The following is a 57671-nucleotide window of genomic DNA, read 5'->3' as shown; positions in this document are numbered from 1 at the left end:
GCGTTACGAGGCTCATGGTTATAACCTTCGACTGATTGGGGTTAACTTTTCGTCCATTTACGATTCTCAAGGTAAGCCCGTTGGAAAACCAATTATGGCGTTACTAAAAAAATCCGATTTTGTTGAGTATGACTATAAGTGGAAAAATCCTGTCACGTCAAAAATCGAAGATAAACACGCGTTGATACGCAAGGTCGGCATTTATCTAGTTGCCGTAGGTTATTACAGTGTTAGTTCGCCCCCGTTAGATTAGCCTTATCCGCATATGTGGGGTTAGTGATGCGCTTAGTTTCAAATCTCATTCTTTCTTTGATGTTATATTCTAGTCTGGCGGGCTCGGAAGAAAAGATTGAATATTGGCATACTGTGCGTCCTGATGCGCTGACCTTTGCAGTTACTTTATTCTTTCACTCAATGCCAATAACGGTGAAGTTGACCCTGAATATGCAGAACGATATAAGCAAAAACTGTCTTCTTTGCAAGGGCATTTAGCAGCGGAAAATGACCCGCAGATTCGCCAGGCCTTGGATAAAATCCAGGCGAACTTAGTAGTGCTGCAGCGTCACAGTAGAGACGATCATGTTTTATTTTCTACTTGTCTAAACGCTATTCTAGCAGGCTGGGCGCGGTTGGATTTTATCGCAGAAAAAAGGTATAAAGATGTCGCGCCACTCGACGCTAAGCATTTACTGATTGATGAGCTGGAACTCGACCAGAGTAAGTTTTTATTGGTCTATTAAGGTTGAATGTTAGGTGCGTTGAATGTATATGCGGTCGACAGCGACTCTGACACTATCCATAATCTCGATCGTCGAATATTAAATAACTTTGAACGACTTGGTCGTTTAGGTCCTGAGCAGTCGTCGGCGTTGGAGAAAGTCGCCAGGAATTACTGATTTGTCAGACCTCGGGCTTTGAGCCAAGAACGCAATGCTATCCCAAGTGGCGATGCCTATTATATTAAAAGAGTTCGATCTGACTTGTCCGTCATCAGAAATTTAAGTCAATAACAATAAAATTATCGTCGGGGCACATTGTTCCTGTAGACCAGACCTTCGCCGGAGATCGCATGTCATTAGCTAACCGAGTATTAGGTAATCTTTCTGTCGGTGCAAAGCTTTCCCTCGGATTCGGGGTGGTGTTACTTCTTACCCTCGGCGTCGCGATTACCGCTTTCCATGCCTTAGCTGTGCTTGGTGCTCGTGGGGAACAGTTAAGAACGGCGGACTGGATACAGACGCTTGTGCTGGAAGCACGAATCGCTGAAAGTGAATACGCGCTTTCGCTCGAACCTGTGCTTGAAGAGCAGGTTCGTAGCACAGTCGGCAAGCTTACAGAGCACTTCAACGAATTGCCGGCCAAGACCGCAGCGGAACTGTCAATGCAGCGTGCGGTGGCTGACTATCTTGAGCAGTTTGTCCGTTACAAGGAGTCTTTAGGCGTTACAAGGGAGTCCAGACTTCGTATGCAGACCCTAGCCCAAGCAGCTGGCGAAAGTTTTAGCATGGTTTTTTTGGATCAACTAGACGCTTTGAACGAAACAGCTGCTCAAGGTGTGCAAGCGGACCCCGCGCAACTGTTCTTACTCGAGCAAACTGCTTCGCTTCGCGAAAAACTGTCGAAACTACGTGACAGCGAACTCTACTACTCCCTTGACGGTGAAGAGCGTTACCGCAGCGACTGGGAGATGAGCATGAGTGATTTGGTCGCTGCGATGAAGACGATCAAATTACCCAATAATGAAGAAGCTTCGCTTAAAGCTGCTAAAAGTGCGCTCAGTGATTACCGCAAGGCGTTCGATCAGTTCTCATCCAGTTTGAAGCAGCGGGCTACCAGCAAAATTGCGATGAATGACCAAACCTCCAAAGTGAATGATCTGCTTGAAAAAGCCGATCAGCTTCAGACGCTTGGAATACAGCAAGACAGTCGCCGTGTGGTGACCCAACTCAGTGCAATCAGCATCCTTGCATTGGTGCTGGGCATAGCTGCCGGAATGCTGATTCGCCAGTTGATTTTGCAACCCTTACACCAGGCTATTGCGCAGACACATCGGGTGGCCTCTGGCGATTTGACCGGCGGTACTCAGCCAGTAATACGGCAAGACGAGTTTGGCCGCCTGCTGGGGACCGTGAACAGCATGCTTGTTAGCTTGCAAGGTTTGGTGGGGCGAATTGGAAGCGGTGTCGCGATGCTTAACCGAACCGCGGTTAGTCTCACTGAGATGATTCAGCGCAGCAGCCATGGTGTTGACCGTCTTCGGCGCGAGACGGAAATCGCCTCCAACGCGATGAGCCAGATGACGCTAACGGCTAAAGACGTTGTGCTAAACGTGGGTGATGCCAGCGCCGCCGTTACGCTGGCGGACAATCAAGCACGCGATGGTGATGCGCTTGCCCGCCAAGCAGGTTCGAAAATTGATCAGCTCGCGATTGAAATGACGGGCTGTGCTGATGCAATGCAGCTATTGCTTGCCGAAAGTACCTCGATCGGGGGCGTTCTGGATGTAATCAAAGCCGTGGCGGAGCAGACGAACCTATTAGCCTTGAATGCTGCGATTGAGGCTGCCCGGGCCGGTGAGCATGGTCGCGGTTTCGCCGTGGTTGCTGACGAAGTCAGAGGTTTGGCACGTCGTACGCAGAGCTCCACCGCCGAGATTGAACAACTTATCAGCCGGCTTCGTGGTGTCGCGCAAACAGCCACCGATCGCCTCCAGGGTAGCCATGTTTTGACCGGAGAGGCCGTGGTCTTGGCCTCCAAGGCTTCTGAGGCGCTTACGCGCATCACACGTGCGGTATCGAGTATTGAGATGATGAACCATAAGATTGCCCAGGCTGCTGAAAAACAGCTTGTTGTCGCCGAGGAGGCCAGTCAGAGCCTACATACCGTCAGGGGCGTTGCAGAGGACAGTGCGCGTGAAAGCGATCAGCTCCAAAGGTTAACTGTGGAGCTGCAGAATGTTGATGCGGAACTTAATTCCGCCGTGGGTTATTTCCGGACATAGCTTCAGGAGGTAGTAGTCGCGTTAGTTAGAGCACGCCACTCTTCAATGCAACTACCTGCTGTTGTTTTAGAAACAGCTCCGGATCTACTTCTGCTTTTATATCGATGCCAATCCAGGCGCTGGACGCTGTCTTCAGGCCTGTCCCGTAAGGTCGGTTAAACGCGCCACTACTGCCTTTGCGCAACATTCGTCTATCCGTTCCGACGCACCAGAAATTCCCACTGCGCCTATCAGTTGCCCTTTATAAAAGAGGGGTTCGCCACCGCCAAAAAGCGCGATGTTTGGCTGCAGTGGCAGGCCCTGGCGAACAGCGTCGGAGCACGCCGCCAAGCGGGTCTTCCAACTGCTGGTAGAGGCCTTGAAGCTAGCTGCGGTCAGCGCTTTATTGAGCGCAACCTCGCGGCTTAGAAATGGTGCGCCGTCCATGTGCGCCAAATGAATCACTTCGCCCGCTGGGCCGACCAGCACAATGCTGATCTGTACACGCTCGCTTTCAGCTTCTTTTAGAGCGACGTGAAGCAGCTCCATCGCCAGCGCTAACGTCAGACTGTGCGTTTCGCGAACCAGGTTGTTCATGTCGATATCTCTAGTACACACCGTCAGACTTGGTGGTCGCCAGGTTGTCTTTGAATGATCCGGCAAGTGTCTGCAGTCCACGCATAAGAACGGTTGTATCTACGCCAACGGCTACGAATGAAGCGCCCAGTTCGATGTAGCGGCGGGCGAGCTTTTCGTCGGCGCTGAGTATGCCGGCAGCTTTGCCTGCTTTGATAATGCGCGTAATTCCTTGCTCGATGACGGCTTGTACGTCGGGGTGCCCTGGGTTGCCTCGGTGGCCCATGGAGGCGCTGAGATCTGCCGGCCCGATGAATATGCCATCTACACCCTCGACCGCGGCAATGGCATCCAAATTGGCCACGCCTTCGGGGTTTTCGATTTGCACCAGGAGGCACATCTGCTCATCGGCATTATCGAGATAGCCAGGGATGCTGTTCCATCGCGATGCCCGTGCCAAGGCACTGCCTACGCCCCGAATTCCGACTGGTGGGTAGTGAATCGCGCGCACCAGCTCTTTAGCCTGTTCTGCACTTTCAACCATTGGTACCAGCAGTGTTTGCGCACCGATATCGAGAATTTGTTTGATTAGCACGGCATCGCCGATGGCCGGGCGGATAATTGGTTGGCTAGGGTAGGGCGCCACTGCCTGGAGTTGCCTCAGCAAACCCCTGATGTCGTTAGGTGCGTGCTCGCCGTCTATCAGCAGCCAATCGAAGCCCGCAGTCGCTGCGAGTTCTGCTGCATAGGCATCGGCCATGCCGAGCCAGAGACCAATTTGCGTTTCGCCTTTTTTTAGCCGTTGCTTGAAGCGGTTGACTGGCATTTCCATGGAGCACCTCAGAACTAGACGAAACGGCAAGCAACGGAACCCAGCATGTCGTAATCGACATGAAACGTATCGCCCGGGTTCGCAGCTACAGGACGTGTGAAGGAGCCACCCAGGATGATTTGCCCAGGTTCCAGGGTGACGTCATAAGGGGCCAATTTGTTGGCAAGCCATGCCACGCCTTTTGCAGGGTGATTTAGCACCGCGGCAGATACGCCTGACTCTTCGATGACCCCGTTTCGATAAAGCACGGCTGGCACTTTGCGCAGATCAATATCGTTCGGGCGCACTGCACGTCCGCCCATCACTACGCCAGCGTTAGCCGCGTTGTCGGAAATGGTGTCAAAGACTTTTCGAGTTCCCTTGGTGTGAGGGTCAACTTGCTGGATGCGCGCATCGATAATTTCCAGTGCGGGAATTACCCAATCTGTTGCGTCCAATACATCCAGCAGCGTGACGTTAGGGCCTTTCAGTGGCTTGCCCAAGATAAACGCCAGCTCGACCTCTACGCGGGGAACGATAAAGCGCTCAAATGGAATATCCGTGCCTTCCTCAAAAAGCATGTCATCGAGGAGGGCGCCGTAATCGGGCTCGGTGATATTCGAGGAGACCTGCATGGCACGAGAGGTCAGGCCAATTTTGTGACCTACCAACTTACGCCCGTCTTTGATTTTTTGAGCGACCCAAGCTCGTTGAATAGCGTAAGCGTCTTCGATGGTTATCTCAGGGTGCTCAAGTGAAAATTGGCGTACTTGTTCTCTGCTGCGTTCAGCCCTGTCGAGTTGTGCGGCAGCTTGCAGAATTAAGCTTGAGTCGAGCATGGCGGGGGTCCTTAGTTGGGATTTACGATTGCAGCGTCGGTGCGCAATACAAGGAAAGCGCCGCAAACTATTAGCGCTGCAAGCACGTATAGGGCGAGGCTAGCGCTATGGGTGGTGTCGCGCGTCCAGCCAATCAGATACGGGGTCAGGAAGGACGCGATGCTTCCTAATGAGCTGATGAGCGCGATGCCCGCTGATTGGGTGGATTTGGATAAGTACGCGGCCGGTAGTTGCCAAAACATGGGCAGGGCTGCGCTGGCACCCATGCCCGCCAAAACCAGCCCGCACATAACCCCAAGAGGGTTGGCAGCAAGCATTCCGGCCAGAGCAATACCGATAGCTGACAGTAAAAGCGGCACGCACAAGTGCCATCGCCTTTCGCGATTGCGATCAGATGAATGGCCGCAGGCGATCATAAATAGACATCCCGCAACATAGGGAATAGCGCTCAGCAGCCCCACGTCGCTGTCACTGGCGACCCCGCTCCCATGGATGAGCGTCGGCATCCAGAACGCGAGCGTATTAACCGCTAGCATGACGGCGAAATAAATCAGCACCAGTAGCCAGGTGCGAGGCGCTTTGAAAATTCCGCCGTACGAGGTGATCGATTTTTTCTCTTCTTCACGCTCAAATTGCTCGAGCAAGGAACACTTTTGCTCAGCACTCAGCCACGTGACGTTTTCGAGCGCGTCGGGCAGGAATTTGAGTACAATGATGCCGAGCAATATCACAGGTGCTCCTTCAATCAGGAACATCCACTGCCAGCCGCGTATTCCTGCTACGTCATGAAAGTTTTCAAGAATCGCACCTGAAAGCGGCCCACCAATCACCCCGGCCATGGGTACCGCTATCGCAAACAAAGCTGTTACCTGAGCGCGACGCGCAGCGGGGTACCAGCGATTGAGCAGAACTAAAATGCCTGGGAAAAAGCCGGCCTCTGCCATCCCTAGCAAAAATCTCAATGCGTAGAATTCGAAGGCGTTTTCGATAAACAGCATGGACGTTGAAAGCACGCCCCAGACCATCATGAGCGCGGCGATCCAGCGGCGCGGGCCGACTCGATCCAAGGCCAAATTACTGGGCAGGCCGAACAGCGCGTACGAGACGAAAAACAAGCCGGCGCCGAATCCATACACCGTATCGCTGAACTGCAGGTCGCTGCTCATCTGCATTTTGGCGAAGCCGATGTTTATGCGGTCCAGATGCGCGAACAAATAGCAGGTGAACAAAAGTGGCATCAAACGCCAGGTAATAAGCGTGTGCGCTTGCTCAGCATGGTTCGAGACGCTGTGGTGCGAAGCTGGAAGTGATCTCATGATTTTTCTTTTTATTAACGTGTCAGGGGCGACTTTTTATTAGCTGCTTTGGGCGTTCAAAAAGGCATGGATGTTGTTTTGCTTGAAATTGAGTTGCTCATGCAGCTCCGTCATTTCAAATGAAAGGGCGAGAAGGCGTTTGGCTTGCAGGGGGGCAAAGTGTTCCGTGATCACTTGGAACAGCGATTCGGCGACCTTGGCTCGGGTCGCGAGGTCACGCCCATGCCCAACCTTTAGCGTCATATGAACAAACGCGTAGTCGTGCTTGCCATCGGCCATGCGCCATGTGTTCAAGCGCACTGCACGGCTTCTAATGCCACCGAGAGGGAACACGCCGGATTCGCCCAGCAAGGCGTGAACTTTTTCGAAAAGCCCGGGCAGATCGGCTTCGCGTTCAATGTTGTGGGTGTATTCGGCAATGAAATGCGGCACGCGTGTCTCCTTGGAAAGTGAGTTTCCATGGCGGTAGTGATTGGTTTGGCTTGGTCAAACGGGGAAAATTGCGTTGATCTGCCCGGTACCGGAGCTGCCGAACGGTTCGGTCAGAATTTCCACCGGTTTGTTGTAGTCCGAGCCGCCAAGCAAACCGAGCAGCATGGCAGTGTCATGCATTTTTCCTTCGCCAAAACAGTGCTCCGCGTAGTCTGGCAACATGGCGCAGAACTCTTTGAAACGGCCCTGTTTCCACAGCTCGACTACGCGCAAATCCATCTGTTTGTCGAACTCGCGAGTCCAGTTGTGCATGTTGGCTTCGGCGTTACGGTCATCGGAGAACCGGTGGGACAGCGAGCCTGATGCCAATACCAGCACTTTGCGGTCGCTTTTTTCGATGGCTCGACGCACAGCGGCACCAAACGTGAAGCTGTCCTCCAAGCGATGCCATGCGCACCACGCAGCAATCGATATAACGTCCAATTTCTTACCGTCAGGAACATCCATGTGCATGTAGCGCATGGGCACCAGTGTTCCGTATTCGAGCTCCAGGCTGGGTATGTTATGAGCGAGCGTTCGTACGCCAGCTTCGTTAGCCTCGTGAGCGATTAGCTCCCCGAGTGCGGGGCATCCTGGATACTCAAAGGCCATGTCTTTGATGAAGTGGGGCAGTTCATTGCTGGTGTAAACGCCCTTAAAATGCTCCCCGCAATTGATGTGATAGGCACTGTTGACCAACCAATGCACATCGAACACCACGGCGGTATCTGCGCCAAGCTCGCGGGCACGGCGGCCGATTTCCTTGTGGCCGGCGATCGCCGCCTCTCGGCAGCCCTGATGTTTACCGGGTAGCTCAGACAGATACATCGATGGGACGTGGCAGACTTTCGCGGCAAGGACGACTTCGCCCATGACAGTTCTCCTTGTTATAGCGTGGCCTGGTGGCCACGCCCTGTTGTTGACTGTTGCACGCAGCGAACCCGCTCACAGAGTGTGCGAACGGGGCAGGGCATACTTAAACGCCCCAGCGTGGGATATGGTGGCTGCCCATCGAAACGCAGACGTTTTTGATCTCGGCGAATACTTCAAAGCTGTATTCCCCGCCTTCACGCCCGGTTCCGGAACCCTTCACGCCGCCGAAAGGCTGGCGTAGATCGCGCACGTTATGGCTATTGATGAAGACCATGCCGGCTTCGATGCCTCGCGCCAAACGATGGGCCTTGCCGATGTCCTGGGTCCAGATGTAAGAGGCCAGGCCGTATTCGGTTTCGTTGGCCAAACGCAGCGCTTCTGCCTCGTCTTTGAATTTGATCAAGCACACGACAGGGCCGAAAATTTCTTCCTGAGCGATGCGCATATTGTTATCGACATCGGCAAACACGGTTGGCTGGATAAATTGGCCTTTGGCCAGATGCGCTGGCAGATTGGCCGGGCGCTCAAGCCCTCCCGCTACCAGGGAAGCGCCTTCCTCAATACCGATGCGAATGTAGCCGGTAACCTTGTCATAGTGGGCCTGGGTAATCATCGACCCGACTTGGGTTTTAGGATCTTGCGGATCCCCGACGATTAGACGTTTGGCACGCGCAGCGAACTCGGCCACGAACTGATCGTAAACAGTTTCTTGCACAAAGATACGACTGCCAGCGGTGCAGCGTTCGCCATTGAGCGAGAAGATCGTAAACAGCGCGGCATCCAGCGCTCGGCCAAGATCGGCGTCGTCAAAAATCACAACTGGTGACTTGCCACCCAGCTCCATCGAGTATTTTTTGAGGCCGGCGGTCTGCATGATTTTCCGGCCGGTTGCGGTACCGCCGGTGAAGGACACGGCGCGTATATCTGGATGACGAACGAGGGCATCACCAGCGGTAGCACCATAGCCTTGAACGATGTTCAGCACGCCAGGTGGAATCCCGGCTTCCAGAGCCAGACGCCCAAGTTCGTTTGCCGTCAACGGCGATAGCTCGGACATCTTCAAAACTGCCGTGTTGCCTAGAGCCAGGCATGGCGCAGTTTTCCAGGTGGCCGTCATGAATGGCACGTTCCAGGGCGATACCAAACCACAGACACCGACCGGTTGGTACAGCGTGTAGTTGAGCATCTGGTCATCGACGGGGTAGGTGTGGCCGTCCATTCGGGTACACACTTCTGCAAAGAACTCGAAGTTGTGCGATGCCCGCGGGATCAAAACATTTTTGGTTTGATGGATAGGCAAGCCGGTATCCAGCGTTTCAAGTTCCGCCAGGTGCGGGACGTTCTGGTCAATGAGCTCGCCCAGTTTGCGCATCAATTTGGCGCGCTCTTTAGCCGGTTTGTTGGCCCATTTTGGAAACGCTTCTTTAGCTGCCGCCACGGCCGCTGCAATTTCTGCTGCTCCGCCGCTTGCGACTTCGCCGATTGCTTCACCGGTCGCGGGGTTGTAGTTGGTAAACGTTTCTTTACTTTCGACCTCACGGCCGTTAATCCAATGCTTGATCATGACGCTCAGACCTTTGTGCGGGAGGCGAAAAATTCGGATTCACTTACGATTCGGTTTACCAGGCGGCCAACACCTTCAACTTCGACCACAACCTCATCGCCCGGCACCACGTCGGCGAGGCCTTCAGGTGTACCGGTCGCGATCATGTCGCCGGGTTGCAAGGTCATGAAGCTTGAGAAATATTCGATCAGGTACGGGATGTCGAAGATCATCCCTGCCGTCGTCCCTTCCTGTTTCAGCTGCCCGTTGATCCAGGTGCGCAAGCGAAGGTTCGACGGGTCTGGCACGTCCGCTGCGTCGATAATCCACGGGCCGACCGGAGTAGTGGCGTCGCGGTTTTTTACCCGCAAATTCGGACGGTAGTAATTCTCGAGGTAGTCGCGGATGGCGTAGTCGTTGCACACCGTGTAGCCAGCTAGGTATTGCAACGCGTCGGCGCGCTTCACATTCCGCGCTTCCTTGCCAATTACGGCCACCAGCTCGCACTCGTAGTGCATGTAGGCGACGTTGTCCGGCCGCCAGGTGGTCTGGTTATGGCCAGTATAAGTGCCCGGAGATTTGATGAATGCTAAGGGTTCAGTTGGCGGCTTAAAGGCAAGCTCTGCTGCGTGGTCCGCGTAGTTGAGGCCAAGGGCGAACATGCTTCCGGTTGCCGGCGGCAACCATTCAACAAGGTGTTCCGCAACCTGGCGACCGTCTGCAAGAAGGACTGAGCTGTCTTCTGCCACTTTGACGGCGTGGATCTCGCCCTCATAGCGAATGCGTGCATGTTTCATGTCTTTCCCCTTATTGCGACACGATGGTGTTGGTGAGTCGGCCAAGACCTTGGATTTCCACCACAACTTCATCGCCGGGCAGGGCATCGACGCGGCCCTCGGGGGTGCCTGTAATCAGAACGTCGCCTTCGTGAAGCGTCATGAACTCACTGATTTCGTGAATAAGCTGTGCGACGTTGCGCACGAAGTTAACGGTGTTGTTTTCTTGGCGAAGCTCACCATTGATCAGCACTCGCAGGTTCAGCGCATTTGGATCGCTGACCTCATTGGCTGGAACGACGTCGGAGCTGAGTGAGCAGAAACCGTCTCGGCACTTAGCCTTTACGGCTGGTCGGTAGTAGCTCTCTTCAGGAAGGCTGAATTCGTTAACGATGACGTAGCCGGCAACGTGCTCCATGGCATCAGCCAGGCTCACTCGACTTGCGGTTCGACCAATTACCACACCGAGGGCGGGCCCTGGTTGTAAACGCTCGTTGCCCTGAGGATGAAAAACCTCGCCGCCATCGCCATTTCGAGTGTTCGGTGTTTTTACGAACAGCACGGGTTTGACCGGCAGTTTTTGGTAAGGCGGCTGTTGAAACTCTTCCTGCCGGCTGTGCAGCAGCCCCTGATAATTCAACGCCACCCCTAAGAGGGTGCCTGTAGCTAGTTCGCTTACTGCGCGACGCATCGCTGATTCTCCGGTTTCTACGGGCACGAACGTGGCCCAAAGTGGTTAATATGTTAATTTTATAGTTAATATATTAACAATCGTCAAGCGATGCCGCAGCGTTTGCTAAATTTCATCCTGAGGAAGGGGCGCATGCCTTGGTATGGCGAGAGACATTGCATCGCGGCAAGCGTTGCTGGTTACAATCCAATTATCACTCGGTCAGAATTAGCCTATGTCAATCCCTCGTCCCTCGTTAACCCTAACCCTGCTGCAAGCGCGTGAAGCGGCCATGGCTTTTTTTCGCCCCTCATTGAATCAGCACGATTTAACGGAGCAGCAGTGGCGCATCATGCGAATACTCCGGCAGTACGGTGAGCTGGAGATCTTTCAGCTTGCGCAGCAGGCCTGTATTCTCAAACCCAGCATGACCGGCGTGCTGATGCGTATGGAGCGTGACGGGCTGGTGCGGCGTTGGAAGTCGGAGCAAGACCAGCGACGCGTATTGGTGTGTCTAAGCGAGAAAGGCGACCAGTGTTTTGTCGCGATGAGTGAGGATATGGAGAGGAACTACCAACGTATCCTCGAACAGTTTGGGGAGGAGAAGCTTGAGCTGTTGTTAGAGCTCCTCAATGAGCTCAAGCATGTGAAGCCTTAAGTGTGTACGTATACCGGCTATCGATGGCTTCGCGTGTGGCTGAACTCAGTTGCTGCGCTGAATTCGCTGAGTGGTAAGAACGGACGCCTTTGCTATGGTTACCAGAGCGCCAATTCCCAACATCGATATAGGCCAGGTCTACGACCTTCGGTATGCCGATGCGGACGTGCATTACGAGAAACTGGGCCTGCTTGCGGATTTCTTCGGGCGCAATATGCCTGTGCACCGCCATGACCGATTCTTTCAGTTGCACTACGTAAAGAGCGGCTCGGTGCGCGTTAGCCTTGATGACCAGCTTTATCACCAACAGGGCCCGCTTTTCTTTCTTACCCCACCGACCGTGCCCCATGCCTTTGTCACCGAAAACGACTCCGATGGGCATGTGCTGACGGTCCGCCAACAAATGCTGTGGCCGTTACTTACTCCGCAGCAAGGTTTGGCGCAGGGCCCCGCAGTCCACGCGGTTTTTGTCGCGCTGAGTGAGCTTGATGTGGCCGCCGCACGAGATGTGAGCTACCTGGATAGCCTGTTCGAACTTTTGAGCGAAGAGTTTCGCCTTGATAAGCCAGGTCGTGATGTTGCTCTAGCTTCACTGGTACGGCTGATATTCGTCATTTTGCTGCGTTTCTCTGCGCGATCCTCTGAAGCCAAGCCAATGCGGCGAGACGACATGCGCTTCTTCCATCGCTTCAATCAACTGATCGAACTGCACTACATGGAGCATCGACCGTTGGCGTCATTCGCCGACCAGATCGGTATCACCGAAGCCAGGCTCAACGGCATTTGTCGGCGGATCGCCGGGCTACCCTCAAAGCGCCTGTTGCAAGAGCGGCTGATGCAGGAAGCGCGACGTTTACTGCTCTTCAGTGACCAGTCCGTCAGCGAGATTTGCTATTCGCTCGGGTTCAAAGACCCCGCGTACTTCCATCGGTTTTTTGTGCGAAACGCGGGCGTAACGCCTGGGTTGTACCGACACAGCAAGGCGGCAGAGCTCGCAGCAGAATAAGCACATGGAAAGCCAAGGTCTGATATGTTGTTAATATGTTAACTTTTGGCGTAATACTATGTTTATTCGTGCTGAGCGTTTAATCCTGCCGCTGGCTGCGCTTGTGGCGTTTGCCCCGCTATCAATCGATACCTATCTGCCGAGTTTGCCGCTGATCGCTTCTGACCTAGGGGCTGCCGAGAGCGAGGCGCAGACAACCGTAGGGGTTTATCTCGCCGGATTGTGCATAGGCATGTTGTTTTACGGACCTCTCTCAGACCGATTCGGCAGACGGTGGCTTTTGCTCGCGGGCATTGCGCTTTATCTGGCTGCGACGCTGGGTTGTATCTTCGCCTCCGACATCACATCGCTTATCGCTTGGCGCTTCTTTCAGGCGTTGGGGGGCGCGGCAGCCTCGGTGTTGGGGCGAGCCATCGTGCGTGATCTTTTCCCGCTTAAACAGTCGGCCCGGGTGTTGTCACTCATGCACCTGGTGACCATGCTCGCGACCCTGGTCGCGCCTTTGCTGGGCGGTTTGCTCGCAGAGCGTGTTGGCTGGCGTGCTGTTTTTATGCTGCTTTTTTGCTTCGCCTCCTGCTGCCTTGCCTGCGTTGTCTTGCTGATTCCCGAGACCCATCCGCTAGAAAAGCGCGGCAAATCAATCACCGCAGTTTTTCGTGCCTATGGCGAAATTTTGCGGCAGGCGCGCGGCTTGGGCTACGTGTTGTGCATGGGCTTTTCGTTTGGCGGCATGTTTGCTTTTGTCACGGCATCCCCCTTTGTATACATCAACTATTTTGGTGTTTCCCCTCAGCAGTACGCCTGGCTTTTTGCTTTGAATATCGGCGGGATTTTTATTGTCACGGCGCTTAACGCAAGGCTGGTGGGGCGTGTTGGGCCGCAGGTAATGCTTCGCTATGGCGCCTCGTCGACGTTGATCGCGTCGTTTTGTTTGTTGATGCTTGCGTACAGCGGCTGGGGAGGACTCGCTCCGCTGCTGATTGGCCTGATCGTTTACGTCAGTGTGACCGGTTTGCTTGGGGCTAACTGCATCGCCAGTCTTTTATCCCTTTATCCAGAGAAAGCCGGCGCTGCGGCAGGGGTTGCCGTGGCAGCTCAGTTTGGGCTGGGCACGATTTGCAGCGGGCTGGTTGGGTGGCTTGGAGGTAGCGAGCCTGCGTCGATGTGTTTGGTCGTCGGTAGCGCTGGCATAGCTTGCTTTCTCGCATTTCTGCTAAGCGCGAACAGAGGTAATCGCTAAACGTCTACTGGCAAAACGCAACCTTTACCAGCGGCCTAAGGAGATCATTCTCACGACATAAATCGACAGGATGGCGCCTGCAAAAGCCATCGTCGCAGGGGCGCCAACAAACGTTGCCAATCCGCCCGCTGCCAGGCCGCCCAGGGCATCGAAGCCGAAACGGGTGGCCGTATACAACGATACGACACGGCCTCGTAATGATTCGGGCGTATCGGTTTGCAAGAGGATATTGGTGCCGACGTTGTTGACCGTTACACCGAACCCGAGAAAAACCATCGTGATTAACGAAAGCGGAAGATTGCGGCTACTGCTGAAGACTAACAGGGCTAGTGCACAGAAGAGCGTAGAGATAGAAATCAGTCGGGGGAGTTGAGCCACATCCTTATTTTTTGCGAGCGTTACGCTGGCTAGAAGTGACCCTAATCCCGCGGCGCCCCACAACCATCCTAGCGTGCCAGCATCCCCTGAAAAAACGTCACCTGCGAACAGCGGCAGAAGTACGACATAACTCGCTACGGTCACATTGACCAGCAGCACGCCGCTCAACATCCGTCTAACGCTTTCGGTTGCTGTTACGTAGCGCAACCCCTCGCAGAAAAGCGTGGAAATGTTTCCGATACTTCGGCTTACCGTTTTAAGGTCCACCAGCAACATCGCTGCTATCAGCACAAGGAACGAAACGCTGTTCACCGCAAAGCAGAAACCTTCGCCGGCGAACTCCAGCAACAGGCCCGCCAGAGGCGGGCCTATGAAACGTGCACTGGTGAACAGAGAGGCGTTGAGCGCCAGTGCATTTGCCATGTCGTCGCGGCTGTCAACGAGCTGGCTGAGTAAGGATTGGCGGAGCGGGGTATCAACCGCATTCAATACGCCGTGTAGTGCGGACATGCCGATTATCGCCAGCGGTGTAATTGAGCCACTCAATGCCAGCGCCGAGAGCACCGCTGCCTGCATTGCCATAAGGCTTTGGCTGTAGACGAGCAAGCGGCGCTTGTCATGGCGATCAATAAATGCGCCAGCGATCGGGCCCAGAAAAAGCTGTGGGAGCAAGGCCAGACACGTGCTCAAGCCGAGAAGCGCTGCAGAGCCGGTTAACCGATAAATCATCCAGGCGAGCGCCACCTGTTGAACCCATGTTCCCAATGTTGAAATCGCGTGGCCAATGAAATACAGGCGAAAGTTACGATGGTTCAAAGCCCTGAGGCTGTGCGGCCATGATCGGGGACTGGGCATTGATTGCTCTGAAGCCGAGGTTGAGAGCACATCATAAATAACTTTGGTGGTTAAGTTAATATGTTAACCATGAGGAATGAGGGCAGTTGCCATGCCACTGACTTGTCTCAATAATCCTATGAAAAGTACAAGCGGGACTACCTAACGTCCATTTTTGGTTTTTTCTCCCCCTTTGATAATGCACCTGCGCTAGCTGGTCTACCTGCGTGCTCATCAGCCTCCAAGGCGTTGAGCAGAGTCGCGAAGTTGCCAGCCCCCTTTATAAGCATTAACAAAAAACAGGGTCTCCTATGAAAAAGTCAAACCTTCTCCTGGATGATTTGCGGGCGGTTTTGCCGGGTATTGCCGCGAACGCATTCGCTGCCGAACAACTGCGCCGGGTGCCGGATGAGAACATCGTATTGCTCAAGTCCATTGGCTTGCATCGTGCGCTTCAGCCCAAAAAATATGGCGGCTTGGAGATTTCCCTCGCTGAGTTTGCCGAGTGTGTTGTTGCCTTGGCAGGCGCATGTGCCAGTACTGCTTGGGCCTTTAGCTTACTGTGTACTCACAGCCACCAATTGGGCATGTTTTCCGCTCAATTGCAGGACGAGGTTTGGAGCAGCAATCCCGACGCCACTGCCAGCAGCTCTGTCGCACCCTTTGGCAAGATCGAGGAGGTGGACGGTGGCGTTCTGCTAAGTGGTGAGCTGGGATGGAGCAGCGGCAGTGATCACGCTGAGTGGGCGATCGTCGGTTGCCGTCGACAGAACGATGCGGGCGAATCTTTGTATACCTTTGCTGTGCTACCCCGTGCGGATTACGAAATTCGTGACGATTGGTACGCCGCAGGTATGAAGGGCAGCGGTACAAAGACCTTAATCATCAATCGAGCATTTGTGCCCAACTACCGAATCCAGGCTGCCAGGGACATGATGGAAGGCAAGTCCGCCGGATATGGCCTCTATTCCGAGAGCAAGATTTTTTACGCACCGTACCGGCCTTACTTTGCCAGCGGCTTCTCGGCCATTAGCCTGGGGGTTGCCGAGCGGATGCTTGACGTTTTCCGCGATAAAACCCAGAACCGCGTCCGCGCTTACACCGGTGCCAATGTGGGCGCAGCCACACCAGCACTGATGCGTTTGGCCGAGTCGACTCATCAGGTTGCAGCTGCGCGTGCCTTTTTGGAGAAGACTTGGCAGGAGCATGTGGAGCACGGAGAGCAACAGCGGTACCCGAACCGTGAAACGTTGGCCTACTGGCGAACCAACCAGGCTTATGCAGTAAAAATGTGTATTCAGGCGGTGGACCGTCTGTTCGAGGCGGCAGGTGGAACCAGCTGGTTTGATAACAACGAAATGCAGCGCCTGTTTCGTGACTCGCACATGACTGGAGCTCACGCGTACACCGACTACGACGTATGCGCCCAGATTCTAGGGCGCGAATTGATGGGGCTCGATCCAGATCCGACGTTGGCGTGAATTGCGCCTAACGCTATTTGATCCGATCAACTTTTATCATCGTTGAGCGATCGTTCTGCAACGGTCGCCTGGAGTCGCGTCATGTCTCAAGAAACAGCTTTCGATACCCGTGCTTTCCGTAGAGCGCTAGGTAACTTCGCCACGGGCGTAACCGTGGTCACTGCCACTTCCCCAGACGGCGTGCGTGCAGGAGTCACCGCCAACAGCTTTAACTCAGTCTCGCTCGATCCGCCTCTGGTGCTCTGGAGCCTCGATAAAAGATCGAGCAGCCTGGAGATTTTTCAGCAGGCGAGTCACTTTGCGGTCAACGTTCTGGCGGCTGATCAAATCGACCTTTCCAATCAGTTCGCGCGGCCAAGCGATGACAAATTTGAAGGTATTTTGATTGAACAAGGGATCGGCTCAACCCCGTTGTTAAAGGACTGTGCGGCCCGTTTTGTCTGTGAAATGCACGAGCAGGTTGAGGGCGGTGATCACGTAATCGTCATAGGCAAAGTAGTGGCGTTTGAAGACTGTGGGCGGTCGCCGCTGCTGTATCACCAAGGTGTTTACTCCATGGTTTTGCCTCATACCAGCATGACGCAAAAGGTCGAATCACGACCGGCCTCCAGCGTGTTTCAGGGGCGCCTTGCCCACAACATTTACTACCTTCTGACCCAGGCCGTACGCGGCTACCAAGCGGACTATCAACCCAAGCAATTATCGACCGGCTTACGCACCAGCGAGGCGCGCATGTTGATGGTTCTAGAAAACGACGCGGCGTTGAGCCTGGCTGATTTGCAACGTGAAGTAGCGATGCCCATGCGCGAAATTGAGGAGGCTGTCGCCAATCTCAAGCGCAAGGGTTTGGTCACCGATTCAGGCGAGCGCTATGTCCTTACCTCTTCTGGACGGGACCAGGCCGAATCGCTCTGGCGTATTGCGCGAGAACAGCAAGACAAGGTTTTTGCCGCGTTCAGTGAGGAGCAGCTCGACAGCTTCAAACACGCACTCAAAACAATAATCGCGCTGCATTGAGCGGGTCATTGGTCAATTCAGCCTGCGTAGGGAGTAGGTATGAGCAGTAGCGTGGATACAAAAAAAGTCTTGGGTACTCCCCTTAAAATTAACGGTGTAGTGATCAAGAACCGCATCATCCTGGGACCTATGGCAGTGCTGCGGCCGACCGGGGAGGGGCGCCCAAGCGGCCAGACCATCGCTTTCCTCACGCGGCGCGCCAGAGGTGGCGTGGGCCTGATTATCGTCGGTGGCTCTGTATGCAGTGACCGCGGCTGGAACGAATCACCGTTTACGCCTCTGCTTCGCTTTGACAGAGAGGACTTTGTTGAAGACATCAAGCGTCTTACCGACGCCGTCCATGAATGCGGTACTCCGCTATTCGCTCAACTTTTTCCCAGCTTCGGCCGAATGGGAGTGCCGAGAAATGGTGTCTCGATACTTGCTGCAAGTCCGAAGTCCGTAAGGCTCGGGTCAGGCGGGTTGCCTCCAAACATTTATGTCCCGGGTGGGCATATCTCGCCGCTTCCTGAAGAAGCCGATGTTGCTCAGATCAAGGCGCTTCAAGACAGGGTTGTCGAGGCTGCCGGTCGGGTAAAACGCGCTGGTTTTGACGGCGTCGAGATCGGCGCGCACATGTGCTACTTCTATTCGTCGTTTCTGTCGCCGCTCTCCAACAAGCGGACCGATGAGTACGGCGGCTCGGCAGAGAGTCGTGCGCGAATTCTTCGGGATTTAGTCGCAGCTATTCGTGAAGAGGTTGGCCCCGACTATCCGATTGGTTTGCGAATGAGCGTGAACGACCATATGCCAGGCGGCCAAGGTCCTGAAGGTTTTGCCGAGGTTGCAGCGCATATTGTCCCAGCAGGCCTCGATTTCATCTCCCTGAGTGAAGGTAACTACGAGTCCATGCGTGACAACGTGCCGAGCGTCTCTGGCACCATGCTTGCGCATGGTGAACCGCAGGCGTTTCGACGTGCTGTGGGCAAGGATGTTCGTTTGTTTTTGTCCAGCACACCGAACCCAACCCAAGCCGCGACTGCCATCAACGACGGTCACGTAGAGGCGAGCATGCTAGCTCGTCAGATGTTGGCGGATCCTGACTATGCCTCGAAGGTGCTCGAAGGTCGGGAGCACGAGATCGTGTGGTGCGACCATGCGAATTCATGCCTGCGGGGGCTGATCCTGAACGCTCCGGTGACGTGTCATAAAAACCGCGAAATGGGTCAGGAAGACCCGAGCGCTCAGCGTCCCAAGCCCCTGCAGAAAATCGGCGTATGGGCGGCGGGGAACAGGTTTGTAATGGGTGCGATAGACGTGATCGCAGGCATCGTGCAGAGAAATCGATAACTGCGATTGGCCTAGTGCGGGTGGAAGCTGGCCAAGCTGCTTTCTGGCGCAAATGCGGCGAAGGCGTAGGTTGTCTGGGTCGCTTTCTGCGCCGGTTGCAGACTGCTCAATCAATCTAGATAGCGATCAAAAAGCTGTTTGACCAGTTGCCTGAGCCAGATGACGCCCGGGTCGTGGTGATGCCGTGGGTGCCAATACTGACGAAGGCTTAGAGGTGGTGCTACGACCGGCGTTTTCACCACTTTCACTGCGTTGTAGCGAAGAAATATTTTCGCCAGTTCGCCCGGCACCGTCGCCACCAGTGCAGGATTAGTTTCAAGGATGGTCGGGATGGTAATGAAGTGGGGCGTAGTGAGGTAAATCTGCCGTTGCAGGCCGAGATCATCGATGAACTGGTCGTAGCGGGTGCTTCTGTCTGAAAGCACCACCGATACGTGCTTCATGCCGAGAAATGTTTGCAGATCCATTTCATCATGGGGGAACGAAGTGCTGACTATCGTCGCGAACGAATGCTTGAAAAGCTCTTGCTGAAAAAGGTTGGGGTCTTGGATGTAGTGCGAGCCGATTGCAAGATCGCATTCTCCTTTTTCAAGGGCATCGGCGACGTGCTCCGTCGAAATCTGTGCAGTCTTAATTCGGCAGTTGGGCGCCAGAGCTTGCAACGCCTCGATGAGACGAGGCATGAATACCAGCTCGCCCATGTCCGTCATGCACAGACTGAACACTCTGTTTGACATATCGGGGTCGAACCTGGCTTGCGCCAATAAATTAAGCTGCACCTTCGCCACTATTTCGAGCACAGACTCGCTCACCTCTTCTGCGAAAGGCGTGGGCTTCATGACGTCGCCGACCCTTATAAAAAGCGGGTCCTCGTAAAACTCACGCAGACGTCGAAGGGCATGGCTCATTGCACTTTGGGTGAGGCCCAAGTGCTGGGCTGCCCTGGAAACATTGCGTTCGCGAAGCATCGCATCGAACGCCAACAGCAGATTCATATCGAATTTTCGGGTATGAGCGGCGTGCATGGTCTGTATTGGTCTCATGATCTGTGCGCATGGGGAATCAGACTCTAGCATGGACGTCGTTGGCCTTGTGCCCATCCCGAAAACAAGAATGAGAATGCCATCGTGATTTTACGCAATGCTTGGTATGTGGCTGCCTGGTCCAGTGAAGTCCAGCCCGAAAAACTCCTTTCCCGAACGCTATTGAACGTGCCTGTCGTGTTGTGGCGTGACACGTCTGGGGCAGTAAATGCGTTCGAGGATCGCTGCTGCCACCGCGGCGCTCCGTTGTCGAGCGGCCGGCTTGAGGGGGATAATCTTCGCTGCATGTATCACGGCCTGTTGTTCGATACCTCTGGTCGCTGCGTTGAGATTCCAGGTCAGGACCGCATCCCCCCACAAGCAAAAGTCAGCACGTTTCCAATCGTTGAAAAGCACAAATGGATTTGGATCTGGATGGGCGACGCGGAGCTAGCCGACGTTAGCAAAATTCCTGATACGCACTGGTTGGACGACCCGCAATGGCGAAGCCTGGAGGGGTATACCTACTACACCACGAGCTACCTATTCATCGCCGATAACTTGCTGGACCTTGCTCACCTGCCTTATGTCCATCCTTCTACCTTGGGCGGCGACGAGGCTTATGCAGCCTGCGTACCGCAAGTTCAAAAGCTGGAAAACGGCGTGCGGGTTACTCGATGGGGGGAGGGGATCAATCCGGCACCCTTTGTTCAGAAGATCAAGAATTATCCGGGCAAGGTCGATCGTTGGAATATCTACGACTTTTTGCTGCCAAGCATCTTCCTCATGGACTCCGGCATGCAGCCGGTCGGCAACGGTGCCAAGGAGGGCAATCGCGTAGATGCGGCTGAATTCCGCAGTACTCAAGCGCTGACGCCTGAAACAGAGAACTCCACTCACTACTTCTTCTCGCAGCCGCATAACTTTGCTATCGAAGATCCAAAGGTGACCGAGGCTATTCACCAGGAGGTCGTAAAGGCCTTCCAGGAAGACAGCGACATCATTCATGCGCAGGATCGAATGCTGAAGCTGGCGCCCGACTTCAAAATGATTTCGATCGGTGCAGACGCCGCACTTTCTTATTTCAGATGGCTAGTGAGCAACGCTTACAAAGCCGAGCAAGCTGCAAAAAATCCGGTAAAAGTCCAGGAGGTCTAAATGAGCTCTTGGACTCGTGCAACCGTAATTCGTGTGCAACGAGCTGCCCACGGGGTGCTTGATATCGAATTGGTTGCAGATAAGGCTTCCCCGTTGCCTGAGGCAGCAGCGGGCGCACACCTTGATGTGCGTCTGCCCAATGGCTTAATCCGCCAGTATTCCATCCACCGGTACAATGCGGCAGTTAATAGCTATTCCATCGGGGTGGGATTGTCAGAGCCTTCTCGTGGGGGATCGGCTTTCATTCATGAGCGTTTGCAGGCTGGCGACGTTGTTGAGTTAGGAGCTGCTCGAAACAACTTTCCTATTAAACCGGGCGCCAGCACCTATCTGTTTGTTGCGGGCGGAATTGGCATTACGCCGATCCTGAGCATGGTCCGCTGGTGTGATGCCAACAATAAACCCTGGCGGCTCCTTTACTGCGTGCGCTCCCGCGCCCGTGCGGCTTACATCGAGCACTTGCCACGCAGTGGCATCGTGACGCTTCACGTCGATGACGAACAGGCGGGGCACCCGAATCTTCACGATTTCATTCGAGACGCCGGTGCTGATGACCAGTTGTACTGTTGTGGCCCGGCGCCGCTTATGGACGCCGTACGCGCGACCGCTGAACACTACCTGCCCGCGCAACACGTGCATTTCGAACTGTTTAGCGTCGCTCATCTCTGCGCAAAGCCTGAAGGCGAGGAGGCGAGCTTTATCATCGAGCTTGCTCGAAGCGGTCGCGAGCTGACAGTGCCTGGCACATCAAGCGTTTTAGATGTCCTGGAACAGGCCGGCGTGATGGTTCCTTTTTCCTGCAGGGAGGGGCTTTGCCGCACGTGCGAGTGTTCCGTTCTCGATGGTGAGGTTGACCATCGGGACTATGTGCTTGGCGATGCCGAGCGTGACGCCAATAACGTGATGCTGGTGTGCGTTTCTCGCGCCAAATCCAAGAAGCTCACGCTTGATCTCTAATCCCGACAACGAGAAAAAAATGACAACTACTGAATTGGAGCTGATTCGGGCCGCGCTGCTAAAACGTCGCGAGGACCCGCCTGCTTCCCTGGACGCGGCACGCAAAGGTTATGACGAATTCTGTGAAGCATTTCGTGCCCCCGATAACTGTGTATTCGAGACAGTCGTGTTGAATGGTGTTTCGGCGCGCGTTTCGATTTGTCCACAGGCCAAGAGATCGCTGATCTATGCGCATGGTGGAGGTTTCCTGGTGGGGAGCGCGAAGGGCTTTCAAGGTATCGCCGGAACGCTGGGTGACGCGATTGAGGCCAACACGTATGTTTTCGATTATCGTCTTGCGCCGGAACACCCCTATCCCGCTGCGACCGATGATTTCGTTGCCGCCTATACGGCGATCCTTGAGGCAGGCGCAAGTGCGAGTGAGCTTGTATTGGCTGGCGACTCGGCGGGCGCCGGGTTAATCGTGGCATCGCTTCTTCACGCCAAACGGCAAAACCTGCCGATGCCAGCGTGCGTCATCTTGTTTTCTCCCTGGGTCGATCTCGCATTAACGGGTTTGAGCATCGAAGCGAAGGCTGCTGTCGACTGTTTTCTAACCCCGGAAAAATTGCGGGCTGGGGCCTTGGCTTTTCTGGGGCCGGATTTGGAGGGCGCGTCCTTCATTCTCGACTCCGACTTGAGCGGATTCCCTCCATTGCTGATTCAGGTTGGAACAGACGAGATTCTTCTGGATGACGCATTTCGTCTGGCGCGAAACGCGGCCTTGGCAGGGAACGAGGTCAAGTTGGACGTGTGGTCCGGCATGTTTCATGTCTGGCACGCCTTCGCTCCCACTTTATTAAGCGCCCGGCAGGCCCTTACTGCTGCTGCGAATTTCGCAGATTCGGTGCTTAGCAGAGAGAAGCAGTAGCTAAATATCGCAAGCCCCAAGAGGTTGTTCGCATCGCTGCGATCGCCTGAAGCGTGGGTTCGATTACGGTTTTTGCGGACCTCTTGCTGTGCAAATTTCCCCGCTCTCGCTTCTCGGAAATTCGGGTTGATCAGCTTGACAATAGAAGGCTTCGCTTGTAAGTATACGATACGTCCCGTATTAGTAATTAATGCATCAAGAGAGGTCTGTAAAAAAGGCGTTTGGCTCGGCATGAGGTGAGCAAGGCCTTGGAAAAGGAACGCTTGCCAGCGCTCACATAACTTTCGCGAAACCTAATACAAAAACAAAAGAGGTTCGTCTATGCGTGTATTAAAGTCCACCGCGTATTCATATTCGGTGCATTCCACTCGGTCGCATTTTTTCTCGTGCGTACTGGCTGGTAGCGCAGCGGGTTTGATGTCTTTCAGCGCGAGTGCATTTCAGATCGATACTGGCAATCAGGACCTTCGTGTCCGCTGGGACAACACCCTCAAATACAGCTCCGCCTGGCGTGTCAAAGATCAAAGCAGCAAGCTTTCAGAGAACCCGGTGGCACTGAACGGCGACGACGGTGATCGAAACTTCGACAAGGGGCTGATCTCCAACCGCTTCGATCTGCTTTCGGAAATGGACATTGGATACCGTGATGTTGGTGCCCGGGTAAGCGGTGCTGCATGGTTCGACACCGAGTATCAAAAGGACAACGACAACAATAATCCGGCGCGGGCGAACCAGCGTTCTGTTGCCTACGACGAATTCACGGACGACACCCGTCATCTGCATGGCGGCGACGCCGAGCTGCTCGATGCATTCGTATATTGGAATGGTGAGGTCGCTGACCGAGCTCTGTCGGTGCGTCTTGGCCGGCATGGTCTCATTTGGGGCGAGAGCTTGTTCTTCGGCTCGAACGGCATTGCGGGTGGTATGGCTCCTGTCGATGTAGTGAAGGCGATCTCGGTGCCCAACACTCAATTTAAAGAGATCACCCGACCTGTTAGCCAGCTGTCGACGTCCTATCAGCTCACGGACGCGCTCTCTGTCGGTGCCTTCTACCAGTTCGAGTGGGAAGAGACCCGTCTACCAGCTTCCGGTAGCTATTTCTCGACGTTGGATCTGTTAGGCGAGGGCGCAGAGCGCCTGCTCGTTGGCGGGCCGTTTCCAGATTTCCTGGGCGGAAACCCCAATAGCCCCGCTGCGTTCTTCCATGGCAATGACAAGGAAGCGAAGAGTTCAGGTCAAGGTGGCTTGCAATTGCGTTATGCCGCGGAAACCGTGGACTACGGGCTCTACGCCATCCAGTACCACGACAAAACACCGCAACTGTATCTGCGTCCTGATGCCACTGGCCCGGATTTCGGTAGTGGTCGGGTGGGTGAGTTCTATTGGGTTTATCCGGAGGACATCCGGGCTCTGGGCGCAAGTTTCTCGACCACAGTCGAGGAATACAGCTTTGCAGGTGAAGCATCGCTTCGCTGGAACATGCCTCTGGTGTCAAACGACCAGACCGTCCTTCCAGGAATGCAAGCGGATAACGACAACCACCCGTTGTATGCAGTCGGCCGTACAGCCCACGTAAACCTCAACGTGATTGCTTCCCTGCAGCCATCATTTATTGCCAACGAAGCCAGCTTCATTGGCGAAATTGCATGGAACCGCTTGCTGCACATCACTAAAAACCCGAATGCGCTGGACCCGAGTGCAACAGACGATGGGGTCGGCTTGCGCGTGGTGTACACCCCAACGTACCGGCAGGTGTTCTCCGGAATCGACGTGAGCGTGCCGATTGGTGCCAGCTATTTCCCAATGGGTAAATCTGCGGTCGTAGGCAGCTTTGGTCCTGACCGTGGCGGTGACTTCAATATCGGTGTCAGCGCCACCTATTTTGACAAAGTCACCTGCGGCCTTACCTACACCCACTATTACGGCCCTGAAGACTCAACGCTGAACGCCGATGCTGACTTTAACTTCAAGCAGCCGTTAAAGGATCGGGACTACGTGGCCTTCTCTATCAAGAGCACTTATTAAGAGGATATGCAGATGAAATCCCGGTTCAAATTTAGCCTCACATGCCTCACCCTGCTGGGTGCCTTAGGGGGCAGTACAATTTCTGCCGCTGCCGGTGTAGATGAGTTAGGTAAAACCCTGACTCCGTTAGGCGCTGAAAAAGCGGGTAACGCTGAGAAAACCATTCCGGCATGGGATGGCGGTTACACCGCCGTCGATCCCAACTTTAAAAAAGGCGGCAAGCGAGGCGACCCGTTTGCCTCGGATAAGCCTGTCTTCAGTATCACTTCGAAGAATATGGACCAATACGCCGACAAGCTGAGTGACGGCGTGAAGGAGATGTTCAAGCGCTATCCAGACAGCTATCGGTTGGATATCTACCCGACTCGGCGCACCGCTGCAGCGCCGCAATGGGTTTATGACAACACGCTAAAAAATGCGCAAAACGCCAAGTTGGTCGACGGAGGGAGCGCCGGTCCTATGCCTGAAGGGGCGTACGGCGGCATTCCGTTTCCTGTGCCGAAAAACGGCGATGAGGCCATGTGGAACCATCTGCTTAGCTGGCGCGGCACCTCCGTGACGATGGATACCCGTTTCTATCTCGTTACTGCTGATGGTCAGCATGTGATGACCACCGATGGACGCGCTATCCAAGAAATGCCGTATTACTTCCAAGAGGGATCTGCGAAGGATTTTGACGGCGACTATTGGATGATTCGGTTGCTCAACGTCGGTCCGCCTATTCGGGCTGGTGAGCAAGCGCTCGACCGCGCGAATTTGAACGCAGACAAGTCGCAAACCCATATTTACCTTGCAGGCCAGCGCCGTGTTCGCAAAGTGCCGAATGCCTGTTGCGATACCCCAGCGCCTTCCACTGCAGGCGTCATGGCCTACGACGAACTGTCGGTCTACAAAGGACGACTCAACCGTTTCAACTGGAAATTGGTGGGCAAGAAGGAAGTATTCATTCCCTACAACACAAACAAATTCTTCACTGCCGCGACTCCCGAAGATGTACTGGGTACTCGTCATTTGAATCCGGATGCATTGCGTTGGGAACTGCATCGCGTTTGGGTTGTAGAGGCTGATCTCAAGCCTGGCCAACGTCACCAGATGGCGAAAAGCCGGTACTACCTGGACGAAGACACCTGGCAAGCAGTTCTGGCTGATCGCTGGGATGGCAGCGGCCAGTTGGCCAAGATGTTGTGGGCACTTCCAGCCGTTATGCCCGACATCCCGGCCACCGCCTCTGTGTCCTCTGGTTTCTATGACTTCACCTCTGGAACCTGGTTTGTGCTTGATCTTTTTACCGGCCAACAGTCGCAATGGGGTCTTGTAGATCGGTTTAAAAAGTCTGATTTCTCTCCTGCTGTAATGGCTGGGCAGGGCGTGCGTTAACGCTTGTTGCTTGCTTAAAGGCGCCGGTTGCTTTTGCACCCGGAGCCTCTGCGACTCGGTCTTAGAGATAATAAAAATGTTAAAAAAAAGTCGCTTGGGTTGCGGTGCAGTAGCGCTGGCAATATTGATGGTGTCATCGCTGTCTTGCGCAGGCGAAATGGCTGTTGGCTCTGTACTTACCTCACCAGCGACCCGTGTTGCTGAACCTTCTCGATCCGTTCTGATCGGTTCGGCGCGTGCGGGTGAGCGCCTGGTGGCGGTTGGTGAACGTGGTGTGATCGTCCTCTCTGATGATAACGGGCACACCTGGCGCCAAGCTTCCGTCCCTGTATCGGTGACCTTGGTCTCCGTTCAGTTTGTGGATGCGAGCCACGGTTGGGCTGTTGGGCACGCTGGCGTTGTTTTAGTAACGCTGGATGGAGGCGAGCATTGGACGCTTCAGCTAACGGGCGTCGAGGCTGCGCAGATTGAATTAACCACAGCTCAAACCGCTAAGACAGGAACGGTTGATGTTGATGCCGCGGAGCTGCGTGTGGCGAATGCCGAGCGGCTTGTGGCTGACGGTCCGGATAAACCTTTCCTCGCTGTGCATTTTGTCGACGCCAATCACGGGCTCGTCGCAGGTGCTTACGGAATTCTGTTTGCAACGCAGGACGGCGGTGCGACATGGCGTTCGCTGATTGGCCAGGTGGAAAACCCCTCGTCTGTTCATATCTACGCCATTGCGCAGAAAGATCAGCGTTGGTTCCTGGCGGGGGAACAAGGGTACTTAGCGCGTTCAAACGACGAAGGGCAGTCCTTCGTTCAGTTGGAAAGCCCTTACAGCGGTAGCTTTTTCACCGCGACTGTTCGCGCCGATGGCGAGCTGTTGGTAGCCGGTCTCAAAGGCCGGGCTTACACATCAGTCGACGGCGGCGATAGCTTCCAAGAGTTGAAGGGCGTCGCTGCCAGTTCCTTTGGTAGCTCGATACAAATGGCCAGCGGTGCTCTGCTTTTAGCAAATCAGACAGGTAGCCTGTTTGTGAACTCGACAGGTGAGGGCGACACGCTGAAGGCGTTGGGCAAGCCTCTGGGGATGCCCGTTAGCAGCATCGTTGAGGCAGCAGATGGCAGTCTGATCGCTTCAGGATTTGCCGGCATCGCGCACGTTTCCAATCCTGCCTCTGATATCCAGGAGTAACTATGAACGCTGCGAGCTCCATTTCGCAATCTGAGCCTGGTCGGTTCGATCCTCGCTCCGGAACTTTGGTAGAACGCGCGCTATTCAACCATCGCCATTGGGTGTTGGTTCTGTGCCTTATCGTTACCGCGCTGCTCGGTTGGCAATCTACCAAGCTCGGGTTGAACGCTAGTTTTGAAAAAATGATTCCAACGGGTCACCCCTATATCGCGAACTACCTGGCCAATCAGAAAGAGTTATCTGGCCTGGGAAATACCGTGCGGGTTGCTGTCGCAAACAAAAACGGCGACATCTATGATGCGGATTATCTTCGTACGCTGCAGGCCCTGAGCGACCGGATATTCCTCCTTCCCGGCGTTGACAGAGCGTTTATGAAATCGCTCTGGACGCCAGCAACGCGTTGGGCCTCGGTAACAGAAGAGGGGTTGGAAGGGGGGCCGGTTATTCCCGATCAATACGACGCCAGTTCCGAGTCTTTGGCCGAGTTGCGGCGTAATGTTCAGCTGTCCAATGAAATAGGTCAGTTGGTCGCCTTCGACCAGCGTTCGAGCATTATCTCGATTCCGCTACTCCAACGGACCCCTGACGGTCGTCCACTGGACTATGCAAAGTTCTCAGAGGAACTGGAGGCTCTGCGCAGCGAATACCAAAGCGAAAAAATTGATGTGCACATCACCGGCTTTGCGAAAAAAGTGGGCGACCTGATCGAGGGGCTCGGCCAGATCATGCTCTTTTTCGCTGTTGCGATTTTCATCACCACGGCCGTGTTGTTCGCCTATACACGCTGCATAAGAAGTACGGTGCTGGTCGTGTTTTGTTCGCTAGTCGCGGTGGTCTGGCAGCTCGGTTTGTTGCCGCTTCTAGGCTTTGAGCTCGATCCCTACTCGGTGCTTGTGCCGTTCCTGGTGTTCGCCATCGGTATGAGCCACGGTGCCCAGAAGATGAATGGCATCATGCAGGATATCGGTCGCGGCATGCATAGGGTCGTAGCAGCACGGTTTACATTCCGTCGACTGTTTTTGGCTGGCTTGACCGCGCTTCTTTGCGACGCCGTGGGCTTCGCCGTGCTGATGATTATCCAGATCAAAGTGATCCAGGACCTCGCTGTGATTGCCAGCATTGGGGTCGCCGTACTGATTTTTACCAATCTGATTCTGCTACCCGTGTTGCTTTCTTATGTCGGTGTAAATCCGCGTGCGGCGGAACTGAGTTTGAAGAGCGAGCGCGCCGAGCAGCGTGGCCAAACCCGCCATGCGTTCTGGCGGTTTCTGGACCTTTTTACACAAAAACGCTGGGCACTTGGCTGCATTGCAGTCAGTGCTGCCGCTGCTGTTATTGGCTTTATGGTTAGCCTGCATTTAGCTATTGGCGATCTGGACGCAGGGGCCCCGGAGCTGCGGCCAGACTCTCGCTATAACCAAGACGATGGGTTTATGACTCGCAGTTACGGAGCGAGCAGTGATCTCTTTGCAATCATGGTGCAAACACCCAAAAGCGGCTGCGCAAGTTACGACGTTTTGCGCAAAGTTGACGAGCTGGATTGGCAGCTTCGCAGTTTGCCAGGCGTCGATTCAACGAACTCCATGGCCCTTCTGAACCGGCGCATGTTGGTGGGGCTCTCGGAGGGCAACCCCAAATGGTATGAGCTGCAGAATAATCAGGCGATGCTCAACATGGTGACGGCAAGCGCGCCCCGCGGCCTCTACAATGAGTCCTGCAGCTTGCTCACGCTCTACGTGTATCTCAAAGATCACAAGGCAGCGACCCTGACCCAGCTGGTTAATCACGTCGAAGCATTCGCGGCAGCCAACAATACTGAGGACGTTAAGTTCTTGCTCGCAGCAGGTAATGCCGGCATCGAGGCGGCGACCAATATCGTGGTTAAAGAAGCAAACCGTGAGATGCTTTTCTGGGTGTATAGCGCGGTGATCCTGCTGTGCCTTATCACCTTCCGATCATGGCGAGCGACGATTTGCGCGGTGATTCCACTCATGCTGACCTCGGTGCTATGCGAAGCGCTAATGGTCTGGCTGGGCATAGGCGTCAAGGTCGCGACGCTGCCTGTTATTGCGCTGGGCGTTGGTATCGGTGTGGATTATGCGCTGTACGTAATGACCATCGTGCTTGGCTTCCTGCGCGAGGGTAGAAGCCTTTCTGCCGCATACTACGGCGCGCTTCTGTCCACGGGCAAAGTGGTGATGCTGACCGGCGTCACACTCGCTATCGGGGTAGGTACGTGGATGTTTTCCCCGATCAAATTCCAGGCGGATATGGGCGTGCTGCTTGCGTTTATGTTCGTCTGGAACATGGTGGGGGCACTTCTGCTGCTGCCTGCGCTCGCTTACTTTTTGCTGCCCACGCAGGGCAGCCCTAGCGCAAAATGCGATATGGGCAAAAAGCTCGATGCAGAAGCAGCGGCCAAGCCCAATGGCCTGACCACTACTGCAAGCGCGCCTTTTTGATCGGCATACGTTAATTGGCCAAGCCCTTTTCAAAGGGTGGCCAATTAACGGTTAAGGCTTGCCCTGACGGTATGAAGCAGGGAAGAAACGCTGTGCTAATCGCTCACAACCGCGTGGTGCATCAGTGGGTTGTCTTTTAATGGGGTCCGCTGCAGCCAGCCCAATTCAAGTAAGTGCAGCAAGTCTTGTAACTGTCCTAACTTATTGGGGTCGTCCCTCAATTCCCCGAGGCAATCGGCGCTGGTAACTGCCAACCGTTCGACTGCGCCATCCACCTGCGATTTACCCTTCAGTGTCAATCTGATGAGTTGGCTACGCCTGTCTAAGGGGTCGGCGACGCGATCCACAACGCCTTTCTCCACAAGCTTATCCACCCTGTAGGTTGCCGCCCCGGAAGTCACTTTCAGCAGGCGAAATACGTCGGTCGGCCGCATGCAATAGGGCTTGCCGCTGCGACGTAGGGCAAAAAGTAAAATCAGCTCCTTATGGTCAAGACCGAGGTCCTCGGAAATCTCGCTAAGGTTCTGGTCGATGAGCATCGCCAAACTGCGAATTCTGAGTACCACCGACAGGCCTGAGTGGTCAATATCAGGCCGCTCCTTCTTCCACGCTTCGGCCACCGATTCAGGACTGGCGTTAGGGGAGAACATGTCGTTCATGGGCAGTCCTTTTTTGTTTGTGGGAAAGCTTTCGCGAGCATACCCGAAGTGCTCGTAAACTGGCACGAGCCAGGCGTCGGGCAGAGATTAATATGTTAACTAAAATATTGACAGTTCATCAGGGCAAGGCTTAGCCTGTTTTTATCTTAACAGATAAGAATGATGATCCTTAAGATAATCCCCTCGGGCATCCTGATGCGACGCTCCACAAAAATAAGGAAAATGCCATGCTCACAGCCGAACAAAACAGCATTTTGACTGACGTCTCTCCTGGAACTCCTCTCCATAACTATTGGAAAAAACACTGGATTCCTGCGCTGCGAAGCGAGGCGTTGCGAGCTGGTGGGGCGCCGCAGAAGGTCGAATTGCTTTGCGAAAAATATGTGGCGTTTCGAGGGCACGACGGGAGCGTTGGGTTCCTGTTGGAAGCGTGCCCGCACCGCGGTGTTTCGTTGGCATTAGGCCGAAACGAAAACAACCGCCTCACATGCATCTTCCATGGATGGAGTTTCGACGCCCAAGGCAACTGCACTCGAATGCCGACAGAGAAAGATCAGTCCTTTTGCCAAAAAGTGAAAGGGCAGGGGTTTAAGGTTCGCGAGGGCGGAGGCGTTGTGTGGGTCTTTCTGGGTGACGGAGAACCGCCGAAATTCACCGACTTCGCTTTCACCCATTTCACTCGCGACCATACCCGGCCGCGCGCCTCTTACAACGAGGCAAACTGGCTACAGAACGTAGAGACACTGATGGACTCGGCTCACATCGGGCTCCTGCACCATGACACCACTGCGGACGCCAATGCGCCCCAAGCTGGCCTGCAACTCGTAACCGGCAACGACACCCCAAAATACACCTTGGAACAACGCCCATACGGTCTGCGGTCCTATTCCCTAAGAACGACTGGTGCAGAAAAGGATTATCTACGGGTTACAGAATACGTAGCCCCAGGCACCGCTTTTATCGGCACCACCGATGCCGAGGCTGCATTCGTAATCATCGTGGTTCCTGTAAACAACACGCGCAGCCTGCAGTGGTACATCTACTGGGACTCTCGCCAACTGATTGACAATAACCTTCCTGACTTCGCCTTGATGGGAACCGATGAGTCTGACGATAACTTCGCAGCATCCCGCCAAGGCACTCCGAATTATGGCCAGGATCGCGCGGCCATGGAGGCGGGGGAAACGTGGAGTGGGGTTCCCGGCGTGATCTTCGAGGATTATCTCGTCGCCGAGAGCATTCCGATTGTGGACCGCACCCGCGAATTTCTCGGCAGTGGCGATCTCGCCATCGTAAGGCTGCGCCGCGAGTTGCTGGAGCGAATCCGTCAAGCCGAAGCGGGTGAAGACGCTGTTAAATCTCAGGAGTGCGATTACCGGGCACTGCGCGCATTGGCCGAGATGGTGCCGGTCGGAACCAACATTCAAGACTTTACTGAGGGCAAACGCCAGGAGCGAATTTCTCAGTTTAAGTAACGCCCGGGTTGGGTGCCAGGGTCGCCAGGCACCCCACAGTGTTGCCTTTTCTTATGGTCAGAAAATAGATGAATTCCGCTAGCAGATACCCGGTTTACGTTAAGTCTGTTCGATACGAAGCTGAAAATATTTTTTCCTTTGAGCTTTTTCCTGAGCAAGGGACCACACTTCCTGCGTTCACGGCAGGAAGCCACATAGATTTATTTATTCCAGGCGTTCCCACACGCAGCTACTCACTTTTGAATGATCAGAGCGAGGCCAATCGTTACGAAATCGCTGTGGCTAAGGATCCGAAGAGTCGGGGTGGGTCAAAGCTTATACATGAACTGCTTCGAGCTGGTGATCGGCTCGAAGTAAGTGGCCCCAAAAACCTTTTTCCATTAAACGAAGCGAGTGAGACGTCCGTTCTCATCGCCGGCGGAATTGGTATCACACCGCTCTGGAGCATGGCTCAAAGACTGGAGTCATTGCGGGCCAAGTGGCGGTTGGTCTACTTCGCCAGGAATCGCGAAAGTGCCGCTCTACTAGACCGCATGAACAAAGTGTTCAGCCACGGGCACATCGAGCTTCATCTCGCTTACGGAGTGGCAGAAACGATTGCGGCCATCGCACAGGTGTTTTCGCAAGACGTAGCCGCAACGCATTACTACTGTTGCGGGCCTTCGGGAATGTTGGAGTCATACAAATCTGCTGCAGGTGATGTTCCTGGCGATAGAGTTCACTACGAAAGTTTCGTTGCACTGCATGACGCTGCAACCGAGGGCGGCTTTGAGGTCGTCCTTGCCAAGGCCGGCACCGTCGTAAATGTTCAACCTGGTCAAACAGTGCTCGACGCTTTGGCTCAGGTAGGCGTGGAAGTTATGAACTCATGCAGGGAAGGTATTTGCGGCGCTTGCGAGGTGGTGGTGCTAGAGGGCACACCGGACCACCGAGATTCAATTCTTAGCGAGTCGGAAAAGGCGAGCAATAAGTCGATGTTCGTCTGCTGCTCTGGAAGCAAATCGCAGCGGCTGGTATTGGATTTATAAGCTGCAGGAGGAGAGTGCTTTGAGGCGTTCCTCCCCGCGCATCTTGTCTAGAGGTTTTCATGGACGATGGGTCATAAACGATACGCGTGGTCCTGCAGGATTGTGTTCGATAAGCTATTGAAAGTAATGGACTAAAGAATAGATTCGCTTTGCCATTTTTGGGGATGTGTTGACAATACGATACGGTCAGTATTATTTTGTCATCTCTTGATTGAGGTGCCGAAATGGCTAAGCGAACGTTACGTGTAATGTGGTTTGTTCCTCCCGCCTTGGAAGTAGTGGCTTCGTGGCAAGACCGCGATGATCTGATCGTTGATGCTGTACGCACTCAGTCGTCTGATGAGCAGTTTGAGGCCTTGGTTAACGGCAGCACCGATGCGGTAGTCACTTCAATCGACAACGTACTTCACTGGAACCAACGCCCAGGCCCTAAAGATTTTGTCGTGGTTGCTCAGGTAGAACGCACTACGCCACTTCGGTTGATAAGCCGGTCGACGATCAAGAACGTCGCAGATCTGCAAGGTGGACACGTATTGGTCGATGCGCCTGAGAACGGTTTTGTCGTCGCGTTAATGGCCATCCTCAAAACTAACGGTCTTCATTCATCGGATTACTCCATGTTGGAGGCCGGTGGTGTCGTTGAGCGGTACAACTCGCTAATAGCGGGCAAAGGGGATGCGACGCTTCTTGGGCCCCCGTTCTACACGATGGCACTCGCACAAGGCCTCAACCAAATCGCAAGTATTCAAGAACTTTACCCTGTATTTCCAGGACAGGGTGTAGTGATACGCCGCGAGTTGGCAGGTGTAAGAATAGCGTTGCAAGCATGGCTTAACAATCTTAACGAAGCGCTGAAAATAGTCCCAGCCAATATCGATCGTCTTCGCCAGGCATATGCTTCTCAGGGATTGCCATCAGAAGCCATACAGGCTCTTGAAGAGTCTGTACCGACCACGCTTGTTCCAGACCTTCAAGGTATTCAATTTCTAATTTATCAACGCAAAGAGCTCGCTTTGGTCGGGGCTCAAACCAGCTACGCCAAAATTGTCGATAGCACTTACTTGATTTGAATTCGGGGCTAATAATGAAAAAATTCTCGCTGGGTACTTTTTCCGTTAAGGCTGGGCAAGGCGAGCGCTTTGCTGGTCTGGTGATAGACAGAAAAGTTGTGCCCATTCAACGAGTTGCCGTTGAGTTTGGAATTAGCGCATTAATGGATAAGTCGGTTCTGCAACTTCTGGAAAATTGGAACGAAAGTATTCGAGCAATTTCCGGGTTCTTGGATTTGATCAATCCCACCGATTGGCATGACGAAGTGGATTTACATTTTCACCCCCCAGTGGATCTCCCCCGACAAGTATTTTGTACTGGCGCAAACTACCGTAAGCATGTCGTAGACCTCACCGTCGACTCAGGTGTTGGGCCAGAGGGAATGAATAAAGACGAACTGCGCAAATGGGCAGAGGACATGATGGATAAACGCGTCGCCTCCGGCGAGCCGTACGTGTTTACCAAACCCGTTTCTACGATCGCTGGCGCTTATGACGATTTGATTTTACCTCCAACTACTGAGAAACCCGACTGGGAATTGGAGTTGGCGGTAGTTATCGGCAAGGAAGGCTACAACATTGATGTTGCTGATGCGATGGACTATGTAGCTGGCTACACCATCGTAAACGACATTTCTGCGCGTGATCTAATTCCTCGTACAGACTATAAAATGTTGGGCACTGACTGGTTTAGATCAAAAGGGCAGCCAGGTTTTCTTCCGTTGGGGCCGTATCTTGTCCCCAAGGTATTTGTCGAAAACCCCCACGATCTTTCTATGCGGCTAAGCGTGTCCGGCCAAACTATGCAAGACGAAAGTACGTCTGATATGTTGTTCAAAATAGAACAGCAAATTGCCTATATTTCCAAGTACGCGAAATTATTACCTGGGGATGTGATCTGCACCGGCTCACCCGCTGGTAATGGTACTCACTATAATAGATTCCTGAAAAACGGTGATGTCATGCATGCTGAAATTGAAGGTCTTGGGTATCAGCGTCAAAAATGCGTAACGAAATAAGTAGAGTGAAATAAATGGATAACCCCGACCGTGCGTTGCTGGAAAACTTAATTAAAAATCAGGACTTCGGCGTTCCTCTAGATATGACTCCTGGGTTGCGTGAGCTTGGGGCACAGTTGGTCAAGGGTGAGCCTGGGGCCTTGGAACTCAGCTTTAACGTATCTGATCGCTCTATCCAAGGTAACGGTGTGATATCAGGCGGTACGTTAGCAACGATGCTTGATTATGCAATGGCCTACGCTGTTCTAAGTAAGCTGAAGGTAGGCAAAACATGCGCTACCACAAGTATCACAATTAATATGCAGGCGGCAGTAAGGCCTTCTTTATTGCGAGTGATCGGCGTTGTTGATCGTGTTGGGCGGCAAGTGGCTTTTGCTCGCAGTGAAATTTATGACGACAGCAACCGGCTTGTTGCTAATTCAACCGCGACATTTTTCATAATGGATGTAACGGCGTAATAGGTAACCGAACAAATTTTTAAAAAATTTTGTTCATAATAAAAACGGTACGACTCGATTCGTAATGGAGATGCAATGAGTGAGCTTACAGTTTCGTATAAGCCTGTTCGGCGAATAGTCACCGGACATGATGAAAATGGTCAGTCGATCTTTTTGAGCGACGCTGATGCATTGAACGTCGTAGCTGGCGCCGGTCGCCCCGTCGCGCAGGTGCTCTGGGCTACTGGTGAGGGGCGTGCAGCTGGCGATGAACCTGCTCCAGAAGGGCACAAGTTTGCGTTCCATTCTGAGGGTGGATCTCTGCTGCGAATCGTCGATTTTCCACCAGATGAAACTTACAACCAGGAAGAGCTGGTCGAGTTTCTTGATGAAGAAGGTGTTCGCGACCAGAACAAACCTCGCCATTTCTGGTTCCACAAGACCGAGTCTCTCGATTACGCAGTGGTGTTAGAAGGCGAGATCTACGCCATGTTGGATCAGGGCGAGCGTTTGATGGAGGCGGGCGACGTGCTTATCCAGCGCGCTACCAATCACAGCTGGTCCAACCGTTCCGGTAAAAACTGCCGCATGTTGTTCGTGCTGCTTGCGCTGCAAGAAGGAGAACCGCTATGAGAAAAGCCATTATCACCGCCGCTATCACGGGTGGCGCTCATACGCCTTCAATGTCTCCTTATCTGCCGATTACCCCATGCGAGATCGCCCAACAGGCCATCGAGGCGGTGGAAGCGGGAGCAGCCATTGTTCACCTCCACGCGCGTAATCCGGACGACGGTCGGCCGACTGGCAGCCCCGAGGTGTTTCGTCAGTTTGTTACCCGCATCAAGACTGAAACCGACGCGATTATTAATATCTCCACAGGCGGCGGTGGTCCGGGCATGCCAATCAACGAGCGGGCTGCTGCGGGCTTGGCGTTGGATCCCGAAATGTGTTCGCTCAATATGGGATCGATTAACCTCAATCTCTCCGAGATGGCCAAGAAAGACCGGGACTGGAAGTTCGACTGGGAGGTCAAACACCTCGAAGCTACCAAAGACTTGGTATTCAAAAACACCTTTACGGATATTGAGTGGATTTTGACGGAGATTGGTCGTTCAGGTACTCGTTTTGAATTCGAGTGCTACGACGTCAGTCACCTCTATACCCTGAAGTATTTCCTCGACCGCGGGCTGTTGAAGCCGCCACTCTTTATCCAAACAGTGTTCGGTTTGCGTGGTTCCATCGGATCGCACTTCGAAGATGTGATGCATCAAAAGCGCACTGCCGATCGCTTGTTTGGCGATCAGTATCACTGGTCTGTTCTGGGAGCGGGCAAAGACCAGATTCCTTTGGCGACTATGGCAGCGTTGATGGGCGGTAACGTCCGCGTGGGCCTTGAAGATAGCCTTTATATCGGCCGAGGGGAGTTGGCGGTATCGAACGCAGAGCAGGTTCGCAAGATCCGGACAATCCTTGAGGCGCTCGGCATTGAGGTAGCTACACCCGATGAGGCCCGTCAAATGCTTGGGCTCAAAGGCAAGAATTCCACTGCGTTTTAACGAACATGTTCAAGTGGCAGATGTGTCTGAGTGGTCACCTTGTTCTTCGTTATTAGCCGGCGCAAGCCGGCTTTTTTTCTTCCGCTGCCTTTATCCAGGTTCATCGTTTGGCCTTCGACCTGCAAGACCGCAAGTTGGAAACGCTGCTTAATGCCTCCTTGTCGACGCTTTAACGACTGCTACGAGCGCACAAGAACCTTGACCCTATCGCCTCCGAGCGTTTGGACGGAATTGGTATGCTCAGTCACTTGTGCAGTACTAAACAGACAGGGTAGCGTCGAGAGATCAAGAATTTCGTCTGAGAGCCAGACCTTCGTCGCTCGGAATGCAGGGCTAACCTAGCGCCTAGATATCTAGACACTAAACCGAATTTTCGTACTTAATGTCTAGATTTCTAGGCGTAATGCGTAACTCGGTAGAGCGGCCCCCGCAACTCTGCCTAATGGTCCAAGCTCGAAGGGTTTGTGTGGGAAACGTAACGAATCCCCAGCAAATTTCTTTAAACCTATACATTATTCTTTACGTTTCCCTGGCTGGTTGCCTTAATCATCTGTAATAGAAAAATAATTTCAGCTAGATTTAGCCTCAGGTGTTACGAAGACTTCTAGCAGCTGCAAGCCTCAAGCGACCAGCTGACAAAACAAAACCCGCGCTTCGGTCTGAAGTGCGGGTTTTTTTATGGATGGTGAAACTTGGTTACAAACTCAGGCGGCGATGAATTCGTTGGTTGACACAACGCTGGCATAGGCAAACGCAAGGGCCGCCATGAACGCCGCATGAACCTGCGCAGCCGGAACCGCTACGCCATTGAACTCCAGGTCGCGGGTCGCGCAGGCGTCGTGGATGACTGTGACCGTATAGCCAAAATCCGCGGCAGCGCGGGTGATGCCGTCGACACACATGTGGCTCATGCTGCCCACGACCACCAGTTCCTTGATGCCTTGTTCGTCGAGGATTGACTGTAGTTCGGTTTCGCGGAACGAGTTGACGAAGTGCTTGAGCACCACTGGCTCGTCGGCGCGGTTCAGGACTTTGGGGTGCAATTTGGCGCCTTCAGAGTTGGGGGTGAAGAACGGAGCGTCCTCGGAGGTGAACTCGTGGCGGATGTGCACCACCGAATCACCAGCGTCGCGGAAGGCCTTGATCAGGCGCACGGCGTTGTCTGCGGCGGCGTCGGCACCGACCAGCGGCCACTTGCCTTGGGGGAAGTAGTCGTTCTGGATATCGACTACGATGAGCGCTTGCTTGGCCATGACTGTTACCTCGAAGTGTGTGTTGGGTGTGGAATCAAGTATCCGGTGTGGGTGGCATTCCGAGGATTGGCCGCACCGACAATAAGAGGGGGAAAACTGACAATGGACGCACAAAGGGCAATCGCCGAACTGGGGGTGTTGATTTACCCCGGCGCGCAGATGGCGGCGGTGCATGGGTTGACGGACTTGTTCGGCGTGGCCAACCGGATCGCCGCCGAGCACCAGGCTGCGCAGCTGCCGTTATTGCGCGTCAGCCATTGGCAAGTTGTGGGCGACCAAGCGCCGGAGCGCAGCTATGACAGCCATCCCGGCCCGGATCGCGCAATGGTGGCCGTGCTGATTCCGCCGTCGATTGCCGGTTTCTCCGAAGGCCAGGCGCCGCAGGGTTTGATCCGCTGGTTGCGCGAGCAACATGCCAACGGCGCGACGCTGGGCGGGGTGTGCGTAGGGTCGATTCTGCTCGCTGAAAGCGGTTTGCTCGACGGCCGCAGCGCCACCACTCACTGGACTTCCGCGAAAGCCTTCGCCGAACGTTACCCGGCCATCAAACTCAAGGCCGATACGCCCATTGTCGATGACGGTGACTTGATTACCACCGCCGGGTTGATGGCCTGGTCCGAGTTGGGTTTGCGCCTGGTCGACCGCTTGCTCGGGCCGAGTATCGCTACCAGCACGGCGCGGTTTCTGGTGGTGGAGCACAGCGACAGCGCCAGCGAATGCGGCAGCAATTTTGCGCCGATCCTCAGCCATGGCGATGCGTCGATTCTGAAAGTGCAGCACTGGTTGCAAAGCACCGGCGCGACTGATGTTTCGTTGTCGGCGATGGCAGAGCGGGCAGGGCTGGAAGAACGCACTTTCCTGCGGCGTTTCCGCTCAGCCACCGGGCTAAAACCCACCGAATACTGCCAGCATTTGCGGGTCGGCAAAGCCCGGGAAATGCTTGAGTTCACCAACGGCACCATCGATCACATCGCCTGGACCGTGGGCTATCAAGACCCGGGCGCGTTTCGCTCGACCTTCAAGAAAATCACCGGGCTGGCGCCGAGTGATTACCGGACGCGATTTGGGGTCACGCCGAGTGTTGCTGCACGCTAGGTGTTTCACCACAACCCCCTGTAGGAGCGAGCCTGCTCGCGATGACGTCGGAACCGTCAACATTGATGTCGCCTGACCCACCGCTATCGCGAGCAAACTCGCTCCTACAGGGCCGCGACTCGTGCAAAATACCTGAGCCTCAACAGGCGTCGTGCAGATTAAAACAGGCCTCTTGCCATCACGTTATGCACAAGTCATTGATTTGAAACCCATCGCGCCAACCCCTGCCTTGGCGTGATCTCTGCACCCCCTTCACTACATTCATCACACGCTGATTGAAGGGGGATGCATGACCCCGGTCAACCGCAATAAATTAGTGGTCGCTCATTCGGTTCACGCCGATGCGCCGCTGCATGAAGTCGAAACCAACCGGGCCCTGGCCCGATGGCTGGCGCAGATTCTCGGGCTCACGTACGCGGGCAGTCATGACGCCGATTTGCACGGTGGACAGGATTTGTATCTGTTGCCAACCCAAACCCTGGTGGGCGCTGCGGCGGCACGGGCGTTAGGGGTCAAGGGGCCGGAAGACTTGTGGGGCGGTTATGTCGACCATGATTTTATTTGCACCAAGGCCATCAGCCACGGTTTGCTGAACCACCACGCTCATGCGCCGCAAGGTTGGGCACCGTTGTTTTCCGAGCGGGTGCGCGGCGTGGTGCTAGACGGCCTCAGCGTGTTTTCCTTCGAAGATGCGCGGCCGGCGGCGGAGCATCTGCTGTACACCGGGCCGATTCGCCTCAAACCGATTTATGCCTGCGCCGGGCGCGGTCAGGAAGTGATCCAAAGCCTCGACCAATTCGATGACGTCCTTGCCAGGCCGGATGCCAAAAGCCTGTTCAAGAAAGGTGTCGTGCTGGAGCAAGACCTGGAGCAGGTCATCACCCACAGCGTCGGCCAGAGTGTTGTCGGCGGCAAGGTGCTGAGTTACTGCGGTGAGCAATACTTGACCGAAGACGCGCATGGCGAGTCGGTGTATGGCGGCTCCGATTTGTTTGTGGTGCAGGGCAACTATGACGATTTGCTGAAACTCGACCTGGCGCAAGACGTGCGTTTGGCCATTCAGCAGGCCCAAGTGTTCGACCGCGCTGCGGACGAAGCCTATCCCGGGTTTTATGCGTCGCGGCGCAACTACGACATCGCTCAAGGGCTGGGCAGCGATGGCCGGCAACGCAGTGGCGTGCTCGAACAGTCCTGGCGCCTGGGCGGGGCCAGCAGCGCCGAACTTGCAGCGTTGCAGAGCTTTGTGAACGATCCGCAGATTCGTGCGATTTGCGTGTCCGCCGTCGAGACTTATATCGATCAACCGCTGCCGGCAAGCGCGATTGAGGTGTACCGCGGACCGGCGCAGGACAGTGATTTTCTACTCAAGTACGTAACGGTCAAATCATATGACGGCTAGAAGCGAAAGCATTCAAATCGACATCGACGACGAACAGATGAGCGGGACGTTTCTGAGCCCCAAATCGAAAGTCCCCGGCGTGCTCTTCGTGCACGGTTGGGGCGGCAGTCAGGAGCGGGATCTGGAACGGGCCAAAGGCATCGCCGGGCTGGGGTGCGTGTGCCTGACTTTTGATTTGCGCGGTCATACCGGCGGCACCGGCATTCCCCTGTCCCGGGTAACCCGCGAGGACAACTTGCGGGACTTGCTGGCGGCTTACGATCGGCTGCTCGCGCACCCGGCGCTGGATACCTCGGCGATTGCCGTGGTGGGCACCAGCTATGGCGGTTACCTGGCTTCGATCCTCACGTCGCTCAGACCGGTGCGCTGGCTGGCGCTGCGGGTGCCGGCGCTGTATCGCGACGATAAATGGCACACGCCCAAACGCGATCTGGACAAGCTCGATTTGCGCGATTACCGCAGCACCCTGGTGCGCGCCGAGGGCAATCGCGCCTTGCATGCCTGTTCGGCATTTACCGGGGATGTGTTGCTGGTGGAGTCCGAGACCGATGAATACGTGCCGCACTCAACGATCATGAGTTATCGCGCCGCGTGCCAGCAGACCCACTCGCTCACGCACCGCATCATTGATGGCGCCGATCATGCCTTGAGCGATCCGGTTTCACAGCAGGCCTACACGTCGATCCTGGTGGACTGGATCACGGAGATGGTGGTGGGTGAGCGGTTAAGCATTATTCAATCGCAGTGATTTTGGGTGCTGGACAGGGCGCTATCGCGAGCAAGCTTGTTCCTGCAGGGTTCGTCATTGAACACAAATGTTGTGATCACTGGAGATCCTTGTGGGAGCGGGCTTGCCCGCGATGGCGTCAGATCAAACACCACCACTCACTTGGGTTTCTTGCTGATCCGCAACGACTTCGCCTTGGCCTCGACGATCAGATACATCACCAAAGTGATCAACAGCGGCAGCAGAAAATAGATTGCCCGGTACGCCAGCAATCCCGCCACCAGACTGCCCCGTGACGCCTCGTGTTGCAGCAGTGCCACGAACACCGCTTCCAGCACGCCGAGCCCGGCGGGGATGTGCGTGATGACCCCGGCAATGGCGCTGATCAACAACACCCCAAGCACCAGCGGATAATCCAGTTTGCTCGGCAACAAGGTGAAAATGACCGCTGCCATCAGCGACCAGTTCAGCGCGCCGAGGCCCAGTTGCAGGATCGCCATGCGCAGTGACGGCAAGTTGATTTCCACCCCGCGTATCGACCATTCCCGACGGCTGGAAAAGCGACACGCCGCCAGATAGCCCGCACTCACCAGCAACAGCAACACGCCCACCGCTTGCAGAGCGCCGCTGCTCAATTTCCAGCCCGGCGGCATGCTCACCCATCCACTGCTGAACACCACGCCGGCAATCAGCATGTAGCCGATCCAGTTGGTCGCCAGGCTCAGGCCGAGGATTTTCGCGATGTTGCTTTTGCTCACCCCGAGTCGTGAATACAGCCGATAACGCATGGCAATACCACCGACCCAGGCACTTAAGTTGAGGTTGAAGGCATAGCTGATGATTCCTACGGGGAGGATCTGTTTCCACGTCAGGTCCTGACGGATGTAGGTGCGCCCGATCAGATCGAAACAGGCATACACCAGGAAACTCACCGCAGTCAGCGAGGACGCGATGATCAGCGTGCGTACCTTGAAATCGGCCAGGGTTTCGAGCACTTCGGCCCATTCGATGCGCTGGGCAAACATCGTCAACAACACGATCAGCGCCAGAAAAAACAGCAGGGTCAGCGGTTTTTTCCAACGGCTCCAGCGCGACTTGGCCGGGTGATCGGTATGGGACGTCGACCCGGTCTCAGCGTGGCTCATGGTGATCGCTCCCGGTCGTCGGCGTGATGCGTTTCAGGCGCGGTTTATGGGCCGGCAACCAGCCCGCCCACGCCGGAAAATGCCGCAAAAAGTGAAACACCAGAAAACCGACGGTCATGTGCCAGACCCGCCCACTCGGGATTTTTTCGGATGACATCATCTTGCAGTGGTGGTCGCTGAGGTCTTCAAGTCGGTCGTACAGGTCGCGGTTGAACTGACGGTCACGGATCAGCACATTGGCTTCGAGATTCATCGACAGACTCAACGGGTCGAGGTTGCTGGAACCGACGGTGCTCCAGTCTTCGTCCACCAACGCCACTTTGCCGTGCAGCGGACGGTCGCAGTATTCGTAGATCTTCACCCCGGACTTGAGCAAGTAGTCGTAGGTCATGCGTGCCGCGAGCCTGGCCACCATCATGTCCGGCTGGCCTTGCAGGATCAGCCGCACATCGACGCCACGGCGCGCCGCGTTGCGGATCTCGCGCAGTAACCGGTAACCCGGAAAGAAGTAGGCATTGGCGATGACCACCCGGCGTTGTGCGGTGCGCAACACCTGCCGGTACACCTCTTCAATGTCAGTCGGGTGTTCGCCGTTGTCGCGGTACACCAACCGCACTTGACCATCGTGATCGCTGAAGGCCAGTTCCGAGCGCCGTTGCCGCCGCCGTTGCCACCAGTATTTGGCCCGCACCGGGCGACCGCATTGCAGCAAGGCAAAGTGATGAATGTCGGCCACCACCGGGCCCTGGACTTCAACGGAGTAATCCTGCTTGGCTTCAGGGCCGAAGTCGGCGAGATGGTCGGCGGAAAAATTGATCCCGCCGATGAAGGCGACAGTGCCGTCCACCACCACGATTTTGCGGTGCAGACGGCGGAACCAGTTGGTGCGGATGCCAAGGCGTTTCGGCGCCGGATCGAACATCTGCAAATGCACGCCCGCGCCGCTCAGGGCGCTGAGAAATCCGCTGCTCAATTCGCCACAGCCAAAGCCGTCGAGGCTGACGGTGATGCGCACGCCCCGTTGCGCCGCTTCGATGAGAATCTGCTGCAGTTCATTGCCGACCTTGTCCTCGAACAGAATGAAGGTCTCCAGCAGGATCTCACTTTGTGCCTGACGCAGGGCTTCGAACACCCGGGGAAAATACGCCTCACCGTTTTCCAGCAGTTCGACCCGATTGCTGCCTTGCCAGCTGTACTCGACATCGACCGCTGTCGGCTCGCGAATCGGCGGGGCGGGGATGTGTTCCACCGTGGATTTTTCCATCGACTGGCTGCTCATAGCTCGATCTCTACCGATAGCGGGACGTGGTCGGAAAGGTGGGACCAGGGGCGGTTCGACAGCACTTGCGGATGGCTGGCCTTGAGGTGACGCACGTAGATGCGGTCCAGGCGCAGGGCCGGTAAACGTGCCGGGAAGCTGCGCGCCGATTGGCCGTGGTGTTCGGCGAAGACCTCGCGCAAACCGCTGGGCTTGAGCAGTGCATCGGCGCGCAGGCGCCAATCGTTGAAGTCACCGGCGATGATGACCGGCGCGTCGTCGGGCAGCGCTTCCAGGCGTTGGACGAGCAATTTGAGTTGCGCGTTGCGGTGGGTTTCGCGCAACCCCAGATGCACACAAATGGCGTGCACCTCGCGACCGTCGCCGGGCAGGCGCAACACGCAATGCAGAAGCCCGCGGTTTTCGTGGCCGCTGATGGACACGTCGAGATTATCGTGGCGAATGATCTGGAATTTCGACAGCAGCGCATTGCCGTGATCGCCCGCCGGATAGACCGCGTTGCGACCATAGGCGAACTGCGGCCAGAGGGTGTCGGCGAGGAATTCGTACTGCGGCATCGTCGGCCAATTGGAGTAGCGTTTTGGATGCTGCTCATGGGTGCCATGGACTTCCTGCAAAAACACCACATCGGCAGACACGCTGCGCACCGCTTCGCGCAGTTCCGGCAGGATGAAGCGCCGGTTGAGCGCGGTGAAGCCTTTGTGGGTGTTCACCGTCAGCACCGTGAAGCGATGCACGTGGGTGTCGAAGGGGCTCTGTTCGTCTGTCACGCCGACTGGCTCCGGAGTAGTCATGACAACACACCCTGCGCAGCAGGCTCACCGGGCGTGGTGGCGAGGTTTTTGTCGAGGTGGAACCGCTCCAGCAAGCGGCGGGCATCGAAGGGCGCGCGGACTTTGATGACATTGTCGAAATAGCAGAACACTTTCCGGGGCTGGCGTGGCTTTGGCTGCTGGCGGGGGGCGATCAGTTGCGGATCACTTGGTTGCCGGCCGTGGCCCAGGCCGTTCGGGTAGAAATCCCCGCGCCAGGGCGTGTACCGCCAACCTGAAATACCGATATGAATCGCCGACATGTCGCCTCCGGTCCGATGAGCCCTGTCTTTGGAGGACTGCGCGGTGGCGACGAAAGTTTCGGTGGGGCTACGGACGGTTAACCGCCGCCGTGTGCAGCGTAGGAGCTGGCGCAGCATGCGTGCTAATGTCACCCCGAATATTTTCGACGATACATTTGTGGGCCAAGTGCGAACTTGCCCGGCAATTCTCGATCAGTTCCTTACAGTCACAGCCAACGGAGGGGGTGCTTTTGATCGGGCTCAAGACCGCGATATTAATGGGGTCATTGCTGTTTCTGGGCAGCGAGACGCTGGAAGCGGCAGCGATACCGGGGCTGCCGGCCGCCGCCACTACGCCATCGGCACACCCGGAGCCACTGGTGCAGGGCGGGTTGCTGGGCGCCATCAGCTCAAGCATTGACGAAGTCCAGAGCAAACTCGATCTCAACGAGCACCTGGTCGACACCTGGCGCCTGCGCGCCGATCGTGCGGTGGATGAAGTCGATGAGCTGGTCAATCGTCCATCGTCCCGTTCGACCTGGGGCGTTGCCGGGGATTTCCTCCTGCTGACCTGCGTCTGGACGGGTGTGTTTACGCTGCTTTGGCTGTTTGGGCGACTGTTGGCCCGACGCCTGGGCGGGCACCGCTGGATGCTCAGCCGCGAGCGTGGCCAGGCGTTGCTTGGCTACATGCTGCCTTACACGATTCCGGCGGTGGTCAGTCTGACGCTGACGATTTATGCCAGCCAGTTTCTACAGGTGTCGGCCGGTCGGGCGCTGGCGCTGTGTTTTGCCTACGCGGCCAGCGCCGGTATTTTTGCTGCGTCGCTGGTGCTGTCCCTGGTGGTGATGTTCAACATCGGCCACAAGCGCTCGGCGGTACGGATCATCCGTCAGCACAGTCCCCGGCCGCTGTTTTCAATCGGTTTTCTGGTGGCCTTGAGCGATGCTCTGACAAGCCCGCAGATCGCCCATCAACTGGGCAACAACCTCACCAGCAGCATTGCCGTATTCACGGGGCTCGCGGCTTCGATTTCCTTCGGTTTGCTGGTGATCCGCATGCGTCGGCCGGTGGCCCATGTGATCCGGATTCTGCCGCTGGCCCAGCGCGTCAATCAGCCGGCGTTGCGCGAAACCCTGCGGATATTTTCCGGGCTCTGGTACTGGCCGATTCTGTTGATGGTGCTGGTCTCGATCATCAACCTGATCGGCATTGGCGACGACAATCAGACGGTACTGCGCAGTGCGTTGTTCACCACCGTGTTGCTGATTGCCACGGTGTTTCTCAGCACCACGCTGCATCACCTGTTCAAGTCGCGCAGCGAATCGGATGCGCGGCGCGGCAGTGCCTACAAAGAACGATTCCTGAGCCTGTCCCACGCGTTGTTGCGCATTGCGATGGCCGTCGTGTTCATCGATGTCCTGGGGCGTATCTGGGGCGTGTCGTTGTTCGAGTTCGCGGTGAGCAACGCAGTCGGGCGTGCGATCAGTGATTCTCTGAGCCACATCGGCCTGATCTTCCTGGTGACGTGGATGGTCTGGGTGGTGCTCGACACGGCCATTCAGGAGGCCCTGAAACCACCGGCCAATAAACGCTCGGCGCGCCAACCGAGTACACGGGTGAAAACCATCCTGCCGTTGCTGCGCAATGCGGTCAAAATCATCCTGGTGGTGATCTGCGCGATCACCACCATGGCGAACCTGGGGATCAACGTTGCGCCGTTCCTGGCCGGTGCCGGGGTGGTGGGGCTGGCGATTGGTTTCGGTTCCCAGCAACTGGTGCAGGACGTGATCACCGGGCTGTTCATCATCATCGAAGACACCCTGTCCATTGGTGATTGGGTGGTGCTCGATTCCGGTCATGCCGGGACAGTCGAGGGCCTGACCATCCGCACCTTGCGCCTGCGTGACGGCAAGGGTTTTGTGCACTCGGTGCCGTTCGGCCAGATCAAGGCCGTGACCAACCAATCGAGGCAATTCGCCTACGCGTTTTTCTCGGTGCAATTCACCTATGACACGGATGTCGACAAGGCCATCGAGTTGATCCGCGAGGCCGGGCATTCGATCAGCAACGACCCGTTCCTGCGCTACAACCTGCAAGGGCCGCTGGATGTGTTCGGTGTCGACAAGATGGACCTCAACGGCGTGGTGCTGACCTCGCAATTCCGCACGGTGTCGGGCGGGCAGTATGCGGTGAGCCGGGCGTTCAACCAGCGTTTGAAAAAGCTTGTGGATAACAGCCCGTGGGTGCACTTCGCGCAGACTTATCCACAGCAGGCGCTGGTGCCGAGGCATCCGGTCGAACCACCGCCTGAAGGCGAGCCTGAACCGGAGCACTCGACGTTGTTGATGCCGGATGGGGCGCGGTCGCAGTAAGTCGCCCGGGAGATTTTTGTTGGTTTTTAGGGGCCCATCGCCAGCAAGCCGGCTCCTACAGGGATTTGCGCAGGTACATCAAACTGTAGGAGCTGGCTTGCCAGCGATGGGGCCTGCGCAGACGCCATCAATGCCGGATCAGTTTATTCCGAACCTCGTCACTGACTCGCTGATCCAGCTCCGCCCAAAACAAAGGCTTGCCGGCAATCTCGGCAGCCACCGGCAAACCATCGCGATACACCAGCCGATTGCTCGCCAGCGCCGGGACTTTCGCGCCGGGCAGCAGGGTGCCGGCGAGGTTCAGCGGATCGACCCCGCACACGGCGATCAGGCTGCCGTCCTTGGGGCGACGCCGCACTTCGCGCAATAGCGGAATCGCCTCGGGCAGCGCGAATTGCTCCCCCGCCAGACCACTGACAAACCGTCCGCCACGAATCTCGCCCCGGGCCTCGAGGCGATGAAACGTGCGCAGTAATTCGCGCCAGCTCGGCAGCCAGTCCGCCTCACGTTCCAGCAATCGCCAGAACACCACGCCGTAGCGGCGCAGCAAGGTCATGGCGATGTGTTCCAGCGTATCGGCCGGGGTCGGCGACGGAGGTGGGTTATCCATAACCGGCGCGGCGTTTCCACGGCGTAACAACGCCCAGCGTCCAGCGTCGTCCATGCCGCCGATGAACGCCCCGCGCCCGTGGCGACTGCGGTGGTGCTGGCGCTTGCTGGCCGGGGTGATCAGCGCACGCAGCCCGGCGAAACTGTCGGCGTTCACCAGCCCGGCGCCCACCAGTTCCTGCAAGGCGATTTCCAGCTCCGAGCGCAGCAGGTGAGCTTCGTGAATCAGCTCATCGAAAAACAGTGCGCCGTGCTGGCTGAGGGCGGTGTGGACCTTTTGCGTTTTCGGTGACAGTTCGCTGACCGGCGTCTGCTCGGTCAGCCCGCTCCAGAGTCCGACCTGACTGCGCGGCAGCAGCACAATCGGTGTACTGCGCAACGCGGTGCCGGTGCCCTTGTTGCGTGCGGTCAGGCGTGTCCACACCAGTCTGCCGCTGCGGCACAACTCATCCAGCCAGCTCGCCGAGTAATCCTTGATCCGTGCCGGCAGGAGGTCGCTGTCCCAGGCGGACGCGGCGGCGGGGTAGCCTTCGAACTGACTGGCGATGGCGGGCAATACGGCCGCGCCTTGACCCTGAGTGGCACTGGAGACGTGCTGCCAGTCGAACAGAAACCGCATGAAATCCTGTAACGCCACCGGCTCGATTTCCCTACGCAGGCGCTTGACCGTGTAGCGATGAATGCGCGCGAGCAGATGACGCTCACACCATTCTTCCCCGTGGTTGCCCGGGGTGAATCGTCCACGCAGCACGTAGCCTTCGCGCTCCAGTTGCGCCAGCGCCTGGATCACTTGAAGGTCAGATAAACCGAGGGGGTCGGCAATGTCGTGCAGCGGTAACGGGCCGAAGGCGCTGAGCCGCGCACGGACCACTTCGACCACGGCTTCGTCCTGTTCCCAGACCTCATCGAAACCCGGCAACGCCTGCAAGGCTGGCGATAATTGCGCCTGTGGATAAATCGCCCGCAGGCAAGTCAGTCGCTCCAACGCCAGCCACAACGATTTCCCTTCGTTGATCTGTAAGCGGGTGGTGCGACCGCTCATGGCCAGCGCGTTGAGCCAGTCGCGCCACTGCGGGTTGGCTTCGGCTTCTGCGTCGGTGATGCACGCCAGGCTCATCAGTGCCTCATGCATTTCATCGCCACCCGTGGGCGCAGGCCAGGCTTCTTCGCGCACGGCGTTGATCGCCTCGGTATCGAGTGCGCCGAGGTCGTCGGTCGATTGCGGATCGCTCCAGCGCCGGTTGAGCACGGCTTGGGTGCGGCGCTCTTCCAGCGGCGCATCGTCGAGAAATGTGTAGGGCCTGGCGCTGAGAATCTCGGCCGCCAGCGGCGAGGGCGCCGGCAGCTCGCGGCTGATCAGGCGCACCTCGCCGCGCTCCATGCGCCGCAGCAAGGCCAGCCAGCCTTCGCTGTCCATCGCATCGTGCAGACAGTCGTCGAGGGTTTGTTCCACCAGCGGATGGTCGGGAATTTCCCGTTCCCCGGCGAGGTTTTCCACGCAGGCGATCTGATCGGGGAACACGCTGGCGATCAGGTCTTCGCTTTTCATCCGCTGGATTTGCGGCGGCACTTTGCGCCCGCCGCTGTAGCGCGGCAACGCCAGGGCCACCCCGGCATTCCAGCGCCAGCGCACGCCAAACAGCGGCGCGTCGAGCACGGCCTGAATCAGGAGGTGTTCGGCACTGTTGCTGTGCAGATAGCGCCAGACATCGTCCAGTTCGAAACTGTGGCTGGTGGAGAGTGACAACACGATGGCGTCTTCGCTGGCGGCGGCCTGCAATTCGAAGTTGAAGGTGCGGCAGAAACGCTTGCGCAGGGCCAGGCCCCAGGCGCGGTTGATGCGGCTGCCGTAAGGCGAGTGAATGATCAGTTGCGTGCCACCGGACTCGTCGAAAAAGCGCTCCATCAGCAACGTGTCTTGCGACGGCAGGGCGCCCAGCGTCTGGCGCACCGGGGCCAGGTATTCCACCAGTTGCTCAGCGCTGGCGAAGTTCAGGCCGAGGGTCTCGGTCAGCCAGTCGAGCGCCGGTTGCAGGTTGCCCGGCGTGTGGCCGAGCAACGCGTCGAGGTGCGCTTGCAGGCGCGCCACCGCCGAAGACAATTCAGCGCTGCGCCCCGGCGCTTCACCCAGCCAGAACGGAATGGTCGGCGGCTGCCCCTGAGCGTCCTCGATCCGGACCTTGCCGGTTTCGACGCGCAGGATCCGGTAGGACGTGTTGCCCAACTGGAAGATATCGCCAGCGATGCTTTCCACCGCAAAGTCTTCGTTGATGGTGCCGATGTTCAGCCCTTGGGGTTCCAGCAGCACGCTGTAGTCGGCGTTGTCCGGAATGGTTCCGCCACTGGTCACGGCCGTGAGTTTCGCGCCTCGACGACCGCGCAGGGTGCGGGTCACGGCGTCGCGATGCAGGTAGGCGCTGCGAATACCCTGCCGCCCGTTGTAGCCCTCGGCGAGCATCTGCAGCAGCGCCTGATAATGTTTGTCGTCGAGTTCGGCATACGGCGAAGCGCGGCGAAACATGTCCAGCAACGCTTGCTCCTGCCACTCCTGGCAGCTGACTTCGGCGATGATCTGTTGCGCCAGTACGTCCAGCGGCGCTTTGGGAATCAACAAGGTATCGAGCTCGCCCCGACGCACGCAGTCGAGCAGCGCGGCGCATTCGATCAAATCGTCGCGGGTGGTGGCGAACAAACGGCCCTTGGGCGTGCCGCCGACCTGGTGGCCGGAGCGACCGACCCGTTGCAGGAATCCGGCAATCGAGCGCGGTGAAGCAATCTGGCACACCAGGTCGACGTCACCGATGTCGATGCCCAACTCCAGCGATGCGGTGGCGATCAGCACTTGCAAGTCGCCACGCTTGAGCCGCTGTTCGGCATCCAGCCGAAACTCCTTGGCCAGGCTGCCGTGGTGGGCGGCCACGGCGTGTTTGCCGAGGCGCTCGCTGAGGTGACGACTGAGGCGCTCGGCCAGCCGTCGGGTGTTGACGAAAATCAGCGTGGTGCGGTGTTTCCGGGCGAGGGCGGCGAGACGGTCATAGACGAGTTCCCAGACATCGTTGGCCATCACGGCCGATAGCGGTACCGGAGGCACTTCGATGTCCAGATCCCGTGGACGGGCGTGGCCGATGTCGACAATCTCGCAAAGGCGATCGCGACCCACCAGAAAACGCGAGACCGCTTCGATGGGTTTTTGCGTGGCCGACAGACCGATGCGCACCAGTGGTGCGGCGCACAGCGCTTGCAAGCGTTCGAGGCTCAGGGCCAGATGACTGCCGCGTTTGCTGGCGGCGATGGCGTGGATTTCGTCGACGATTACCGTGCGGGTTGTCGCGAGCATCTGCCGCCCGGAATCGGAGCCGAGCAACACGTAAAGGGACTCGGGGGTGGTGACGAGTATGTGCGGCGCGATCTTGCGCATCGCCGTGCGGTCTTTTTGCGGCGTATCGCCGGTGCGTACGGCGGTGGTGATCTGCAATTCGGGCAGGCCCATCACGCGCAATTGCTCGGCAATCCCGGCCAAGGGGTTTTGCAGGTTGATCTGGATGTCGTTGGACAAGGCCTTGAGCGGTGAGACGTAGACCACCAGGGTTTCATCGGGCAGGCCGTCGGGGCTTTCAAGGCCTTGGTGGACCAGGTCGTCGATGACCGCGAGGAACGCGGTGAGGGTCTTGCCGGAACCGGTGGGCGCGGCAATCAATGTCGAGCGGCGCTGGCGGATCAACGGCCACGCCCGGGCCTGCGCGGCGGTGACCGCAGGGAAGGTGTGGTTGAACCAGGCGCTGACGGCGGGGTGAAAGCCTGTCAGGGCACTGTCTGCGGGGATGGGCAGGTTCATGGGGCAATTTATGCGGGTGAGGCCGGGAAGATGCAAGTACAAAACCATTGTAGGAGCCGGCTTGCTGGCGATGGGGGCCAGTTGCAGCGCCACAAATCCCGGACATCTACACTTTACGGATGACGGTTGCGCACTAAACCCGCAAAATGCAACGATTCCTGCAACTTTCAACGACATCGCCCGCAAGCGCTGTCGAAAAACCATCGTTCCAATCAGACTGGGCCTGCTGACTCTATGCGAATGCGCCTTATGTTACTGGGCGGCGGAAATGCCCTTGGGCAGGCGCTGATTCGCCTCGGTGCGGAGGAAGATATCGGTTTCCTCGCCCCCCGCCCGCCACAAGATGGCTGGGATGCCGCGAGCCTGACGCAACTGCTCGACGACACGCGCCCCGACGCGCTGATCAACCTCGCCTACTACTTCGACTGGTTCCAGGCCGAAGCGGTCAGCGAACAGCGGCTGGCCCAGCAAGAACGGGCCATCGAGCGCCTGGCGGAGCTGTGCCAACACCACAATATCGTGCTGCTGCAACCTTCGAGCTATCGGGTGTTCGACGGCTCCCGCGCCACCGCCTACAGCGAAAAAGACGAGCCGCTACCCTTGGGCCTGCGCGGTCAGGCGTTGTGGCGGATCGAGCAGAGCGTGCGCGCCACCTGCCCGCAACATGTGTTGTTGCGCTTCGGCTGGCTGCTCGATGACAGCCCCGATGGCACCCTTGGCCGCTTCTTGGCACGTGCTGAAAACCCCGAAGAGCTGTTGATGGCCGACGACCGCCGGGGCAATCCGACGCCGGTGGACGATGCTGCCCGCGTGATCATTTCGGTACTCAAGCAACTCGATTGCGCCGCGCCGCTGTGGGGTACGTACCACTACGCCGGGCATGAGGCGACCACGCCGCTGGCGTTGGGGCAGGCGATTCTCACCGAAGCCCGCAACCTGCATGAGTTGGCCATCGAAGCGCCGACCGCCCAGGCCCACGCCACGCGCCCGGATGCTGCCGAAGAGCCGCAACACGCGGTGCTGGCCTGCAAGAAAATTCTCCACACTTTCGGGATCAAACCCCGCGCCTGGCGTGCGGCACTCCCCGGTTTACTGGACAGGTTTTATCGCCATGGCTGACGGCCCCGTTTTAATCACCGGCGGTGCCGGTTTCATTGGTTCGCACCTGACCGACGCCTTGCTTGCCAAGGGCCATTCGGTACGCATTCTCGATGACTTATCGACGGGTAAGCGCAGCAACCTGCCGCTGGATAATCCCAAGGTCGAGCTGATCGTCGGCGACGTGGCCGATGCGGCGCTGGTTGCCCGGGCGCTGGTCGGTTGCAGTGCCGTGGCGCACCTGGCGGCAGTGGCCTCGGTGCAGGCCTCGGTGGACGATCCAGTGAAGACGCACCAGAGCAACTTCATCGGTACGCTGAACGTCTGCGAAGCCATGCGTCAGGCCGGGGTCAAACGCGTGCTGTTTGCCTCCAGCGCTGCGGTGTACGGCAACAATGGCGAAGGCGAGTCCATCGACGAAGACACGCCAAAAGCACCGTTGACGCCTTATGCGTCGGACAAACTCGCCAGCGAGCATTACCTGGATTTCTACCGACGCCAGCATGCACTGGAGCCGGTGATCTTCCGCTTTTTCAATATCTTCGGCCCGCGCCAGGATCCGTCCTCGCCGTACTCCGGGGTGATCAGCATTTTCAGCGAGCGCGCCCAGAAAGGGCTGCCGATCACGGTGTTCGGTGACGGCGAGCAGACGCGTGATTTTGTCTATGTCGAGGATCTGGTCGATTTGCTGGTGCAAGCCATCGAAAAACCTCAGGTCGAAAATGGCGCCGTCAACGTCGGGTGGAATCAGGCGACGACGCTCAAGCAGTTGCTCGAGGCCCTTGAAACGGTGATCGGCGCGTTGCCTGCGGTGAGCTACGGACCGGCGCGTTCCGGTGACATTCGTCATTCCCGGGCGAACAACCGGCGGCTGTTGGAGCGCTTTACCACGACAGAACAGACCCCTATGAGTGTGGGGCTGGCGCGGTTGTTGGGGCGATAAACGTTTCACGCGGACATGAAAAAGGCGCCTTTTTACAGGCGCCTTTTTCACGGCCGGAATGTGCGTTACAGCGTGTGCAATTCCTGTGGCGAGGGAGCGTGCTCCCGGTCGAGCGCAATGCGCTCGCCATCAGTTCTAAGTCTGCTCACCACTAAGCCAGGCTCACCACCACGTGAACGTTTTTTAGAACTTGTAACCCAGACCCACCATGTAGATGAACGGGTCCACATCCACGTCCACACGTGCCCGGGTGCCAGGGGCAATCGAATCGTTTTCGACGGTGGCGCGGGTATCGATGTCGATGTAGCGCACCTGGGCGTTGATCATGACATTGTCGGTCAGCATGTAGTCAGCACCGACTTGCCACGCCATACCCCAGGAGTTCTCTGCCTTGAAGTCGCTGAAACCAGCGGCTTCGGCTTCGCTGCTCACGTGTTCGTCGTAGATGTAGGTGTAGTTGATGCCGCCGCCCACGTACGGTTGGAATGCCGACTTCGGATCCAGCGGGTAGTACACCAGGCTCAGGGTTGGTGGCAGGTGCTTGATCGTGCCGAGTTTGCCGTTGGCCGCGCTCAGAGCGGTGCCCTTGAGTTTCACGTCATGCTCGAACGGGGTGGCTGCCAGCAGCTCGATACCCCAGTGGTTAGTGAGCATGTAGGCGAAGTTCAAGCCCAGCTGCGTGTCGCTGCTCAGGGTCGCCTTGCCACCCAGATCGGCACCTGCCAGCGGGCCTTGATCGACCTTGACGCTGGAGCTGTCGGCTTCCGGGTTAACGGTGATTGCGCCGGCGCGAATGAGAATGTCACCGGCCTGGTGGGCGTGGGCGAGCGGGGCTGCGAGCGCGAGGGCAACCAACGAGGCGCTGAGCAAGGACTTGTTCATGGGGGCTCCAGAGGATGTTGAAAATTTTCTATGTCCAATGGTAGCTGGCTAATGGTTTTGCGTTGTTGATTTAGCTCAATAAATTGCGCAAGGATGGATTTTTTTGATGATTTTACTGTCCCCATCGCGAGCAAGCTCGCGCCTACAGGGGGTTAATCGATCAATGACGGTCTGGCAGGCAACAAAAAACCAGCGGATTCACTCCGGTAACTCATACAAATAAATCTTGTCCGCCGCCATCTGGTACCCGGCATCCGCCAACTCGCTGCTGGACGCCTGGACCTGCAATGCACCTTCGATCCAGTACGGTTGATACAGTTCGTCGACCTTCACCCCGACTTCGCTTTTGACGTGCACGATCTGGTTCGACGGCGGTGGCGGCACATGGATGCAAGCGCCGAAATACGGCACCAGCAGAAACTCGGTGGTGCGTCCTTCCTCGTTCACTTCCAGTGGCACGATGTAGCCCGGCAAGCGGATGTTCTGACCGTCGAGCGCCTTGACCACCGGTGCGTTGGGCAGGTCTTGCCTGGCGGCCGGCGCCGATTCGGCCGACAACGCATCGCTCATCTTCGACAGATCGTGCAGCGGTGTCATGTTCGGCACTTCAGCCGGCGCGTCAGGCGGAATCATTTCCGACCAGGTCAGGTCTTTGGGCTGTGCCGCCCACAGGGGCAGGGCGACCAGCATCAACAGCGCAAGTACAGCGCGGGGCATTTTCAACATCCTCATAAACGGATCGACAGACCATCGGCCAACGATTGGCGATAGGCACGCCAGGCCGGCACGCTGCCCATCAGCAACGCGGCGATCAGGATGCCACCGAGCAGCGTCCATTCATATTCACTTGGCCAACTCAGTGGCAAATACAGACCGTAATTGGCTTGCACGTACCCTTGGGCGGCGGCGATGCACACATACAGCAGCGCCACACCGGCGATCACGCCCGATAGCGCCAACGCAAAGGCTTCCAGCACCAGCAACGTCGCGATGTGCCACGGCCTCGCACCCACGGAACGCAGAATCGCCATCTCCCGGCGACGTTCGTTGAGGCTGGTGAGAATGGCTGTGAGCATGCCGATCAACCCGGTCAGCACCACAAACAGCGAGATCACGAACAAGGCTTTTTCCGCCGTGCCCATCAAGCTCCACAACTCTTGCAGCGCCACGCCCGGCAGGATCGCCAGCAGCGGTTCACCACGGAATTCGTTGATGTCGCGTTGCAGGGCAAACGTCGAAATCTTGTTGTTGAGGCCGAGCATGAACGCGGTGATCGCCTGCGGCGTCAGGTCCATGTTGCGCGCTTGATCGGCCGTGACGCGACCGTCACCGCGGGCCGGCACGCCGTTGTGCCAGTCGATGTGAATCGCTTCCATACCGCCGAGGCTGATGTGCAGCGTGCGGTCGACCGGGGTGCCGGTGCGCTTGAGAATACCGACCACGGTGAACGGCTTGTCATCGTGCTTGACCAGGCTGATCGCTGCCACACCATGGGCCAGGACCAGTTTGTCGCCCAGTTTGTAATGCAGCGCCTCGGCCACTTCGGCGCCGAGCACCACTTCGAAAGGATCGGTTTCGAAGGCGCGGCCATCGCTCAATTGCAGGTGTTGCTGGCGGCCGTACTGGTAGTGCTCGAAGTACGCTTCGGTGGTGCCCATCACCCGATAACCGCGATGGGAATCGCCGAGGGACATCGGGATCGCCCATTTCACTTTCGGGTTGTTGGCGAAATGCTCGAAGCTGTCCCAGCGGATGTTGTTGGTGGCGTTGCCGATGCGGAACACCGAATACAACAGCAGGTTCACCGAGCCCGAACGGGCGCCGACGATCAGGTCAGTGCCGCTGATGGTGCTGGCGAAACTGGCCTTGGCCTCGGTGCGCACGCGCTCGACGGCCAGCAGCAGGCACACCGACAAGGCAATGGCGAACGCTGTGAGGATCGCAGTGAAGCGGCGGTTAGCCAGGCTGGCCATGGCTAGACGGAATAAATACATCTCAGACCTCGGACGGGGTGGCGGCGCGATTGAGCTCGGCCAGCGACAGGTTGCGGTCGAACAGCGGTGCCAGGCTCTGGTCATGGCTGACGAACAACAGGCTCGAGCCGGCCTCGCGGCACTCGGCGAACAGCAGGCGAATGAAGTTCTCGCGGGCGTCGTAATCCAGCGCCGAGGTCGGCTCGTCGGCAATCACCAGCTCGGGCTGACCGATCAAGGCGCGCGCGGCGGCGACCCGTTGTTGCTGGCCGATGGACAGAGAGTCGGCGCGGCGACCGAGGATGCTTTCATCCTTCAAACCCAGGTGAGCGAGCAGGGTGGCTGCCGCTTTATCAACGCTGCCGTGACGCTGTTTCGCCCGTGCGGCGCGCAGTTTCGAGAAGTGGCAGGGCAGTTCGACGTTCTCGCGCACTGACAAAAACGGCAGCAGGTTGAACTGTTGGAAAATGTAGCCGGTGTGATCGACGCGAAAGTGATCCCGAGCACCGGCTGATAGCGCGGTCAGTTCCTGGCCGAGCAGACGAATACTGCCGCGATCAGGCTTCTGCACACCGCCGAGCAGGCCGAGCAGGGTGGTCTTGCCGCTGCCGCTGGGGCCTTTGAGAAACAGCGTTTCCCCGCGCTCCAGGCGAAAGGCCGGAATGTCCAGCAGCGGCGGGTGACCGGGCCAACTGAAGCCCAGGTCCGACAGTTCGATAAGTGGTTGGGTCATTTAGTCGATTTCATGGGTGTTGATTGACCTGCGTAGATACCGTCTTGCTTCTCATCGAGCAAGCGCAAGTTTCGGGTCAAAGGGTTGGCCCGACTTGAGCACTCCGTAAACGAAATGCAGCAGTTTGCGCATCGCCGCACAGATGATCTGCTTGGGGGC

The 57671-nt window shown here is 56.5% G+C and carries 50 protein-coding genes and 3 pseudogenes (1 of these 53 running past the window's edge); 30 read left to right on the top strand and 23 right to left on the bottom strand.

Features of this window, described 5'->3' with window-relative positions; genetic code table 11:
* The 4 genes and pseudogenes from CKW19_RS19855 to CKW19_RS29585 all read left to right on the top strand — a co-directional run.
* On the top strand, positions 1-253 hold the 3' end of the coding sequence (locus CKW19_RS19855; protein WP_095059493.1) for a cache domain-containing protein. 611 nt of this gene lie to the left of the window's left edge; only the last 253 of its 864 coding nucleotides appear in the window; its start codon lies off the left edge, out of view; the stop codon is at positions 251-253.
* A 223-nt stretch (positions 254-476) separates the two neighbouring features.
* Positions 477-740 carry a hypothetical protein gene (locus CKW19_RS28760; protein ID WP_095059492.1) on the top strand — a complete coding sequence of 88 codons (264 nt, stop codon included), beginning with the start codon at positions 477-479 and terminating at the stop codon, positions 738-740.
* Positions 741-1069: 329 nt separating this feature from the next.
* Positions 1070-2143, top strand: a pseudogene (locus tag CKW19_RS29590) (methyl-accepting chemotaxis protein); the annotation flags it as partial.
* On the top strand, positions 2138-3001 hold the full coding sequence (locus CKW19_RS29585) for a methyl-accepting chemotaxis protein (RefSeq protein ID WP_371856353.1): 864 nt from the start codon (positions 2138-2140) through the stop codon (positions 2999-3001). The pseudogene CKW19_RS29590 and the gene CKW19_RS29585, both read left to right, overlap by 6 nt.
* Before the next feature lie 132 nt (positions 3002-3133).
* Here the strand turns inward: CKW19_RS29585 and CKW19_RS19840 are convergent, their stop codons facing one another.
* From CKW19_RS19840 to CKW19_RS19800, 9 genes are all read right to left on the bottom strand, one after another.
* Positions 3134-3577, bottom strand: a complete 444-nt coding sequence (locus CKW19_RS19840) for a heme-binding protein (RefSeq protein WP_095059490.1) — start codon at positions 3575-3577, stop codon at positions 3134-3136.
* 10 nt (positions 3578-3587) lie between these two features.
* Positions 3588-4388: a 4-hydroxy-2-oxoheptanedioate aldolase gene (hpaI, locus tag CKW19_RS19835; protein ID WP_095059489.1), complete on the bottom strand. Its 801-nt coding sequence runs from the start codon at positions 4386-4388 to the stop codon at positions 3588-3590.
* A gap of 14 nt (positions 4389-4402) precedes the next feature.
* Entirely contained in the window at positions 4403-5206 is an 804-nt protein-coding gene (hpaH, locus tag CKW19_RS19830; RefSeq protein ID WP_095059488.1) for a 2-oxo-hept-4-ene-1,7-dioate hydratase, read from the bottom strand.
* 11 nt (positions 5207-5217) lie between these two features.
* Entirely contained in the window at positions 5218-6522 is a 1305-nt protein-coding gene (locus tag CKW19_RS19825) for an MFS transporter (RefSeq protein ID WP_095059487.1), read from the bottom strand.
* Between the two features lie 39 nt (positions 6523-6561).
* Positions 6562-6954, bottom strand: a complete 393-nt coding sequence (locus CKW19_RS19820; RefSeq protein ID WP_095059486.1) for a 5-carboxymethyl-2-hydroxymuconate Delta-isomerase — start codon at positions 6952-6954, stop codon at positions 6562-6564.
* A 54-nt stretch (positions 6955-7008) separates the two neighbouring features.
* Positions 7009-7866: a 3,4-dihydroxyphenylacetate 2,3-dioxygenase gene (gene hpaD / locus CKW19_RS19815; RefSeq protein ID WP_095059485.1), complete on the bottom strand. Its 858-nt coding sequence runs from the start codon at positions 7864-7866 to the stop codon at positions 7009-7011.
* Between the two features lie 103 nt (positions 7867-7969).
* A complete protein-coding gene (gene hpaE / locus CKW19_RS19810) occupies positions 7970-9430 on the bottom strand; it encodes a 5-carboxymethyl-2-hydroxymuconate semialdehyde dehydrogenase (protein WP_095059484.1) in 1461 nt (486 codons plus the stop codon).
* A 5-nt stretch (positions 9431-9435) separates the two neighbouring features.
* On the bottom strand, positions 9436-10206 hold the full coding sequence (locus CKW19_RS19805; protein WP_095059483.1) for a fumarylacetoacetate hydrolase family protein: 771 nt from the start codon (positions 10204-10206) through the stop codon (positions 9436-9438).
* A gap of 10 nt (positions 10207-10216) precedes the next feature.
* On the bottom strand, positions 10217-10876 hold the full coding sequence (locus CKW19_RS19800) for a fumarylacetoacetate hydrolase family protein (RefSeq protein ID WP_095059482.1): 660 nt from the start codon (positions 10874-10876) through the stop codon (positions 10217-10219).
* A 214-nt stretch (positions 10877-11090) separates the two neighbouring features.
* Between CKW19_RS19800 and hpaR the strand changes: the two genes are divergently transcribed.
* The 3 genes from hpaR (at position 11091) to CKW19_RS19785 (ending at position 13759) form a co-directional block, all read left to right on the top strand.
* Positions 11091-11513, top strand: coding sequence for a homoprotocatechuate degradation operon regulator HpaR (gene hpaR / locus CKW19_RS19795; protein ID WP_095059481.1), 423 nt, complete (start codon positions 11091-11093; stop codon positions 11511-11513).
* Between the two features lie 94 nt (positions 11514-11607).
* Positions 11608-12519, top strand: a complete 912-nt coding sequence (hpaA, locus tag CKW19_RS19790; RefSeq protein WP_095059480.1) for a 4-hydroxyphenylacetate catabolism regulatory protein HpaA — start codon at positions 11608-11610, stop codon at positions 12517-12519.
* Between the two features lie 58 nt (positions 12520-12577).
* Positions 12578-13759: a Bcr/CflA family multidrug efflux MFS transporter gene (locus CKW19_RS19785; protein ID WP_095059479.1), complete on the top strand. Its 1182-nt coding sequence runs from the start codon at positions 12578-12580 to the stop codon at positions 13757-13759.
* Between the two features lie 24 nt (positions 13760-13783).
* On the opposite strand, the gene CKW19_RS19780 is transcribed toward CKW19_RS19785, so the two are convergent.
* A complete protein-coding gene (locus CKW19_RS19780; protein WP_371856352.1) occupies positions 13784-14953 on the bottom strand; it encodes an MFS transporter in 1170 nt (389 codons plus the stop codon).
* A gap of 329 nt (positions 14954-15282) precedes the next feature.
* On the opposite strand from CKW19_RS19780, the gene CKW19_RS19775 reads away from it, so the two are divergent.
* The 3 genes from CKW19_RS19775 to CKW19_RS19765 all read left to right on the top strand — a co-directional run bounded on the left by CKW19_RS19775 (position 15283) and on the right by CKW19_RS19765 (position 18798).
* Positions 15283-16452, top strand: a complete 1170-nt coding sequence (locus CKW19_RS19775; protein ID WP_095059477.1) for a p-hydroxyphenylacetate 3-hydroxylase oxygenase component — start codon at positions 15283-15285, stop codon at positions 16450-16452.
* Between the two features lie 81 nt (positions 16453-16533).
* A complete protein-coding gene (locus tag CKW19_RS19770) occupies positions 16534-17469 on the top strand; it encodes a p-hydroxyphenylacetate 3-hydroxylase reductase component (RefSeq protein WP_095059476.1) in 936 nt (311 codons plus the stop codon).
* Positions 17470-17508: 39 nt separating this feature from the next.
* On the top strand, positions 17509-18798 hold the full coding sequence (locus CKW19_RS19765) for an NADH:flavin oxidoreductase (RefSeq protein ID WP_095059475.1): 1290 nt from the start codon (positions 17509-17511) through the stop codon (positions 18796-18798).
* Between the two features lie 110 nt (positions 18799-18908).
* Here CKW19_RS19765 and CKW19_RS19760 read toward each other — a convergent pair whose 3' ends face one another.
* Complete coding sequence (locus CKW19_RS19760) at positions 18909-19793, bottom strand: LysR family transcriptional regulator (RefSeq protein WP_160012840.1); 885 nt, start codon at positions 19791-19793, stop codon at positions 18909-18911.
* A gap of 132 nt (positions 19794-19925) precedes the next feature.
* On the opposite strand from CKW19_RS19760, the gene CKW19_RS19755 reads away from it, so the two are divergent.
* The 7 genes from CKW19_RS19755 to CKW19_RS19725 all read left to right on the top strand — a co-directional run bounded on the left by CKW19_RS19755 (position 19926) and on the right by CKW19_RS19725 (position 29889).
* On the top strand, positions 19926-20978 hold the full coding sequence (locus tag CKW19_RS19755; RefSeq protein WP_095059473.1) for an aromatic ring-hydroxylating dioxygenase subunit alpha: 1053 nt from the start codon (positions 19926-19928) through the stop codon (positions 20976-20978).
* Complete coding sequence (locus CKW19_RS19750; RefSeq protein ID WP_095059472.1) at positions 20979-21935, top strand: PDR/VanB family oxidoreductase; 957 nt, start codon at positions 20979-20981, stop codon at positions 21933-21935. It abuts the gene before it with no gap.
* Positions 21936-21954: 19 nt separating this feature from the next.
* Entirely contained in the window at positions 21955-22845 is an 891-nt protein-coding gene (locus tag CKW19_RS19745; RefSeq protein ID WP_095059471.1) for an alpha/beta hydrolase, read from the top strand.
* Between the two features lie 321 nt (positions 22846-23166).
* Positions 23167-24870: a DUF1302 domain-containing protein gene (locus CKW19_RS19740; RefSeq protein WP_095059470.1), complete on the top strand. Its 1704-nt coding sequence runs from the start codon at positions 23167-23169 to the stop codon at positions 24868-24870.
* 12 nt (positions 24871-24882) lie between these two features.
* Positions 24883-26247, top strand: coding sequence for a DUF1329 domain-containing protein (locus tag CKW19_RS19735; protein WP_095059469.1), 1365 nt, complete (start codon positions 24883-24885; stop codon positions 26245-26247).
* 76 nt (positions 26248-26323) lie between these two features.
* The gene (locus tag CKW19_RS19730) at positions 26324-27427 is read left to right on the top strand and encodes a YCF48-related protein (RefSeq protein WP_095059468.1); all 1104 of its coding nucleotides are present in this window, start codon (positions 26324-26326) and stop codon (positions 27425-27427) included.
* A gap of 2 nt (positions 27428-27429) precedes the next feature.
* Entirely contained in the window at positions 27430-29889 is a 2460-nt protein-coding gene (locus CKW19_RS19725; RefSeq protein WP_095059467.1) for an RND family transporter, read from the top strand.
* A 95-nt stretch (positions 29890-29984) separates the two neighbouring features.
* On the opposite strand, the gene CKW19_RS19720 is transcribed toward CKW19_RS19725, so the two are convergent.
* Positions 29985-30548, bottom strand: coding sequence for a MarR family winged helix-turn-helix transcriptional regulator (locus CKW19_RS19720; protein ID WP_095059466.1), 564 nt, complete (start codon positions 30546-30548; stop codon positions 29985-29987).
* A 227-nt stretch (positions 30549-30775) separates the two neighbouring features.
* Here CKW19_RS19720 and CKW19_RS19715 point away from each other — a divergent pair, with 227 nt between their 5' ends.
* The 7 genes from CKW19_RS19715 (at position 30776) to CKW19_RS19685 (ending at position 37112) form a co-directional block, all read left to right on the top strand.
* The gene (locus CKW19_RS19715; RefSeq protein WP_095059465.1) at positions 30776-32023 is read left to right on the top strand and encodes a Rieske 2Fe-2S domain-containing protein; all 1248 of its coding nucleotides are present in this window, start codon (positions 30776-30778) and stop codon (positions 32021-32023) included.
* 68 nt (positions 32024-32091) lie between these two features.
* Positions 32092-33051 carry a PDR/VanB family oxidoreductase gene (locus CKW19_RS19710; RefSeq protein ID WP_095059464.1) on the top strand — a complete coding sequence of 320 codons (960 nt, stop codon included), beginning with the start codon at positions 32092-32094 and terminating at the stop codon, positions 33049-33051.
* Between the two features lie 224 nt (positions 33052-33275).
* On the top strand, positions 33276-34121 hold the full coding sequence (locus CKW19_RS19705) for an ABC transporter substrate-binding protein (RefSeq protein WP_095059463.1): 846 nt from the start codon (positions 33276-33278) through the stop codon (positions 34119-34121).
* Positions 34122-34135: 14 nt separating this feature from the next.
* Complete coding sequence (locus CKW19_RS19700) at positions 34136-35119, top strand: fumarylacetoacetate hydrolase family protein (protein ID WP_095059462.1); 984 nt, start codon at positions 34136-34138, stop codon at positions 35117-35119.
* A gap of 14 nt (positions 35120-35133) precedes the next feature.
* Complete coding sequence (locus CKW19_RS19695) at positions 35134-35577, top strand: PaaI family thioesterase (RefSeq protein WP_095059461.1); 444 nt, start codon at positions 35134-35136, stop codon at positions 35575-35577.
* A 75-nt stretch (positions 35578-35652) separates the two neighbouring features.
* The gene (locus CKW19_RS19690; protein WP_095059460.1) at positions 35653-36189 is read left to right on the top strand and encodes a cupin domain-containing protein; all 537 of its coding nucleotides are present in this window, start codon (positions 35653-35655) and stop codon (positions 36187-36189) included.
* On the top strand, positions 36186-37112 hold the full coding sequence (locus CKW19_RS19685; RefSeq protein ID WP_095059459.1) for a 3-keto-5-aminohexanoate cleavage protein: 927 nt from the start codon (positions 36186-36188) through the stop codon (positions 37110-37112). Before CKW19_RS19690 ends, CKW19_RS19685 begins: the two co-directional genes overlap by 4 nt.
* 704 nt (positions 37113-37816) lie before the next feature.
* On the opposite strand, the gene CKW19_RS19680 is transcribed toward CKW19_RS19685, so the two are convergent.
* Positions 37817-38365: a cysteine hydrolase family protein gene (locus tag CKW19_RS19680; RefSeq protein ID WP_095059458.1), complete on the bottom strand. Its 549-nt coding sequence runs from the start codon at positions 38363-38365 to the stop codon at positions 37817-37819.
* A 102-nt stretch (positions 38366-38467) separates the two neighbouring features.
* On the opposite strand from CKW19_RS19680, the gene CKW19_RS19675 reads away from it, so the two are divergent.
* From CKW19_RS19675 to CKW19_RS19665, 3 genes are all read left to right on the top strand, one after another.
* Positions 38468-39460: a GlxA family transcriptional regulator gene (locus tag CKW19_RS19675; protein ID WP_095059457.1), complete on the top strand. Its 993-nt coding sequence runs from the start codon at positions 38468-38470 to the stop codon at positions 39458-39460.
* Positions 39461-39749: 289 nt separating this feature from the next.
* Positions 39750-40859, top strand: a complete 1110-nt coding sequence (locus tag CKW19_RS19670) for a DUF3182 family protein (RefSeq protein WP_095059456.1) — start codon at positions 39750-39752, stop codon at positions 40857-40859.
* The gene (locus tag CKW19_RS19665; RefSeq protein ID WP_095059455.1) at positions 40849-41607 is read left to right on the top strand and encodes a S9 family peptidase; all 759 of its coding nucleotides are present in this window, start codon (positions 40849-40851) and stop codon (positions 41605-41607) included. The genes CKW19_RS19670 and CKW19_RS19665 overlap by 11 nt, the downstream gene beginning before the upstream one ends.
* A 137-nt stretch (positions 41608-41744) precedes the next feature.
* Here CKW19_RS19665 and CKW19_RS19660 read toward each other — a convergent pair whose 3' ends face one another.
* The 4 genes and pseudogenes from CKW19_RS19660 to CKW19_RS19645 form a co-directional block, all read right to left on the bottom strand.
* Positions 41745-42731, bottom strand: coding sequence for a lysylphosphatidylglycerol synthase domain-containing protein (locus CKW19_RS19660; protein ID WP_095059454.1), 987 nt, complete (start codon positions 42729-42731; stop codon positions 41745-41747).
* Positions 42718-44010: a cardiolipin synthase ClsB gene (gene clsB, locus CKW19_RS19655; RefSeq protein WP_095059453.1), complete on the bottom strand. Its 1293-nt coding sequence runs from the start codon at positions 44008-44010 to the stop codon at positions 42718-42720. The genes CKW19_RS19660 and clsB overlap by 14 nt, the downstream gene beginning before the upstream one ends.
* Positions 44007-44804, bottom strand: coding sequence for an endonuclease/exonuclease/phosphatase family protein (locus CKW19_RS19650; RefSeq protein WP_095059452.1), 798 nt, complete (start codon positions 44802-44804; stop codon positions 44007-44009). Before CKW19_RS19650 ends, clsB begins: the two co-directional genes overlap by 4 nt.
* A pseudogene (locus CKW19_RS19645) lies at positions 44801-45007 on the bottom strand (DUF72 domain-containing protein); the annotation flags it as partial. The pseudogene CKW19_RS19645 and the gene CKW19_RS19650, both read right to left, overlap by 4 nt.
* A 308-nt stretch (positions 45008-45315) precedes the next feature.
* On the opposite strand from CKW19_RS19645, the gene CKW19_RS19640 reads away from it, so the two are divergent.
* A complete protein-coding gene (locus CKW19_RS19640; protein WP_095059451.1) occupies positions 45316-47439 on the top strand; it encodes a mechanosensitive ion channel domain-containing protein in 2124 nt (707 codons plus the stop codon).
* A gap of 127 nt (positions 47440-47566) precedes the next feature.
* Here CKW19_RS19640 and CKW19_RS19635 read toward each other — a convergent pair whose 3' ends face one another.
* The gene (locus CKW19_RS19635) at positions 47567-51883 is read right to left on the bottom strand and encodes a DEAD/DEAH box helicase (protein WP_095059450.1); all 4317 of its coding nucleotides are present in this window, start codon (positions 51881-51883) and stop codon (positions 47567-47569) included.
* 234 nt (positions 51884-52117) lie between these two features.
* Here CKW19_RS19635 and CKW19_RS19630 point away from each other — a divergent pair, with 234 nt between their 5' ends.
* Both CKW19_RS19630 and CKW19_RS19625 read left to right on the top strand, forming a co-directional pair.
* Positions 52118-53002 carry a sugar nucleotide-binding protein gene (locus CKW19_RS19630; protein ID WP_095059449.1) on the top strand — a complete coding sequence of 295 codons (885 nt, stop codon included), beginning with the start codon at positions 52118-52120 and terminating at the stop codon, positions 53000-53002.
* The gene (locus CKW19_RS19625) at positions 52995-53924 is read left to right on the top strand and encodes an NAD-dependent epimerase/dehydratase family protein (protein ID WP_095059448.1); all 930 of its coding nucleotides are present in this window, start codon (positions 52995-52997) and stop codon (positions 53922-53924) included. Before CKW19_RS19630 ends, CKW19_RS19625 begins: the two co-directional genes overlap by 8 nt.
* Positions 53925-54107: 183 nt before the next feature.
* Here CKW19_RS19625 and CKW19_RS19620 read toward each other — a convergent pair whose 3' ends face one another.
* From CKW19_RS19620 to CKW19_RS29165, 5 genes and pseudogenes are all read right to left on the bottom strand, one after another.
* Positions 54108-54806, bottom strand: a complete 699-nt coding sequence (locus tag CKW19_RS19620) for an OmpW family protein (RefSeq protein WP_095059447.1) — start codon at positions 54804-54806, stop codon at positions 54108-54110.
* 198 nt (positions 54807-55004) lie between these two features.
* Positions 55005-55523 carry a DUF3299 domain-containing protein gene (locus CKW19_RS19615; RefSeq protein ID WP_095059518.1) on the bottom strand — a complete coding sequence of 173 codons (519 nt, stop codon included), beginning with the start codon at positions 55521-55523 and terminating at the stop codon, positions 55005-55007.
* A gap of 11 nt (positions 55524-55534) precedes the next feature.
* Entirely contained in the window at positions 55535-56800 is a 1266-nt protein-coding gene (locus CKW19_RS19610) for an ABC transporter permease (protein WP_095059446.1), read from the bottom strand.
* Between the two features lies 1 nt (position 56801).
* Positions 56802-57512: an ABC transporter ATP-binding protein gene (locus CKW19_RS19605; protein ID WP_095059445.1), complete on the bottom strand. Its 711-nt coding sequence runs from the start codon at positions 57510-57512 to the stop codon at positions 56802-56804.
* Positions 57513-57563: 51 nt separating this feature from the next.
* Positions 57564-57671: pseudogene (locus CKW19_RS29165) on the bottom strand (IS110 family transposase); the annotation flags it as partial.

It is taken from the genome of Pseudomonas sp. Irchel s3f7 (genome assembly GCF_900187615.1).
Lineage (GTDB): Bacteria > Pseudomonadota > Gammaproteobacteria > Pseudomonadales > Pseudomonadaceae > Aquipseudomonas.
Note: the sequence above shows the minus strand (reverse complement) of the source record. Positions and strands in the feature narration are given on the sequence as shown.

Coding starts and splice junctions, on each gene's coding strand:
- CKW19_RS29585 (WP_371856353.1), top strand. CDS start 2,138: ATGCTTGTTAGCTTGCAAGGTTTGGTGGGGCGAATTGGAAGCGGTGTC.
- CKW19_RS19840 (WP_095059490.1), bottom strand. CDS start 3,577: ATGAACAACCTGGTTCGCGAAACGCACAGTCTGACGTTAGCGCTGGCG.
- hpaI (WP_095059489.1), bottom strand. CDS start 4,388: ATGGAAATGCCAGTCAACCGCTTCAAGCAACGGCTAAAAAAAGGCGAA.
- hpaH (WP_095059488.1), bottom strand. CDS start 5,206: ATGCTCGACTCAAGCTTAATTCTGCAAGCTGCCGCACAACTCGACAGG.
- CKW19_RS19825 (WP_095059487.1), bottom strand. CDS start 6,522: ATGAGATCACTTCCAGCTTCGCACCACAGCGTCTCGAACCATGCTGAG.
- hpaD (WP_095059485.1), bottom strand. CDS start 7,866: ATGGGCGAAGTCGTCCTTGCCGCGAAAGTCTGCCACGTCCCATCGATG.
- hpaE (WP_095059484.1), bottom strand. CDS start 9,430: ATGATCAAGCATTGGATTAACGGCCGTGAGGTCGAAAGTAAAGAAACG.
- CKW19_RS19805 (WP_095059483.1), bottom strand. CDS start 10,206: ATGAAACATGCACGCATTCGCTATGAGGGCGAGATCCACGCCGTCAAA.
- CKW19_RS19800 (WP_095059482.1), bottom strand. CDS start 10,876: ATGCGTCGCGCAGTAAGCGAACTAGCTACAGGCACCCTCTTAGGGGTG.
- hpaR (WP_095059481.1), top strand. CDS start 11,091: ATGTCAATCCCTCGTCCCTCGTTAACCCTAACCCTGCTGCAAGCGCGT.
- hpaA (WP_095059480.1), top strand. CDS start 11,608: ATGGTTACCAGAGCGCCAATTCCCAACATCGATATAGGCCAGGTCTAC.
- CKW19_RS19785 (WP_095059479.1), top strand. CDS start 12,578: ATGTTTATTCGTGCTGAGCGTTTAATCCTGCCGCTGGCTGCGCTTGTG.
- CKW19_RS19775 (WP_095059477.1), top strand. CDS start 15,283: ATGAAAAAGTCAAACCTTCTCCTGGATGATTTGCGGGCGGTTTTGCCG.
- CKW19_RS19770 (WP_095059476.1), top strand. CDS start 16,534: ATGTCTCAAGAAACAGCTTTCGATACCCGTGCTTTCCGTAGAGCGCTA.
- CKW19_RS19765 (WP_095059475.1), top strand. CDS start 17,509: ATGAGCAGTAGCGTGGATACAAAAAAAGTCTTGGGTACTCCCCTTAAA.
- CKW19_RS19760 (WP_160012840.1), bottom strand. CDS start 19,793: ATGAATCTGCTGTTGGCGTTCGATGCGATGCTTCGCGAACGCAATGTT.
- CKW19_RS19750 (WP_095059472.1), top strand. CDS start 20,979: ATGAGCTCTTGGACTCGTGCAACCGTAATTCGTGTGCAACGAGCTGCC.
- CKW19_RS19745 (WP_095059471.1), top strand. CDS start 21,955: ATGACAACTACTGAATTGGAGCTGATTCGGGCCGCGCTGCTAAAACGT.
- CKW19_RS19740 (WP_095059470.1), top strand. CDS start 23,167: ATGCGTGTATTAAAGTCCACCGCGTATTCATATTCGGTGCATTCCACT.
- CKW19_RS19735 (WP_095059469.1), top strand. CDS start 24,883: ATGAAATCCCGGTTCAAATTTAGCCTCACATGCCTCACCCTGCTGGGT.
- CKW19_RS19730 (WP_095059468.1), top strand. CDS start 26,324: ATGTTAAAAAAAAGTCGCTTGGGTTGCGGTGCAGTAGCGCTGGCAATA.
- CKW19_RS19725 (WP_095059467.1), top strand. CDS start 27,430: ATGAACGCTGCGAGCTCCATTTCGCAATCTGAGCCTGGTCGGTTCGAT.
- CKW19_RS19720 (WP_095059466.1), bottom strand. CDS start 30,548: ATGAACGACATGTTCTCCCCTAACGCCAGTCCTGAATCGGTGGCCGAA.
- CKW19_RS19715 (WP_095059465.1), top strand. CDS start 30,776: ATGCTCACAGCCGAACAAAACAGCATTTTGACTGACGTCTCTCCTGGA.
- CKW19_RS19710 (WP_095059464.1), top strand. CDS start 32,092: ATGAATTCCGCTAGCAGATACCCGGTTTACGTTAAGTCTGTTCGATAC.
- CKW19_RS19705 (WP_095059463.1), top strand. CDS start 33,276: ATGGCTAAGCGAACGTTACGTGTAATGTGGTTTGTTCCTCCCGCCTTG.
- CKW19_RS19700 (WP_095059462.1), top strand. CDS start 34,136: ATGAAAAAATTCTCGCTGGGTACTTTTTCCGTTAAGGCTGGGCAAGGC.
- CKW19_RS19695 (WP_095059461.1), top strand. CDS start 35,134: ATGGATAACCCCGACCGTGCGTTGCTGGAAAACTTAATTAAAAATCAG.
- CKW19_RS19690 (WP_095059460.1), top strand. CDS start 35,653: ATGAGTGAGCTTACAGTTTCGTATAAGCCTGTTCGGCGAATAGTCACC.
- CKW19_RS19685 (WP_095059459.1), top strand. CDS start 36,186: ATGAGAAAAGCCATTATCACCGCCGCTATCACGGGTGGCGCTCATACG.
- CKW19_RS19680 (WP_095059458.1), bottom strand. CDS start 38,365: ATGGCCAAGCAAGCGCTCATCGTAGTCGATATCCAGAACGACTACTTC.
- CKW19_RS19675 (WP_095059457.1), top strand. CDS start 38,468: ATGGACGCACAAAGGGCAATCGCCGAACTGGGGGTGTTGATTTACCCC.
- CKW19_RS19670 (WP_095059456.1), top strand. CDS start 39,750: ATGACCCCGGTCAACCGCAATAAATTAGTGGTCGCTCATTCGGTTCAC.
- CKW19_RS19665 (WP_095059455.1), top strand. CDS start 40,849: ATGACGGCTAGAAGCGAAAGCATTCAAATCGACATCGACGACGAACAG.
- CKW19_RS19660 (WP_095059454.1), bottom strand. CDS start 42,731: ATGAGCCACGCTGAGACCGGGTCGACGTCCCATACCGATCACCCGGCC.
- clsB (WP_095059453.1), bottom strand. CDS start 44,010: ATGAGCAGCCAGTCGATGGAAAAATCCACGGTGGAACACATCCCCGCC.
- CKW19_RS19650 (WP_095059452.1), bottom strand. CDS start 44,804: ATGACTACTCCGGAGCCAGTCGGCGTGACAGACGAACAGAGCCCCTTC.
- CKW19_RS19635 (WP_095059450.1), bottom strand. CDS start 51,883: ATGAACCTGCCCATCCCCGCAGACAGTGCCCTGACAGGCTTTCACCCC.
- CKW19_RS19630 (WP_095059449.1), top strand. CDS start 52,118: ATGCGAATGCGCCTTATGTTACTGGGCGGCGGAAATGCCCTTGGGCAG.
- CKW19_RS19625 (WP_095059448.1), top strand. CDS start 52,995: ATGGCTGACGGCCCCGTTTTAATCACCGGCGGTGCCGGTTTCATTGGT.
- CKW19_RS19620 (WP_095059447.1), bottom strand. CDS start 54,806: ATGAACAAGTCCTTGCTCAGCGCCTCGTTGGTTGCCCTCGCGCTCGCA.
- CKW19_RS19615 (WP_095059518.1), bottom strand. CDS start 55,523: ATGCCCCGCGCTGTACTTGCGCTGTTGATGCTGGTCGCCCTGCCCCTG.
- CKW19_RS19610 (WP_095059446.1), bottom strand. CDS start 56,800: ATGTATTTATTCCGTCTAGCCATGGCCAGCCTGGCTAACCGCCGCTTC.
- CKW19_RS19605 (WP_095059445.1), bottom strand. CDS start 57,512: ATGACCCAACCACTTATCGAACTGTCGGACCTGGGCTTCAGTTGGCCC.